The sequence below is a fragment of the Stenotrophomonas sp. B1-1 genome (genome assembly GCF_010894375.1).
In the GTDB taxonomy this organism is placed as follows: domain Bacteria; phylum Pseudomonadota; class Gammaproteobacteria; order Xanthomonadales; family Xanthomonadaceae; genus Stenotrophomonas.
In genome coordinates, this window is the sequence record NZ_JAAIUZ010000014.1 from 1 (window position 1) to 55,615 (window position 55,615).

Consider the following 55,615-nt stretch of genomic DNA (forward strand, 5'->3'; position numbering starts at 1 on the left):
GTGGTAGTGGCCAACCTTGGTTGGCCCGCGCCAGAGTGCCGACCAAGGTCGGCACCTACCAGAGCGGACGCGCGCGGAACCCGGCGGGGTTCAGGCGGTCACCGGCTGCGGGGCGCGCTGCTGCAGCGCCCAGATGATGACGCCGCCGAGCAGGGTCAACACGCCGGTGAACAGGCACACGCCCAGCCAATCCCACGCGGCGTAGGCCAGCCCGCCCACGGCGCCCAGCACGCTGCTGCCCAGGTAGTAGGCGAACAGGTACAGAGCCGAGGCTTCGGCACGCATCGAACCGGCGCGGCTGCCGACCCAGCTGCTGGCCACTGAATGCCCGCCGAAGAAACCGAAGGTGACCAGCGCGATGCCCACCGCCATGGTCGCCAGCCACGGCAGCATCAGCAGCACGATGCCGGCGCCGATCAGGCCGAAGGAAATGGTCAGGATGCGGCCCCGCCCATGCCGCATCGCCAGCTGGCCCATCCACGCCGAGCTGAAGGTCCCCACCAGGTAGACACTGAAGATCAGCCCGACCACGGTCTGGCTGAGGTGGTACGGCGGCGCCAGCAGGTGGTAGCCCAGGTAGTTGTAGAGGGTGACGAACACGCCCATCAGCACGAACGAGGTGGCGAACAGCCACGGCAGGCCTGGGTCGGCAAACAGGGTGCGCCAGCGCGACGGCAACTGGCGCAGGCCACCGCGACGGGCCTGGAAGTGCCGCGACGGCGGCAGCTGCAGCCACAGCAGCACGGTGCTGGCCACCGCAATGATCGACACCGCGCCGATGCCCCAGCGCCAGCCCCAATGATCGGCAATGATGCCGGCCAGCAGGCGCCCGCTCATGCCGCCAATGGCATTGCCGCCGATGTACAGGCCCATGGCCAGGCCCAGCGCGCGGCTGTCCATTTCCTCCACCAGGTAGGTCATGGCCACCGCCGGCACGCCGCTCAAGGCCAGGCCCAGCAGGGTGCGCAGCACCAGCATCGTGGTCCAGTCGTCCACCAGCGCGGTGCACAGCGACAGCAGCGCCGAGGCCATCAGGGCCGCGATCATCAACGGCCGTCGCCCCACCGCATCGGACAGCAGGCCGGCCAGCAGCATCGCCACCGCCAGCGTGCCGGTACTCAGCGACAGCGACATCGCGCTGCCGGCGGCCGACACGCCGAAGTGGCGGCTGAACTCGGGCAGCAGCGGCTGCACCGTGTACAGCAGGCCGAAGGTGGAAAAACCGGCCAGGAACAGCGCCACCGCGGTACGGCGGAACGCCGGGGTGCCCTGCTGGATGCGGGTGTCAGTGCCGGAATCGAGGGTACGGGGGCGGGCGCTGTCGGCCGCCGCGGTTTCGCCAGTCATGGAATCGGGTGGCCGTGGGGGCGGCCAAGATGGGGATCAGGCGGCCAGCGTAGGCCGCCTCATCCAGTCGATCCATAACCTGATAGGTCAGGATTGATATGTAGAACGTATCAATTCAGCTTACAGCCGCTGCCACTCGAAGCCGTCGCCGCGGCGGTAGTACACCGACACGGCGCGACCGTAGAGGGCATCGGCATCGACGAAACCGAAGAAGCGGCCGTCGAAGCTGTTGCCGCGGTGGTCGCCCAGCACCAGCACCTTGCCGGCCGGCACCTGCAGGTCGGCGATGTCAGGGCCACCGCCCATGTCCAGGTCCAGCTGCGCGTGGCGCGGGCCGAAGGCTTCGGTATCGGCCAGCCCGGCGATCTGCAGCGGCTGGCCGTTGATGATCAGGTGGCCGCCGTGCAGCTGCACGTGGTCACCGGCCACGGCCACCACGCGCTTGATCAATCGGGTGCCGTCGGCGGGCGAATCGAACACGGCTACTTCGCCGCGCTGCGGGGTGCCGGTGGCCAGCAGTTGCTGGTGGGTGAACGGCAGGCGCAGGCCATAGGCGCGCATGTCCACCACCACGCGGTCGCCGGGCTGCAGGGTGGGCTGCATCGAGCCGCTGGGCACCACGTAGTGGTTGGCCAGGGTGTCACGGGCGGCGGCCAGCAGGCCCAGCATCACCAGCAGCGGCAGGGCTTCTTTCTTCAGCCAGACCAGTGCGCGTTGGGAAAAGGGAGGGCGGGCGACAGCATCCATGACAGGCTCCGGGTGGGTGGTAGGTGGATCAGACCACACATCGGCGGGAGAGGTTCCCGGGTACGGCCAGTCGAGCTTGGCTCGACCCTACCAGTCGAGCATGGCTCGACTCTACATAATGAAAAACGGCGGGGTTGCCCCCGCCGTTTTCGCTCTCTTATTTCAGCCCGCGGAACTTCAGCAGCGGTTCCACCGACGGGTCCTTGCCGCGGAAATCGCGGTACAGGGTCGACAGTTCCACGCTGTTGCCGCGCGAGAGGATCTTGTCGCGGAACTCCTGGCCGTTGGCCGCGGTCAGGCCACCGTGTTCGGTGAACCACTGGAACGCGTCGTGGTCCAGCACTTCGGCCCAGAAGTAGGCGTAGTAGCCGGCCGAATAGCCGCCGCCCCAGATGTGGTCGAAGTAAGTGGTGCGGTAACGCGGCGGCACCTGCGGCAGGTCCACCTTGAACTTCTTCAGCGCGCTGGCTTCAAAGGCGCCCACATCCTGCAGCGGGGCATCGGCCTTCTGGGTGTGCCAGGCCAGGTCCAGCAGCGCCGCCGACAGGTATTCGGTGGTGGCGTAGCCCTGGTTGAAGCTGCGTGCCTTCAGGATCTTGTCCACCAGCTCCTGCGGCATCGGTTCGCCGGTCTTGTAGTTCTTGGCGTAGTTGGCGAACACCTTCGGGTCCAGCGCCCAGTGTTCGTTGAACTGCGAGGGGAACTCGACGAAGTCGCGCGAGGTGGCGGTGCCGGCGATCGACGGGTACTTCACGTTGGAGAACATGCCGTGCAGCGCGTGGCCGAACTCATGGAACAGCGTGGTGACGTCGTCGAAGCTGAGCAGCGCCGGCTGGCCTGCGGCCGGCTTGGTGAAGTTGCAGACGTTGTAGACCACCGGCTTGGCACCGGTCAGGCCGTCCTGTTCAACGAACACGTCCATCCAGGCGCCGCCGGACTTGGTGTCACGCTTGAAGTAGTCGGTGTAGAACAGGGCCAGCGAGGTGCCGTCCTTGTCGAACACTTCGTACACCTTCATGTCCGGGTTGTAGGTCGGAATGTCGGTGCGCGGCTTGAAGGTGATGCCGTACAGCTGGGTGGCGGCGTAGAAGACGCCGTTCTGCAGCACGTTGTCCAGTTCGAAGTACGGCTTGATCTGCGATTCGTCCAGATCGTACCTGGCCTTGCGCACCTGTTCGGCGTAGAAGTCCCAATCCGAAGCGGCCAGCTTGAAGCCGCCGTTCTGCGCGTCGATCACCTTCTGGATGTCGGCCGCTTCCTCGCGCGCCTTGGCGGTGGCCGCGGGCACGGTGTCGGTCAGCAGCTTCAGCGCCGCGGCCGGGGTCTTGGCCATCTGGTCGCCCAGGTTGTAATCGGCGTAGGTGTCAAAGCCCAGCAGCTTGGCCTTCTGCGCACGCAGCTGGGCCAGGCGCTGCACGGTCTGCCGGGTGTCGTTGGCATCGCCGCGCTCGGCGCGGGTTTCCGAAGCCTTCAGCACGGCGGCGCGCTGGTCGCGATCGCTCAGCGAACCCAGCACCGGCTGCTGCGTGGTGTTCTGCAGCGGCAGCAGGAACTTGCCGTCCAGCTTGCGGGCGCTGGCGTCGTTGGCCGCGGTGTTGATCGCGTTCTCGTCCAGACCGGCCAGCTTGGCCTTGTCATCCACCACAACAGCGGCGGCGGCGGTGGCCGCGACCAGGCGGGTGTGGAACTGGGTGGACAGCGTGGTCTCTTCCACGTTCAGCTTGCGCAGGCTGGCCTTGTCAGCGTCGGACAGCTGGGCGCCAGCGCGCACCAGACCGTCGTAGTAATGCTCGACCAGGCGCTTCTGCACCGGGTCCAGTTCCAGCGTGTCGCGCTGGTCGTACAGCGACTTCACGCGCGCGAACAGCTTCGGATCGAGGTTGATCTCGTCCTGGTGCGCGGCCAGCTTCGGTGCGATCTCTTCCTGGATCTTCTGGCGCGCTTCGGTGCCATCGGCCTGGACCAGGCCGAAGAAGATGCGCGACACGCGGGTGAGGGTTTCACCGCTGCGCTCCATCGCCACCAGGGTGTTGTCGAAGGTGGCCGGCTCGGGGTTGTCGGCGATCTTGCGCACGTCGGCCAGGTGCTGGCGCATGCCTTCTTCGAACGCCGGCAGGTAGTCGCTGTCCTTGATCTTGTCGAACTGCGGCGCCTGGAACGGCAGCGTGCTGGCGCTCAGCAGCGGGTTGGTGGAGGCATCGGCCGGCTGCTGGGCCGGGGTCTGCTGGGCTTCGGACACGGGGGTGGACTCCTTGCCGGAACAGGCCGCCAGCGCCAGGCTGATGGCGGCGGCCAGGACTACGGTACGCGACATGTAGAACGCTCCTTGGGCGGGCGGTAGGGAATGACAGCCCTCCACCCTACTCCTGTCGCGGCCGCCCGGCATGTGCCGGACGTGGCGTGTATGCGGCCGCTGCGGGGCGTTTCAGACCGTGCCGCGGGTCTTGCCCATCCACGGGCGGTAGAACTCACGGATGGCCGCCATGTCGGCCGCATCATCGCCGGTGGGGGTGAACAGCGGGCCGATGCCGATGGTCTTTTCCGGGTAATGGAAGTACGCCGCCAGGACCGGCACGTCGGCCATCCGCGCGATCTTCAGGAAACCGGCTTTCCAGTCCTTCACCGCCTTGCGGGTGCCTTCGGGGGTGATGGCGAACCACATTTTTTCGTTGTTGCGCAGCAGGTCCACGGCCTGGCCGACCGTGCCCTGCGGCGCACTGCGGTCCAGCGGGATCACCCCCAGCCGGTGCAGCAGCGGGCCCAGCGGCCACCAGAACAGCGAGGCCTTGCCCAGCACCTTCACCTTCATGCCCAGCGCGATCTTGGCCGCCATGCCCCACAGGCCGTCCCAGTTGGACGAATGCGGAGCGATGATGAAGACCAGGCGCGGAATGTCCGGCAGCGTGCCGGTCACCTTCCAGCCGCCCAGGCGCAGGGTGCAGCGCGCCAGCCAGCGCAGGAAGGCGTTGGGTTTGACCTGCGGCATGTTCGGCGGCACGGCCGGCAGCAACGGCGTCGGGTTGTTCAAGCAATCACTCCCAGTCACGTGATGAGCGCCCGCGCTTGATCTGCGCGCGCCCGCGTTTGGCGTCCAGACGACGCAGTTTCGAGCCCAGGGACGGTTTGGTGGCCTTGCGCGGCTTGGGCACGTTCAGCCCAGCCTGGATGAAGGCCGCCAGCCGCTCGCGCGCATCCTCGCGATTGCGATCCTGGGTGCGGAACCGTTGCGCATCGATGACAAGCACGCCTTCGCCGGTCATGCGCCGGTCGCGGCGCGCCAGCAGGCGCTCGCGCAGCGGCTCGGGCAACGAGGGCGAGCCGGCCACATCGAAACGCAGTTCCACCGCGGTGGACACCTTGTTGACGTTCTGCCCGCCGGCACCGCTGGCACGCACGAACCGCTCGACGATCTCGCCGTCGGGGATTTCAAGCTGCGCGCTGATGGTGACCGGTCCACTGCCCATGCGCGCATTGTAGCGGCACCGGCGCCGCCGTGGCCGCCATCGCGCGCCGTATGCCGCCGATCAGGCATCGAACACGCCGCCTTCGCCTGCGCTGCGGGTATGCTGGGCCTTCCATGTACCGCAGGAAGCTTCGCATGACCCGCCTTGTTCCCACCCTGCCCGCGCGCCTGCGCCGCGTTGCCCTGCTGCTGGCCCTGGCCGCGTGCAGCAGCCCGGTCTGGGCCGCGCCGCCGACCGACAGCGACATCAACCGCCTGCTGGCCGCCTCGCGCGCCCAGACCATGCTCGACGCGGCGCTGCCGCAGATCGAAGCGATGCAGCAGCAGCAGTTCCAGCAGGCCACCGCGCAGCGCCAACTGACCGCCCAGCAGCAGGAACAGCTGCAGCGCATCCAGGCGCGCACCAACCAGACCCTGCGCCAGGCGCTGTCGTGGCAGCAGCTGCGCCCGATGTATGTCGATCTCTACAAGAAGACCTTCAGCAAGGAAGACGTGCTGGCCATGGCCGAGTTCTACGAGAGCCCGGCCGGCCAGAGCCTGCTGGACAAGACCCCGGCGCTGATGCAGAACGTGATGGTGGCCATCCAGACCCGCATGCAGCCGTTGATCACCGATCTGCAGAAGGACCTGGAAGCGATCGTGAACGAGCCGGAAAAGAAATAACGCCATCGGGGTCGGATCCCTTTCCCAACGGGAAAGGGCTCTGACCCCGGGGTACCACGCCGGGCATGGCCCGGCGCTACCTTCAGTCCACCTGCCAGCCGAACAGGTCCAGCGCCTTCTGGAAACCGGCATCCACCGGTGCGCGCACATCCAGCATGCCGCCATCGGGGTGCGGGAAACGCAGGCGCTCGGCGTGCAGCAGCATGCGGTGCACGCCCTGCATGCGGAAATTGCGGTTGTGGCGGCCGTCACCGTGGCTGGTATCGCCAATCAGGTGGTGCGACAGGTGCTTCAGGTGCCGGCGGATCTGCCGGAAGCGACCGGTCAGCGGCTGGCAGCGCAGCAGCGCATAGCGCGAACTGGCGAATTCGCCCACCGGCACGCAGAGTTCGCCGGTGGCCAGGCGCTGGAAATCGGTCACCGCCGGCTTCTTCACCGGCTTGCCGGGCCCGCCGTCCAGATCGTGGTCCACCTGCCAGGCCTCCTCGGCCGGCCAGCCGCGGCAGATGGCCAGGTAATCCTTGCTCACCTCACCGCCCATCAGCGCCTTGCCCAGCGTGCTGGCGGTGTCGCGGTCGAAAGCCAGCAGCAGGCAGCCGCTGGTGGCGCGGTCCAGGCGATGCACCAGGAAGATCGGGCGGCCCAACTGCTCGCGCAGGCGGTCGGCCAGGAAATCATCTTCGCCGCGGGCCAGCTTGCTGTCATGGACCATCAGCCCGGCCGGCTTGTTGACCACGGCCAGCCGTTCATCCAGATGCAGCAGCTGCAGGGGGGCGGTTTCGGGGGCGGTTTCGGTATCGGTACTCACCGCCGGATTATACGGGGGCGCTCGCGTGGGGTCGGATCCCTTTTCCTGCGGAAAAGGGCTCTGACCCCGGGTGTGGGACACGCAGCGATCAGCCGTTGCGCACCGCCAGCAGTTCACCATTGCCCACCGGCACCAGGCTGGTACTGAAATCCGCATCCGCATCCAGCAACGCGCGCAGCGGCTGCATCTGTGCGGCGTGCGAGGTGGCGTTGTCCACCACCAGCAGGCCGCCGGGGCGCAGCACGCGGCGCAGCTGCGGCCACCAGCCGGCGTACTGTTCGCGGTCCGAATCAAGGAACAGCAGGTCCACGCTGGCGTCGTCCGCCGCGGCCAGCCAGACCCCGGCATCGCCCTGCACCAGGGTGATGCGCCCGCCCAGCCCGCTGCGAGCGAAGTTCGCGCGCGCCATCGCCACCTTGTCGGCAGCGTATTCCAGCGTGGTCACCTGACCATCGATCGCCGCTGCAGCCTCGGCCAGCCACAGCGTGGAATAGCCGTTGGAGGTGCCGATTTCCAGCACGCGCCGGGCCTGGCCGAAACGCACCAGCACCGACAGCAGTTCTCCGGTGTCGGCGGTGATGTTCAGCATGCGCCGGCCCCGTTCGCTTTCGCGCGCATCGTTGTGGGCGCCGTGGCGCGCCAGTTCGTCCTTCAGTGCCTGCAGTGCGGCGCTCATCGCCACCAGGCGCGGGCCAGCGCAACCGCGCCCAGCACCGCCGCACCCAGCCCCAGCATGGGCAGGTCGCCCCAGTACCAGCCCGGCGGCTGCAGCACGTACAGCAGCGCGGCAATGGCCAGCAGGCCCACGCCGGTAATCGCCCCGACCGCGCGCTTCTGCAGCTTCTGCAGGCTGGCGTCCAGCGCCACCAGATCGCGCGAACGCATGGCCAGTTCGTGGCGGCCTTCCACCTGCTGGCTCAGCCAGGCATGCACCAGGCGCGGCATGTCCGGCGCGTGGGTCATGATTTCCGGCACGCGCTTGCCGATCTCGCGCACCACCCGGCGCGGGCTGTAACGCTCGCGCAGGATCTTCGCCAGCACCGGCTTGGCCACGGCCCAGATGTCGATCTGCGGGTCCAGCTGGCGGCCCACGCCTTCGATGTTCAGCAGGGTCTTCTGCAGCAGGATCAACTGCGGCTGCAGGGTCAGCTGGTAACGCTGGGCCACCCGGAACAGCTTCAGCAGCACTTCGGCCAGCGAAATCTGCGACAACGGCCGGGTGAAGTACGGTTCGCACACCGAACGCACCGCCGCTTCCAGATCGTCGATGCGCACGTTGTCGGGCATCCAGCGCGCCTGCACGTGCAGCTCGGCAATGCGGCGGTAGTCGCGGTTGAAGATGGCCATGAAGTTCTCGGCCAGGTAGTACTGATCTTCCTGCGAGAGCTGGCCCATGATGCCGAAGTCCAGCGCGATGAAGCGCGGGTTGTCGCGGCGCGCCGGATCGGTGTCGACCCAGATGTTGCCGGCGTGCGCATCGGCGTGGAAGAAGTTGTCGCGGAACACCTGGGTGTAGAACACCCGCACGCCCTTGGCGGCCAGCGCCTTGCGGTCGATGCCGGCCTGGTCCAGGGCGACGATGTCGTCGGACGGAATGCCCCACACCCGTTCCAGGGTCAGCGCGCGTTCGGCGGTGTGGCTCCAGATCACTTCCGGCACGTACAGATCGTCGCTGTTTTCCCAGAAGCGGCGCAGCACGCTGGCATTGGCGCCTTCGCGCTGCAGGTCCAACTCGGCGGCCAGGGTGTTTTCCACCTCGGCCACCACTTCGCGCGGGCGGATCTTGTCGGCACGCGGGTGGGTGCGCTCGACCAGGCTGGCCAGCGAGTTCAACAGCGCGATGTCGGCATCGATCTGCTTCTCGATGCCCGGGCGCAGCACCTTCACCACCACCTGGCGGCCATCGGCCAGGGTGGCGGCGTGTACCTGCGCGATCGAGGCCGAGGCCAACGGTTCGGTATCGAAGCTGGCAAAGGCCTCGCTGACCGGCAGGCCCAGCGCTTCTTCCACGATGCGGCGCGCGGTATCGCCGTCAAACGGCTTGACCCGGTCCTGCAGCAGGGTCAGTTCATTGGCCACGTCCGGCGGCACCAGGTCGCGACGGGTCGACAGGATCTGGCCGAACTTGACGAAGATCGGGCCCAGGTCCTGCAGTGCCAGGCGCAGGCGTGCGCCACGCGACTGCGCGGCAATGGCGGCCGGTGCGCGCGGCACGAACGGCTTGGCCAGGCGCAGCCAACGCTCGGCCGCGGTGCCCTGCAGCAGGTCGTCCAGGCGGTAACGCAGAATGACCCGGCCGATGCGGTTGGCCCGCAGCAGGGCCTTCATGCGGCACCCCGCAGGCGCTGCACGCGCACCTGCAATCGTTCAACGTCGTCGCGCAGCACGTCCACGTCATCATGGAAGGCGTCCAGTTCGCCACGCGGCACCACGTCACGCGATTCTTCGGTGACGAATTCGGCGGCACTGTGGGCCAGGTCGATGGCGCCCTGGCGCGCGTGCTGCAAGGCGCTGCGCAGGGTGTTGGCCACCTGCACGCCCAGCACGTCGCCGAATACGCTCACGAACGGCTGCTGCCAGTCCGGATCGAAGCCCTTGGCCAGCTGCTGCAGGCGACGCGCCAGTTCGGCATCGCCGGCCACGCGTACGCGGCCCTTGCCGGCGTCGTCGCCGCGCCGCGCGTTGGCCAGCAGCGGCAACTGCGCCAGCACCCCGGCCAGGCTGCTGCGCACGGCCAGGTCGGCTTCCTGGGCGTCCACCGGGCCGACCCGCAGCTGGTCGCCGTCCACGCTGATACGCATGGCCAGCGCCGGCGCTTCCAGGGTCAGGTCGATATGCCGGCCGTGCAGGCTGGCCAGGGCGTGGCGGGTGTCCGGATCCAGCGCCAGCGCGCGGTTCAGGGCGATCTGCAGGGCGCGGCCAGCGACCGGCTTGAGGGACTTGAGCAGGGAAAGAGCCATCTGCGCATTCTACCTGCGTGGGTGGTGGGCGGATGCAGGCACGTTGCCGCGGTAGAGTCGACCGTTGGTCGACTGACCTTCCGCGTCCTGCCAGTCGACCAACGGTCGACTCTACCTTTCCCCGTGCCACCGGGCGGTTCATGCTGTGGGCCCTTGTTGCACAGGACATCGCATTGCCCATGGCACGTACCCGGGTTGGCATCATTTTCGGCGGCACGTCTTCCGAACACGAAGTTTCGCTGCAGTCGGCGAAGAACATCCTCGATGCGCTGGATCGCGAGCGCTACGAACCAGTGCTGGTCGGCATCGACAAGCAGGGCCAGTGGCATCTGCTGCAACCCGATGCGTTCCTGCTCAACGCCGATGATCCGGCGCGGATCGCGCTGCGCCCGTCCGGCGCCACGCTGGCGCTGCAGCCGGGTGCAGGGCAGGCGCAGCTGCAACCGGTGAACGCACCGGCGGCACTGGGGCCGATCGATGTGGTGCTGCCGATCGTGCACGGCCCGCTGGGTGAGGACGGTGCGCTGCAGGGCCTGCTGCGCATGGCCGGCCTGCCGTTCGTGGGCTCGTCGGTGCTGGGTTCGGCGGCGGCGATGGACAAGGACGTGGCCAAGCGACTGCTGCGCGATGCCGGCCTGCCGGTGGCGCCGTGGGTCTGCATCCGCCGCCACCAGGCGGCGCAGGTGGATGTGGCCGCGCTGATCGCACAGTTGGGCCTGCCCCTGTTCGTGAAGCCGGCCAACCAGGGTTCGTCGGTGGGCGTGAGCAAGGTGAAGGATGCGGCCGGCTTCGCGGCGGCGCTGGAACTGGCGCTGCGCCACGACCACAAGGTGCTGGTGGAATCGGCCGTGGCCGGTCGCGAGATCGAATGTGCGGTGCTGGGCAACGCACAGCCGCAGGCCAGTGTCTGTGGCGAGGTGGTGGTGCATGACGAGTTCTACGCCTATGACACCAAGTATCTGAACGCGGCGGGTGCCGATGTGGTGGTGCCGGCGGCGATCGATGCTGACAGCCAGGCGCGTATCCAGCAGATCGCGCTGCAGGCCTACCAGGCGCTGGAGTGCGCGGGCATGGCGCGGGTGGATGTGTTCCTGGGCGCGGATGGGAAGATCACCATCAACGAGATCAACACCCTGCCCGGCTTCACCCGCATCAGCATGTATCCCAAGCTGTGGGGCGCAAGTGGGCTGGGCTACACCGCGCTGATCACGCGGTTGATTGAACTGGCGCTGGAACGGCACGCGGCCGACAAGGCGCTGGTGTAGTGCGGGGGACCCCGCATCGCGTGCGACATGCGGGGCCCCGCTTCTGTAGAGTCGAGCTTGCTCGACTGCTGTTGGAACAGTCGAGCATGGCTCGACTCTACAAGGGCGGTCGAGCAAGCTCGACTCTACCCGCGCTTGCGGAACATCGAGATCACCGCAAGGATCAGGAACACGACGAACAGGATCCAGGCGATGTTGCTGGCGGCGCCGGCAATGCCGGAGAAGCCGAGCACGGCGGCGATGATGGCGATGACGAAGAAAATGACGGCGTAGTGCAGCATGGCGCTCCTCGCGATGGGTCGGGCCGTGGATGGCGTGGGTCCATCCTCCCGATCCGGCGGTGTGCAACCGGTGACGGCAACTTCTGCGCGCGATGAAGCCTTCAGCGCCGTGATGCCGCCGTCACGAGGCCGCGTGCAGGCGGCGCAGCCCTTCTTCGATGCTGACCTGCGGCACGTAACCGAAATCGCGGCGCGCCGGTTCCATGCTGTACCAGTGCGGCGTGCACAGCTGTTCGGCCAGGAACCGGGTCAACGGCGGTTCGCCGGGCAGGCGCAGCAGCGGCCACAGGCGCTCGCACACGGCGCCGATGCGGTAGGCGGTCTTGAAGCTGAGGGTTTTCTCCACGGCCGGGGCATTCACCGCCGCCAGCAGCTTGTTCAACAGCTCGCGCATCGGCAGCGGTTCGCCGTTGGAAATGAAGTACGCCTTGCCGGCACAGGCCGCACCCGGGGCCAGCGCGTCGAACGCCAGGAAGTGCGCCAATGCGGCGTTGTCGATGTAGGTGGTGTCGACCTTGTTGCTGCCGTCACCGACCAGGCGCAGGCGGCCCTGGCGGGCACGCTCGGCCAGCCGCGGTACCAGCTGCAGATCACCCGGGCCCCAGATCAAGCGCGGGCGCAGCGCCACCGTGGCCAGGCTGGCATCGTTGGCGGCCAGCACGCGCTGCTCGGCAATCGCCTTGGTTGCCGCGTACGGGGCCTGGAAATTCTCGCCGTACGGGACTTCGTCGGCGCCCAGCCCTTCCACCGGGTGGGTGGCGCGGTGGGTCACGCTGGGCGTGGAGGTGTAGACCAGGCGGCCGACGCCGTGCGCGCGGCAGGCGGCAATCACGTTGTCGGTGCCCACCACGTTGGCCTGGTGGTAGCTGTCATAGCTGCCCCAGGCACCGGCCTTGGCGCCGTTGTGGAACACCGCGTCCACCCCGGCCACCGCATGCTGCACAGCCTGCGGGTCGGCCAGGTCGCCGCGGATCTGGCCCACACCCATCGCCTGCAACGCCGGGTAGTGGCCACGGTTGAGCGCCAGCACCTGGTGGCCGCGCTCAAGCAGGCCGCGGCACAGGGCCTGTCCGAGGAAGCCACCACCACCGGTAACCAGGATCTTCATGCACGCTTCTCCAATGCAGCGCTGGCCCAGACGGCCAGCTTTTCGCGGCCGATCTTGGCGTTGTGTCGAATGTCCACCGGGAAGCCCGGGTGGACCAGGAAGTGCTGCACGCCGGCAGCGGGCAGGTGCGTGGCCGCATGGGCGCGCAGCGCCTCCTGCAGGGCCGCGCCATCGCGGCTGCCGCGCTGCAGCTCCACGCACAGCACCGGCACCTGTGCACCGGCCGCGCCCACGCCCACCAGTGCGGTGCGCGCCACGCCGGGCAGCGTGTTGAACACCGGCTCCACCTGTTCGGTGTACAGCGGCCCGCGCGCGGTTTCCACGCGGTGGGTCTTGCGCCCACAGAACCACAGGCGGCCCTGCGCATCGAAGTAGCCGACATCGCCCATGCGGTGCACGATGCGGGTGCTGCCGTCGGCCAGGGCTTCGGCAATCTTCGCCGCGGCGGTGGCCTGCGGGCGGTTGAAGTAGCTGTCGGTGGCGGTCGGTCCGGCCACGGTGATCTCGCCCACTTCGCCCACGCCCAGCACGCGCGCCTGCGACCAGTCGGGAAGCGGGGCGTCATCGATGGCGATGATGCGCACTTGGTTGGGGGCCACCACGCTGCCCACGCAGGTGCCGGCGCCGGCTTCGGTGGCGGCGCGCGTACGTTCCAGCTCGCGCCCTTCCACCACGGCCACCGGCAGGCATTCGGTAGCGCCATAGGGCGTCCAGAACTGCGCATCGTCCGGCAGCAGGCGGCGGATGGTGGCCACCACGTCCGGCGGCACCGGGGCGCCGGCGGAGGTGACCCGGGTGACCGAGGGAAGCGGCCGGCCATGGCGGGCCAGCACGCGCATCAATGCCGGCGAACCGAACAGCTGGGTGACGCCGAAACGCTGGATGGCATCGTGCAGCCGCGCCGGGTCGGCCTGCGCCGGCCGGGTCGGGTCCATGTCCGGAATGACCGAGGTCAGCCCCAGCGCCGGGTCGAACAGCGCGAACGGCGGGAAGGTCGGCAGGTCCACCCCGCCCGCTTCCATGCCGAAGGCGTTGCCCAGCAGTTCGATCTGGCCGACGAAATGGCGGTGGCGGTAGACCACGCCCTTGGGCACGCCGGTGGAGCCGCTGGTGAACAGGATCGCGGCCATGTCCTCGCCGTCGGTGGCGGCCAGCATCGGGCCGCTGGCGGCGCCGGCGCGCTCCAGCGCGGCCAGCGTGGTGCCGCCCCAGCCCAGGCGCTGGCCCACGGTCACCAGACGGGTGGCCGACGGTGCCCAGCGCAGCGCCAGACGGGCCACGTGGGCCAGTGGAATGCCGATGAAGGCCTCCGGCTGCGCTTCGTCCAGGCACTGCTTCAGCGCGCGCTTGTCGATGCCCGGATCGACCAGCACCGGCACCGCGCCCAGCTTGAACAGGGCGAACATCAGCAGGAAGAACTCCGGCGAAGGCCGCACCATCACCACCGTGCGCACGCCGCGGCCGATGCCGTAGCCAGCCAGGCCGGCGGCCATGGCATCGCTGCGGGCGTCCAGCTGGCGGTAGTCCAGGGTCACGTCATAGGCGGCCATGCCGTTGCCGGCGCCGCGGCGGCCGGGGCAGCGGATGGCGATCTGGTCGGGGCGTTCACGGGCCAGTTCCGGCAGGCGCGCGGCAATATTGCAGGGTCGGTTCATCCGTTCATTGTCGCCGCTTACGGAATTTCTTGCGCGGCGGCCGACTTCGTGGAAAATCCGCAGCCTCGTCACCCATTCCACTGCCGCCCGAGGCGGCTTGACCATGCAACATCCCTGCATGACCTGCGGCGCCTGCTGCACCCAGTACCGCGTGGCTTTTCACTGGATGGAATCGGACGAGGTCACCCCCGGCGGGGTACCGCACCAGCTGACCGAAACGCTGGACCCGCACCGCCTGTGCATGCGCGGCACCCATTCCAAGCCGGTGCGCTGCGTGGCCCTGGATGCGCAGATCGGCGTGTATTCACGCTGCACCATCCACCCCAACCGGCCCAGCGTGTGCCGCGAGGTCGATGCCTCGTGGGAATACGGCAAGGCCAGCCCGCAGTGCGACAGGGCGCGCATTGCCTATGGCCTGGACCCGCTGACCCCGGCGGACTGGGAAGGCAGCGACGGCAGCCCGATCGCGGCCTGAGGCCAGGGGTCGGATCCGTTTCGCAGAAAAGGCTCCGACCCCGCGCACCGATCAGATCGGGTTGGCATCCAGGAAGGCGCGGATCTTCGGCACCAGCACTTCGTGCTTGTCTTCCAGCACGTAGTGGTTGGCATCGTCGAACGCATGCACCTGGGCGGCCGGCAGCGCGGCCTGGAAGCCCTTCAGGAAGTGGTGGTCGAACACGATGTCGCGCAGGCCCCAGCCGATGAAGGCCGGGCGATCGGCGAAGGACGGCAGCGCCTGGCCGGCGCGCTCCAGCAGCGACCAGCCCTTGTCGGCCGGCGACAGCGGAATGTCCTGCATGAAACGGATCGTGCTGATGCGGTTGGCGTAGCTGTTGTACGGCGCCACGTAGGCGCGGCGCACATCGGCCGGCATCTTCCGCTCCACGCCCAGCCACGAGGCACCGGACGAGAACGCATTGAAGGTGCGGATGATCCACTCACCGACCTTCCAGTGCCGGCCCAGCGCAATCTGCCACGGCATCTTCTTCGCCGCCGGCAGCGGGAAGGCCGCGGTGTTGAGCACCACCAGGCGCTTCACCTGATCGTGGTGCGACAGCGCCCAGCCGAAGCCGATCATGCCGCCCCAGTCATGCACGGCCAAGGTGACCGGGCCGGTGATGCCCAGGTGCTTCAGCAGCGCATCCAGGTCGTCCACGCGCGACTGCAGCGTGTACTCGTAGCGGCTGTCATCGGGCTTGTCCGACAGGCCCATGCCGATATGGTCGGGCACGATGCAGCGGTACCTGTCCGACAGGCCGGCCACCAGCGTGCGCCAGTAATAGCTCCACGACGGGTTGCCGTGCACCATCACCACCACCTCGCCATCGCGCGGGCCCTCGTCGAGATAGTTCATCGACAGACCGGGGCGAACCTCGAAACGCTGCGGGTGGGCGGGGTAACCGGGAAGATCGCGCATGCGGAGCACCTAAGGAGAGTCGCGGCGCACTGTAGAGCCGAGCCATGCTCGGCTGCTTTCTCGTCCGCTGCTGAAGAGCCGCGCTGCGCGCGTGAGCCGAGCAGGGCTCGGCTCTACAGGAGATCGTGCAGCAGGCTGTTTACCAGACCACTTCGGCCATCGAGCAGTTCAGGCCCGAGCCGATGCCCAGAAGCGCGATGCGATCGCCCTTCTTCAGCTTGCCCAGCTGCTTGAGCTTGCTCAGCACGATCGGCACTGAGGCCGGGCCGATGTTGCCGTGCTCGCCGAAGATGGTCATCACCTTCTTCGGGTCGATGCCGAAGTTCTTGATGAACGCGGCGGTGTGCGGCTGGCTGACCTGGTGGATGACGAACTGGTCCAGTTCCTCCACGGCCCAGCCCAGGGCGATCTTGGCGGCGGCGAAGGTCTTCTGCGCCAGCTTGATGCCTTCGATCAGCAGCAGGCGGGTGTCGGTCACCATGCGGTCCAGGTTGCCCAGGCACAGCTGGTTCCACTCGGTGGCCGAGCGGGTTACGCCACCCTTGTAGCGCGGGGCGTCCGGAACCAGTTCCGAGCGCGCCATGACCATGGCCGCAGCACCCGATCCGGTGGTCAGGGCCGCCAGTTCGTTGCGGAAATCGTCGGCGGTGACGTCCGGGGCGGTCATGCGCTCCAGGGTCTTTTCGTAGACCAGGTTGGCGGTTTCGCCATCCACCACCAGCGCGTAGTCGATATCACCGCGCTCGAGCATGCGCGCGGCGATATCCATGCCGTTGATGAAGGCCAGACACGCATTGGCCACATCGAAGGTCATGCATTCGTCGCTGACGCCCAGGTTGCCCGACACGATGGAGGCCGTGGACGGCTCCAGGTAGTCGCGGCTGACCGAGGTGTTGACCAGCAGGCCGACCTGGCCGGCGGTGATGCCGGCATCTTCCAGCGCCTTGCGGCCGGCCATGGTGGCCGCGTCCGAGGCCAGCACGCCGGTGTCCCACAGGCGGCGGGCGTGGATGCCGGCGATATCGCCCAGCACGTCGGTGCGGATACCCAGGCGGTCCAGGGTCGGCTGCAGGCGGTCGTTGATTTCCTTGGTCGTCAACGTATGCGGCGCGTCGACGTGTGCGAGGCCGGCGATCGAGACATTCTTGAAGAGCATCGAGGTTAGCGCCAAGGCTCAGGCAAAAGGGGGCGCTATTCTATAACCCCCGCGCCTTCACCGCATCTTTACGAATTCAGCCTTCCCCGTATGGTGAAGGATTCAGCGTGGCGGGCACTGGAACGCGGCGAAGCGCTGGCTGCCATCGGCCGGGGCGGCGGCGGCCTGCACGGCGTTGGCGCCGGCACTGGGGGCCTCGTTGCGGGCCAGGGTTTCCAGCTCTTCCTGCACGCGCAGCGGGTTGCGGTTGTAGAAGCCGACCTTGCTCTTGACCGTTACCACCACCTCGCCCTTGGTGATGCAGCCGGCCGGAACCGGGCCTGCCGGCAGCACGCGGGTCGCCTTGCCGGCCGGTTCGATCGGCACCCAGGTGCAGGCGGTGACGGTGAGCAGCAGGGAAGAAAGCAGCAGAACGCGCATGGGCAGATCCTGGAAGGGTATGGGGCGATTCTGCCTGAACAGCCTGAATCGGGGGTAGCCGGTGATGGGGTCAGATCCCCCGGCAGGGGGCTCTGACCCCGGATGCACACTGGGGGTCGGAGCCCTCCTTGCAGGAGGGATCCGACCCCTGGCCGGGTCTTGCCTTATTTCTTCACCGGGTTGCCGTCGGCATCGATCACGGTCACCTCGCCCAGGTTCAGCGCGCGCACCGCTGCTTCGGTCTGCTTCAGGTCACCCACCACCACCCAGGTCAGCGCCTGCGGCTTGATCTCGGCCGCTGCCTGCTGCACCTGCGCCGGGGTCATCGCTTCGATCTCGGCCTTGCGGCGCAGCACGTAGTCGTCGGGGCGCTTGAACTGCACGATGTTGCCAATGGTCGAGGCCACGGCCGCGGCGGTTTCATACGCACCCGGCAGGCTCAGGGTCTGGATGTTGCGGATGCGGTTGACCTCTGCCTCGGTGGCCGGCTTGCTGCCATCGGCGAAGCCGGCGATCTCCTTGCGCATTTCCGCCAGCGCCGGGCCGGTCTTGTCGATCTGCACCGGCGCCATCGCCATCCACGGGCGCTGGCCCACGGTGTTGCTGGCCATGGTGCGGGCACCGTAGGACCAGTGCTTGTCCTCGCGCAGGTTCATGTTCAGGCGCGAGGTGAAGTCGCCACCGATCACGCCGTTGGCAATGTCGAAGCGGGTCGAACCGGCATCGCTGGACGGCGGAACCACCTGGCCGGCGAACAGGTTGGCCTGCACCGCACCCGGCTGGTCGATCAGGAACACGCGCGGTGCGCTGGGCACGGCAACGGCGGTGGTGGCCTTGACCGTGGGCGCATCGCCGCTGGCCTTCCAGTCGCCCAGCTGCTTGTCCAGCAGCGGCACGATCTCGGCCAGGGTAGTGTCGCCCACCACGATCAGGGTGCCGTCCTGCGGGCGCAGCCAGTCGCGGTGGAAATCGACCAGGTCCTCGCGGTCCAGGCTGGCGATGGCCGCTTCGTCACCGCTGCCGGTGAACGGAATCGCATACGGGTGGCCCTTGCCGTACAGCAGCGGCGGCAGCACGCGCATGGCCACCGCATTGGGGTTGACCTTTTCCTGCTGGATGCCGGCGATCCACGAGGCCTTTACGCGGTCGATCTCGCCCTGCTCGAAGCGCGGTTCGCGCAGCAGGCTGGCATACAGCGCCAGCGACGGCACCAGGTTTTCCTTCAGTGCCGACAGTTCAACATCCACCGAATCCAGCCCGGCCGAGGCATCCAGGCTGGCGCCCAGCGCATCGGCGGCATCGGCGAAGGCCAGCGAACCCAGCTTGCCGGCGCCTTCGGTCATCAGGCTCATGGTGAAGTTGGCCGTGCCCGGCTTGCGCCCCTGGTCGGCGGTGAAGCCACCCGGGAACTGGTAGCTGAACTGCACCACCGGAATCTCGTGGCGCTCGGCCAGCACCACCTGGGTGCCGTTCTTCAGGGTGGCGCGCTGCAGGGCCGGGAACTTCAACTGCGGGAATTCGCGGGTCTGCGGCACGCCGGCCTTGCGGTCGACCTGCTCGGGCAGGGTGCTGTACTTGCTGTCCACGGCCGGCACGTTGAACGGCTTGGGCGTGGCCGAGGCTTCTTCCTTCAGTGCCACGCGCTCGCCCGGTTCCACCACCAGGGTGTGGCTGCCCTTGTCCAGCCACTGTGCCCCCAAGCGCTTCAGATCGGCGGCGGTAGCCTTGTCGATGTTGGCCAGCGAGGTGCGGAAGCAGCCCGGGTCGCCGGTGTAGACCGCGCATTCGGCCAGCGCATCGGCCTTGCCGCCGAAGCCACCAATGCGCTCGATGCCGCGGATGAAGCCGGCGCGGAAGCCGGTCTTGGCGCGTGCCAGTTCATCGGCAGTCGGGCCGTCCTTCAGCAGGCGCTCGATTTCCTCGTCGATGATCTTCTCGATGCGGGCCGGGTCCTGGCCCTTCTTCACCGTCGCCATCACCATGAAGTTGGACCCCAGCTGCGAGGCGTAGGCGCCGGCGCTGATGTTGTCCACCAGCTTGTCCTGGTGCTGCAGGCGCTGGCTCAGGCGCGAGGACTTGGCACCGCCCAGCACTTCGGCCAGCAGCTGCAGCTGGTCGATGTCGGCCGTGCCGACCTGGGCCACGTTCCAGGCGCGGTAGATGCGCGCCTGCGGCACCTTGTCGGTCATCACTTCGCGGGTGTCGGCATCGCGCTTGGCCACGTCCACCTTCGGCTGCGCCATGGTCGGGCCGGCCGGGATGCTGCCGAAATAGCGCGCCACCTTTTCCTTGGCGGTGGCCAGGTCGATGTCACCGGCCAGCACCAGCACCGCGTTGTTCGGGCCGTACCAGGTCCGGAACCAGGTCTTCACGTCATCCAGCGACGCGGCGTTGAGGTCGTTCATCGACCCGATCACGCTGTGGTGGTACGGGTGGCCGGCCGGATACAGCGCGCGGTTCAGCTTTTCCCAGACCTGGCCATAGGGCTGGTTTTCGCCCTGGCGCTTCTCGTTCTGCACCACGCCACGCTGTTCGTCCAGCGCGGCCTGGTCGATCGCCCCCACCAGGTGGCCCATGCGGTCCGATTCCATCCACAGTGCCATGTCCAGCGCGGTGGTCGGCACGTTCTCAAAGTAGTTGGTGCGGTCGGTATTGGTGGTGCCGTTCTGGCCGGTGGCACCCACCTGCTTGAACGGTTCGAAGTATTCGCCGTCGTGGTTTTCGCTGCTCTGGAACATCAGGTGTTCGAACAGATGGGCGAAGCCGGTACGGCCGGCCGGCTCGTCCTTGCTGCCCACGTGGTACCAGACGTTCACCGCCACGATCGGCGCCTTGCGGTCGGTGTGCACGATCACGCGCAGGCCGTTGGGCAGGGTGAACTGCTCGAAGGGAATGTCCACCTTGGCCGGCGCGGCCGGCTTGGCCGCCAGGGCGGTGGTCGGCGCAAGCGTGCCGAGGGCGGTGCTGAGGGCAACGGCGAGCAGCGCGGTGCGCGGGCGCAGGGCGAAAGACATTTCCAGATCCTTGGTCACGTTGGTGAATGCCGATCCTAGCGTGTGTCCCGCCCGCCCGGTATCGGCCAGCAGTCACTGCCCTGGGGGCGCCGGACCGCCCCGCCGTAGCGGTCACGTAAGCCGCGCCAGCGCGTCCGGACAGTGTCCACGGCCTGCCGAACGGACAGGTGTCCGCCCCGCGGACACTCCGAAGACCGCAAAAAACCCTTTGAAATCAACGCTTGAAAGTTGGCACGGCGATTGCTGTGTAGTTCCTGCGCCAGGAAGGGCTTCAGATCGAAACTGACCGAACGCTGAACAAATAGAGAAAAGCGAAAATTTCTCTTGCATGCCCAGAATTGGTGTACTACCTTACTACCACACCACCGCTCAACAACACTAAACAGGCCCCGTCATGAACGCCAAGACCATTGCCATCGCCATCGCCCTGATCGCCGGCACCGCGGTTGTTTCGTCGGTGCAGGCCTCCGAATCCATCAAGACCCTGGACACCGTGCAGGTGCGCCCGGCCGCCGACCAGCTGGCCCAGCAGGCCTGGGAACAGGCCAGCGGCATCCCCACGCTGGCAGCAGTGCAGGTGCGCCCGAGTGCTGACCAGCTGGCCGAACGCAACGGCTACGTGGCTGCCCCGGTCGCCGCTGCAATGCCGATCACCACCCTGGCCGCCGTCGAAGTGCGCCCCAGCCTGGAACAGCGCGTCGCCCTGGCCGCCGAACAGGAAGCACAGCGCTACGCCGCCACCCTGGCTGCCGCTGCCACCTCGGTGGCCAACCAGGTGATCACCAACCTGCCGACCCTGCAGGTTCGCCCCAGCGCCGCCGATCTGCAGGCCCTGGCCAGCGAAACCGCCCAGGTGCTGCTGCGCCCGTAACCGGTGCCGCCCTGCCCCGCGCAGGGCGTGCGCCGTAAAGGCGGCAGTGGTGGCAGGTACACTGCACCGATGAATGCCGCGCCCCAGTTCCACGTGATCCTGTTCCAACCGGAAATCCCGCCCAACACGGGCAACGTGATCCGGCTCTGTGCCAACACCGGCGCGCAGCTGCACCTGGTCGAACCGCTCGGGTTCGCACTGGAAGACAAGCAGCTCAAGCGCGCCGGGCTGGACTACCACGAGTATTCGCGCCTGCAGGTGCACCCCGACCTGGACACCGCGCTGGCGCGCATCGCGCCGAAACGACTGTTCGCACTCAGTACCCGGGCCAGCGTGCGCTACGACAGCGTGGCGTTTGAAGACGGCGATGCATTCCTGTTCGGCCCCGAAAGCCGTGGCCTGCCGCAGGATGTGCTCGACGCCCTGCCCGACGGCCAGCGCCTGCGCCTGCCGATGCAGCCGGGCAACCGCAGCCTCAACCTGTCCAACACCGTGGCCGTACTGATGTACGAAGCCTGGCGCCAGCACGGGTTTGCCGGCGGCGCATGATGCGCCTTGGGTAGGTGCGGCCCCCCCTGGTGGGTGCGGACCTTGGTCCGCACCAATGCCTGGTCGCGCGCTGAAGGACTGTGCCGACCAAGGTCGGCACCTACCAATGCCGCTTCTGGTGGGTGCTGACCTTGGTCCGCACCAATGCCCGGTCGCGCGCGGAGGGTCTGTGCCAACCAAGGTTGGCACCTACCACCAAGGTCGGCACCTACCCGGTAGATCCACGCCATGCGTGGATGACGGTCAGAACGCGTTGATACCGGTCAGCTCGCGACCAATCACCAACTGGTGCACGGTCTCGGTGCCTTCATAGGTAATCACCGATTCCAGATTCAGCGCATGCCGGATCGCCACGTGCTCGGTGGTGATGCCGGCCCCGCCCAGCAGGTCGCGGCATTCGCGGGCGATATCAATCGCCATGCGGCAGTTGTTCCACTTGGCCAGGCTGACCTGCTGCGGCTGCAGCTGGCCGGCTTCCTTCAGGCGCCCCAGCTGCAGGGCCAGCAGCTGCGCGGTGGTGATGCGGCGGGCCATTTCGGCCAGCTTGATCTGCGCGCTCTGGGTGGCGGCCAACGGGCGGCCGAACAGCACCCGCTCCTTGGCATAGCCCAGCGCTTCGTCCAGGCAGGCAATGGCCGAACCGATCGGGCCCCAGCTGATGCCGAAGCGGGCCTGGGTCAGGCAGCCCAGCGGCCCCTTCAGGCCCTTCACGTTGGGCAGGCGGTGGCTGTCGGGCACGCGCACGTCGTCGAAGTACAGCGCACCGGTCAGCGAGGCGCGCAGGCTCATCTTGTGCTTGATCTCCTGGCTCGTGAAGCCGGCCATGCCCTTTTCCAGCACGAAGCCCTGGATGCCGTCTTCGGTCTGCGCCCAGACAATGGCAAGGTCGGCCACCGGGCCGCTGGTGATCCACATCTTGCTGCCGCTGATGCGCCAGTCGCTGCCGTCGCGTACCGCGCGGGTCTTCATCGCGGCCGGGTCCGAACCGCCATGCGCTTCGGTCAGGCCGAAGCAACCGATCAGCTCGCCACGGGCCATCGCCGGCAGCCACTGCCGCCGCTGTTCCTCGCTGCCGTAGGCGTAGATGGGGTACATGCACAGCGAGCTCTGCACGGAAACGAAACTGCGCAGGCCCGAATCGCCGCGTTCCAGCTCCTGGCAGATCAGGCCGTAGCTGACCGCGCCCAGGTCGCCGCCGCCATATTCAGACGGCAGGGTCGCGCCCAGCAGGCCCAGTGCGGCGATCTCCGGCACCAGTTCGTCGGGAAAACGCGCCTGGTCGAAGGCATCGCCGATGATGGGCAGCACCCGTTCGTTGGTGAAACGGGCCACGCTGTCCTGCACCGCGCGTTCTTCCTCGCTGAGCAGTGAACGGACATCGAACAGATCGTACGGATGCAAAGCCATGGCACTCACACGCAGTCAGGACCGGGCCATTGTCGGTCATCGGCAAGCATCGCGTCTGGTAGGTGTGGACCTTGGTCCACACGGAAGCGGGTCCGGGCGGTGAAACAATGTGCCAACTCAGGTTGGCACCTACCCGGCCACGAGCATTACGCTGCACTGCAGCAATCATGACGTGAACATCGGCGATCTAGCTCGATCACGCGCGGCCCGGTACCCTGACACATTCAAACAAGCGTTTCGCACGTGGCAGCACGCGCGATTCCCAGGCACCGCCGGTGGCCCCGATGCCGGCACTACCCACGAGTCATGCATTCGATGAGCGCTGAAGCCAACGCCCTGCCCCCGCGTGAAGTAATGGAATTCGACGTGGTGATCGTCGGCGCCGGTCCTGCCGGCCTGGCCACCGCCATCCGCCTGCGCCAGCGCGCGATCGAAGCCGGCCGTGAACTGTCGGTGTGCGTGCTGGAAAAGGGCTCCGAGCCCGGCGCGCATGTGCTGTCCGGTGCGGTGATGGACCCGCGGGCACTGACCGAACTGTTCCCGGACTGGGCCGAACGCGGCGCGCCGCTGAAGCAGAAGGTCACCCGCGATGAATTCCTGTTCCTCAGCGAGACCGGTTCGCGCAGCACGCCCAACGCGCTGCTGCCCGAATGCTTCCACAACGAAGGCAACTACATCATCAGCCTGGGCGAAGTGACCCGCTGGCTGGCACAGCAGGCCGAGGCGTTGGAAGTGGCGATCTTCCCCGGCTTCGCCGCCGCCGAGGTGCTGTACGGCGACAACGGTGAAGTGGTCGGCGTGGCTACCGGCGACATGGGCATCGAAAAGGACGGCAGCATTGGTCCGGCCTTCGAGCGCGGCATGGCCCTGCACGCCAAGTACACGATCTTCGGCGAAGGTGCGCGCGGCCACCTCGGCCGCCAGCTGATCGCCCGTTACAAGCTGGATGAAGGCAAGGACCCGCAGGCCTACGGCATCGGCATCAAGGAACTGTGGCAGATCGACCCGGCCAAGCATGAGCCGGGCCTGGTGGTGCACGCCGCCGGCTGGCCGCTGGACAACGACACCTATGGCGGCGCCTTCCTGTACCACGCCGACGGCGGCAAGGTGGCGGTGGGCTACGTGGTGGGCCTGGACTACAAGAACCCGTGGCTGAGCCCGTTCGAGGAATTCCAGCGCTTCAAGACCCACCCGCAGATCCGCAAGCACCTGGAAGGCGGCACCCGCATCGGCTACGGCGCACGTGCCATCACCGCCGGTGGCCTGATGTCACTGCCGAAGACGGTGTTCCCCGGCGGCGCGCTGGTCGGCTGCGAAGCCGGCTACCTCAACGTCAGCCGCATCAAGGGCAGCCACGCGGCCATCAAGACCGGCATGCTGTGCGCCGACGCCGCCTTCGATGCGCTGGTGGCCGACCGCCAGCACGATGAACTGAGCGCCTACCCGCAGGCGTTCGAAGCCAGCTGGCTGTTCACCGAACTGCAGCAGGCCAAGAACTTCAAGCAGTGGTTCAAGAAGGGCCAGACCGTGGCCACGCTGATGACTGGCGTGGAACAGTGGCTGCTGCCCAAGCTGGGCGTGCGCAACCCGCCGTGGACCCTGCGCCACAGCACCCCGGACCACGCCTGCCTGGAGCCGGCGTCCAAGCACACCCGCATTGCCTACCCCAAGCCCGATGGCGTGCTCACCTTCGACCGTCTCAGCTCGGTGTTCCTGAGCAGCACCAACCACGACGAAAACCAGCCCAGCCACCTGACCCTGAAGGACGCCAGCATTCCGGTGAAGGTGAACCTGGCCGAGTACGCCGGCCCGGAGGCGCGCTACTGCCCGGCCGGTGTGTACGAGTTCGTTGGCGAAGCCGACAACGCGCGGCTGCAGATCAACGCGCAGAACTGCGTGCACTGCAAGACCTGCGATATCAAGGACCCGACCCAGAACATCGTCTGGGTGACCCCGCAGGGCGGTGGCGGCCCCAACTACTCGGGCATGTAAGGCCCCGGGCTGCGACGGCGTGTCGCAGCCCGCGTCCACGCAGGGGCCGGTATGCTACCGGCCCATGCGCGCGATCGTTCTACCTGTTGCATTCGCCGTGGCCCTGGCGGCCACCGGCTGTCAGCGCCCACCCGCCGCACCGGCCAGCCCCGAACAGGCGCGCCAGCAGGCGATGCAGCGCGCGTTTGAACTGTGCGCCGGCTGCCACACGGTGAAGGCCGGCGGCATCCATCGCTTCGGTCCGAACCTGCATGGGGTACTCGGCCGGCGTGCCGGCAGCCTGCCCGACTACGGCTATTCCGACGCCATGCGCCGCGCCGATTTCGTGTGGAGCGCGCAGACCCTGGACACCTTCCTGCAGTCACCCAGCCACATGGTGCCCGGCACGCGCATGTACAACGCGTTCCCCAGCCCGGAACGGCGCGCCCTGGTGATCGCCTACCTGCAGGAGCATGCCCAGTAGGAGCACAGCGTTCACTGAGCCAGCCGCTGCAGCTGCTGTTGCAGCAGGGCCATGAACTCGCTCACCTGCTGCAGCAACGGCCCCATGGCCGCCTCGTCGCCCTGCTGCAGTTGCTCTTCCAGGGCGCCGGCGCGCGCGGCCAGGCCCTGCGCGCCCACCGCGCCCAGCGCACCGGTCATGCGGTGCAGGTGCTGCACCAGCTGGGCGCGGTCGCCGTCGCGCAGCGCCGCGTGCAGATCGGCCATGTCGCTGGTCGTGGCGGCCAGCAGGCTGTCGCGCAACTGGGTGGCCACCTGCAGCGAACCGAAGCGCTGCTGCAGCGCCGCCAGATCCGGCAGCGCCAGCGATGCATCCACCACCTCACCCGGCGCATGGGTGGCGGCGGCCAGCTCGGCCGCATCCAGCCCGGCCGCCTGTGGCAGCCAGCGCAGCAAGGCCTGGCGCAGCGTGGCCAGCGACAACGGCTTGGCCAGCACATCGTCCATGCCCGCCTCGCGGCAGCGCCGTGCGTCGTCGTCCAGCACGCTGGCGGTCAGCGCCAGCACCGGCAGCCGCGGCTGGCCGTTGCGGCTCTCACGCTCGCGCAGCAGGCGGGCGAAGGCGAAGCCATCCATCACCGGCATGCGGCAGTCGGTGATCACCAGATCGAACGGTTCCTTCGCCAGCCGATCCAGGGCCTGCCGCCCGTCATCGACCAGCACATGCGGCACGCCCAGCTGCTGCAGGCGCCAGGCCATCATCGCATGGTTGGTCGGGTGGTCTTCCACCACCAGCACGCGCGCCGCCCGCAACGCCGGCGGCAGCAGCGCGGTCTGTTCCTGCTCGGCCAGCAGCGCGGCCACGTCTTCGGCGCGCGCTTCCACCAGCGCCACCTCCACGTCCACCCGCGTGCCTTCGCCCAGCACACTGTGCAGGCTCAGCTCACCGCCCATCTTGTGCACCAGGCGCCGACAGATGCTCAACCCCAGCCCGGTGCCGCCATGCTCGCGCTGGATGTAGGCGCCGGCCTGGGTGAAGGGCGCGAACAGGTGCGGAATCTGGTCTTCGGCAATGCCGATGCCGGTATCGGACACGGTCAGTCGCAGCGGCTGGCTGCCATCCTCGGCGGTGGCACCCAGCACATCCACCTGCAGGCGCACATGGCCCTCGTTGGTGAACTTGATCGCGTTGCTGAGCAGGTTGAAGACGATCTGCCGCAGGCGCACGCCATCGACTTCGTGTGCCTGGGCCAGGCGCGGGTCGATGTCCACCTGCAGCTCCAGGCCCCGGGCCGTGGCCTGCGGCGAAAGCAACCGGCACACGCTGTCCAGCAGCGGGCGCAGCGGCATCGGCACCGGCGCCAGGCGCAGCGCGCCCGCTTCCATGCGCGAATAATCCAGGATGTCGTCCAGGATCTGGCGCAGCATCTGCGCCGAATCCTCGATCACGGTGATGATGCGCTGCTGTTCCTGGTCCAGCGGCGAATGGGACAGCACTTCCAGCATGCCCAGCACGCCGCTCATGGGCGTGCGGATCTCGTGGCTCATGGTGGCCAGGAAGCGCGACTTGGCGTCGGCCGCCTGCTCGGCTTCCACCTTGGCTGCGGCCAGCGCGTCGGCCTGCGCGCGCGCCTCGCTCACATCCACCCAGTAGCCGCTCCAGGTCACCGCACCGGCCTCGGCGGCGTACGGGTGGGCCTGGCTGCGTACCCAGCGCTGACTGTCATCGTCGGTCAGCACGCGGAATTCGAACGACAGTGCAGCGAAGTGACGCGCGGCCTGCGCGGTGGCCTGCAGGATCACGGCGCGATCATCCGGCGCGATACGGCCCAGCAACGCCCCGGTCTCCTCCATCGCCTGCTGCCGCGTAATGCCGAACAGCGCCTGCACATCGCCGGCAATGAACGGGAAGGTGAGCGTGCCGTCGGCCGCGCGGCGGGCCTGGTAGACGATCGCCGGCAGGTTGTCGGTCACCTCGGCCAGGCGCTGCTCCACGTGGCGGCGTCCGGCCACTTCACGGCGCAGGCGCCAGTGGCCCAGGCCATGCACGGTGGCCGCGGTCAGCAGCACCAGCAGCAGCGGAATGATCCAGCGTAGCAGCCCGCTCCAGTGCACGCCCTGGCGGTATTCCACAGCCAGCCAGTCGCCACGCAACGATTCGCGTTCGCGCGGGGTCATCTGCAGCAGCAGGCGGTCGAAGGTGGTGGCCAGGGCGGCATGGCGGTGGTTCACGGCCAGCGCCAACTGGTCGTTGAAACCTGCCGGTGCGGCAATCTGCAGGCGGCCGGGGAAGCGCTCGCGCAGCATGTGGTCGACCAGCGCCAGGTTGCCCACGTACGCATCGGCATCACCGTCCAGCAGCCGCTGCAGCGCCTGTTCGGCACTGCGCGCGGGAATGATGCGCGCCTGCGGCGCCTGCTGCAGCACATAGCCACGCACGCGTTCGGGGTCGGACAGCAGCACGCGCTTGCCCTGCAGGTCGGCCAGCCCCAGCAGCACCGGGCTGCCCTGCGCGGTCACGATCACATTGGGCACGCTGATGAAGGGCTGGCTGAACACCCAGTCGGGCCCCAGGTACTGCGAATCCAGCGGAATGCCCATCACTGCCTGCACATCGCCGCGCTTGGCCTTGGCCCGCACCTCGAACCAGTCGTGGCTGGGTTCGATCTGCAGGTTGGCGCCGGCCTTTACCAGCAGGCGCAGGTATTCGGCGGCCAGGCCCGTGGGCTGGCCGCCCGCGTCGGCGAAGGACAGCGGCGCCGCATTGGGCGGGAAGCCGATCTTCAGCGGCTCCTGCAGCACGCGCTTTTCGGCCTGGCTGAGGGCCAGCTGGGCCGATGCCGACCACTGCAGCGGCGGCAGCCAGCGCTGCACCAGCGCCTCCTGCTGCGAGGCGCTGCTGGCCGCCAGCGCCAGGTCCAGCGCTTCGGCCAGCGGCTGCTTGCCGTTGGGCACACCGAAATGCAGCCGCTCGGGCGGTAGATCGCTGGGCCGCAGCAGCACTACGCCCTGCAGTTTTTCCTGGGCGATCAGCTCGGTGGCGACATAGGCATTGCCGATGAACACGTCGGCTTTGTCGTCTCTGACCATTTCCAACGCGGCTTGCGTGTTGTTTGCGACAAGCTGTCGGGCACGCGGGAAGCGGGCACGCACCTGCGGCGCGGTCATGAAATCCTGCTCGATCACCACCCGCAGCCCGTCCAGATCCGGCGCCTCGGACGCGCGCAGGTCACCCGGTCGGCCCACCATCGCCAGCGGCGCTTCGGCGTAGGCGCGGGTGTAGACCATGCAACGGGTGCGCTCGGCGCTCAGGGCGATGTTCATCACCACATCGATCTCGCCACGGCACGCCGCGTCCAGCACCGCGTTCCAGTCCGGGTAGCGACGGAACTCCAGTTTGCTGCCCAGTTGACGGGTCAGAAGCGACAGGTAATCTGGCCCCAGCCCGGCCGGCCGGTCGTCCTGCAGGAACTCGTAGGGCGGCCAGCCGCTGTCATACTGGCCGACAACCACCACCGGATGCGCGGCCAGGAACTGGCGCTGCAACGGGGTGAGCGGCAAGGGTCCGGGCTCGGCCTGGGCCAGCAGCGACAGGCCCAGCAAGCCCAGTAACAGGACCCATCCACGAACAGCGCCGTTCCGCATCTGCGACGATCTCCCTTGAACCCGCCGGGTACCGCGCTGCTCGCGGCCGGCACTGCCCGAAGGCCATACTAGAGCATGACCTTGCGCATCATCATCGCAGACGATCACCCCGTGGTCCGCATCGGAACCCGCGCGGTCATCGAATCCAGCGGCGTGGGCCGGGTGGTTGGCGAAGCCGACAATGCCCAGGCCCTGATCGCACTGCTGGCCAGCCAGCCCTGCGACCTGCTGGTCACCGACTATTCCATGCCCGGCAGCGCCCAGGCCGACGGCTTCGCGATGATCGGCATGATCCGCCGCCGCTATCCCGATCTGCCGGTGCTGCTGCTCAGCGTGTCCAACAACCTGGCCATCCTGCGCATGGTGCTGGACAGCGGCGTGCTCGGCCTGGTGGACAAGAGCTCGTCCATGGAAGAACTGCCACAGGCGATCCAGGCGGTCTACCGCGGGCAGTCCTACATCAGCCGCAGCCTGCGCGAGCGCGTGGAAGAGGCCGGCAGCTGGCGCATGCGCGAAGGCGACGGCAAGCCGCTGTCGCCGCGCGAAGTGGAAGTGCTGCGCCTGCTCGGCACCGGCATGACCGTGAAGGAGATCTCGCTGCAACTGCACAAGAGCGTCAGCACCATCAGCCGGCAGAAAGGCGATGCCATGCTGAAGCTGGGGCTGAAGGGCGACGCCGAGCTGTTCGATTACCTGCGCGACGGCAAAATCTGAGAACTGCTTCACGATTTCACGGTGGCCGCCCGGTGCTGACACTGTGATCGACGCCACAGCTGTGCCATGATCCGCGCCGATGGGCTCTCCCATGCGAGGTCGAAGGAATCGACCGGCCCATCACCACGCTGCCCGACTGCGGGCGGCGCGCATTCTGCGTTGGCCATCCGGCCCGACGCCCGCACACCATGGAGAGGCGCATGACCCATTCCCCCCGTTACGTCCCGGCTGCCGCCCGCCCGCGATTGCGCATGGCGTTGGCTGGCCTGGCCGTTTCGCTGCTGGCCAGCGCCTGCACTCCCTCGACCTCGACCGCGTCACCCCAGGGCGCCGCCGCGCCACGACAGGAAGTTGCCCCCATGCAGAACTCCGCCACCGCCGCTGCGACCCCCGCCGCGGTTGCCACCCCGCCCGATGCCGGCAGCGTGCTGTATTTCATCTACCAGGTGGATGGCGACGGCGCCGTCTCCTACGAAGTGGCCAATGGCGCCGTGGCGACCTTCTGGTTCGGCCACAGCTACGAAGTGGCCGGCACCCGTTACTACACCGGCTTTGCCTGGAACACGCCGCAGAAGTTCGGCAAGCCCGGCGAAGACGACGTGGGCCCGGAAAGCCGTGTCACCCTGTCCGAAGCCACCTTCACCCTGAGCGGTGACAAGCCCGACCGCCCCTGGGTGTTGAAGGGCGTGGAGCCGTGGATCGGCGCGATCGGCGCCTATGGCACCGCCCCGGACGTGGACGGCAAGCGCAAGCCGGTCGAACACCGCACCGCCGCCGGCAAGCTGGTGCTGGCCGTGCCCACCCGCAGCTTCAGCAACGGCACCAGCGTGGAAGGCTACGAGATCCTGGTGTTCAACCCGGACTACGAGACGTCCGAAGATGGCCAGGTCTGGGCCAGTGCCGGCACGGTGAACACCGGCGAAGACAATTCGGCTGCCTGCGACGACGGTGCGGTGATGCCGTGCATCAGCAACCAGGGCACGCTCAGCTTCAGCGCCGTGCCGGGCAGGGACCTGCCGGCCATCACCGTGGTCGCCACCGGCACCACGATCGATGCACCGGGGCAGACCCGTGCACTGGGCGCCAGCGATGCACGCCGCTATTACTACGACGCCGCCCGCAAGGCCTACGTCGCGCAGTAACCCTTACACGCAGTACCTGTTGACCGACATGTTGATGACTCACGGATGAGTCCGGTTGGCGTAACGCGGCACAGGCCGCTCCATCAACCCCAGAGGAAAACGTCATGGCACAACGTGACTACAGCAGACAGGAAGTTCTCGACATCATCGAACAGGTGGCCCAGCGCAAGGGCATTCCCAGCGAAGACTTCCTGCGCTTTGCCCATATCGAGACCGGCGGCCAGTTCGACGAGCGCGCGCACAACAGCCGCACCGACGCCAAGGGGCTGTTCCAGTTCCTGCCGTCGTCGGCGCGCCAGTACGGCCTGAGCGGCCACGAGTACGACCCGACCCGCAACACCGAAGCGGCCGCGGACATGTTCCAGCGCAACCTGGCCGACATGGAAAAGCGCCACGCGCGCACCGGCCACCCGTACCTGTCCGGCGAAGCATCGCCCACCGGCCTGGACCTGTACCTGGCCCACCAGCAGGGTGCGGCCGGTTACGGCTCCATCCAGACCGCCATCGCCACCGGCACCTTCGGCGTGGTGCGTGATGGCCACGGCGAACCGATCAACATGCGCCCGCGCATCATGGGCCAGATCGGCAGCGACATCGAAGCGCTGACCGGCCACACCCGCGCGGAAATGCGCACGATGAACGACAAGGACCTGGCCAGCACCTTCGCCCAGTACTACGACCGCAAGTACGACGGCATCAGCATTCCGGAAAAGAACATCGCCGCCATCAGCGCCGATGCGCCGGCGCGCAGTGCACCGGTGCAGGCCGCCGCGGGCCCGACCCAGACCGTGCCGGCGCCCACCGCCGCCACCGTGTCGGCTGCAGCGGCGGCCAACCAGGACAAGCCGGGCATCGCCCTGACCGCCGCCTACGATGCCGGCGTGAAGTACGACGATGTGAAGTACGCAATCAACATCGCGTCCAGCCAGTACTACCGTGGCAACGGCATCACCGGCAAGAACGTGGACCAGGGCTACGTGGACTGCTCCGGCTGGGTCGGCACGATGCTGAACAAGACCCAGGACGAGATCAACCAGAAGGCCGGCCACGCCGTCTATGGCGATGCCGACAAGATCAAGCTGGGCTTCGCCGGTTCCGGCGGCATCGTGCAGCAGGCCTACAAGGATTCGGGCGTGCTGCTGCAGCGCGACGACATCCTGAAGCCGGGCGCGCTGCAGGAAGGCATGGTGATCGGCCTGGACACGGCCAAGACCAAGCACGAGCACTGGAACGGCATCGACCACATCGTGATGGTGGTGCGCGACCCCAACACCGACAAGCTGCTGATCAGCCAGTCCACCGGCAAGCTGGGCGTGCACACCATGCCGGTGGAGGACTACCTGAAGCAGGTGGAAAACCACCCGAACTGGAAGCTGTTCGCCTCCGACCCGCTGCACAAGGCGCGCGACCTGCTGGAAAACCGCAGCCAGACCCAACAGCACGAACAGGGCAAGGAAGCACCTGCGCAGGCCACCGCCAGCGCGCCGCGCAGCGAGATCCACCGCAATGGCGACCACAGCGAAGGCGTGCGCAAGGCGCAGGAACAGCTGGGCCACCTGGGCTACGTGGGTGCCGACGGCAAGCCGCTGTTCGAGGATGGCAAGTTCGGCCGCAACACCGAAGCGGCCGTGCGTGAGTTCCAGAAGGACAACGGCCTGGCCGTGGACGGCATCATCGGCCCGAAGACGCTCGATGCCATCAACGATGCGCGCGAACGTCCGCTGCTGAACGACGAACGCCACCCGCGCAACCCGATGTACAACCAGGCCGTGCACGGTCTGGAGCAGTTGCCGCCCGGTACGTTCAAGGACCGCCACGCGCTGGAAGCCACCGCCGCCACGCTCACCCGCGACGCCCATGCCGCCGGTCTGCAGCGCATCGATTCGGTGGTGCCCAGCATGAACGGTGAACGTCTGTTTGCCGTGCAGGGCGCGATGGGCGACCCGGCCGCCGTGCGTGCCTCGGTCGATGCCAAGGCCGCCAGCGAACAGAGCGTGGCCCTGAGCAGCGGTGCCGTGCAGGGCGCACCGAACGTGCTGCAGCAGCAGGACGATCAGCAGCAGGAACAGGTGCGCCAGAACCAGCGCGCGATGGGGCACTGAGGCCGGTGGTGCCGGCTTCGGGTCAGAGCCCTTTCCTGCGGAAGGGGATCTGACCCTGGGTTCGGATTCCGTCCGCAGGGCGGGCTCCGAACCTTCGGTTCAGCTTTCTCCTTTCAGGCGGGCTTCATGGCGCATGACGCTAGATGAATGCGCACGCCGACCGGGTGGCCCACGCAATGTTCCGGCAATGTCCGAAGCCCAGCGTGGTACCTGCGGCAGCCACGGCGCCCTGGCGCCTTCCCTGCCCCGCGTGGCATGCCCCCAACTGGAGACCCGAACATGCTCAATACGTCCTCACTCAGCTTCCGCAGCCTCGGCCTCGCCCTGGCGCTGCTGGCCGGCTTGGCCGTGGTCGGCGATGCCAGCGCCCTGTCACGCAAGGACAAGCGCACCGTGGTCGGTGCCGTGGTGGGCGGCGTGGCCGGTCACCTGATTTCCAACGGCGACCCGACCGCCACCGTGGGCGGTGCCGTGGCCGGTGGTGCCATCGGCAACCTGACCACCAAGGACCGTCACGACGATCGTCGCTACGACCGCCGTTATGACCGTCGCTACGGCCATGACCGCGGCCACGACCGCCGCTACTACCGCCACGACGATCGCCGCTACCGCCACGACCGCGGTCGCCACCGCGGCTGGTAAGTACACCTGGCAACACCCGGAACGCCGGCCGCAGTGACGGCCGGCGTTCTGCTGTTCAGCGCACGTGGTCCAGGAACTGCCGGTGGCGGGCGTACTGATCCAGCACATCGTGGATCAGCTGCACGCGGGTCCAGCCCATCACGTCATAGTCCTGCCCGCCCTCGCGCAGGTAGACCTCGGCGCGGAAGTAACGCCCGGCCTTGGCGGCACGGCGCGGGTCCTGCAGGGTGAAGCTGGGCGGCTCGTACGGCTGCGGCCGCACCGAGTAGAAGAAGTCCATTTCCTGGCCATGGCCGACCTGCAGCCAGGCGCGGCCATCCTCGCCCAGGGTCACCTCGACCTCCAGCTCCTGTCGCCGCAGTTCACCGGCCACGTCCTGCAGGGCCGGCATCACCTGCTGGTCGATGAAGCGCAGCACCTCGGCCTGCACCGGGTTGTGCGCCAGCAACCGCAGGCGCGCACGCCAGTCATCGCTGGTGCCGGGCAGGATGCGTGCGTCGCGGATGATCGAGCGCTTGGTGGCATCCAGGCGCATCGCTTTCAGCAGGCCCCAGCACATCAGGATCATCACCAGGGTGAAGGGGAACGCGCTGGCGATCGTGGCCGCCTGCAGTGATTCCAGGCCACCGGCAAACAACAGCGCCACCGCCAGCGCACCCACCAGCAACGCCCAGAAGATGCGCTGCCACAGCGGTGATTCCTCCTCACCCTTGGAGGTGAGCATGTCGATCACCAATGCTCCCGAATCGGCCGAGGTGACGAAGAACAACGCCACCAGCAGCACCGCCAGGCACGAGGTTGCCATCGTCCACGGCAGGTGGCGCAGGAATTCGAACAGCGCCATGGAGCTGTCGCTGGAAACGGTCTGCACCAGTTCCTGTACCCCTTCGGCGCGCACCATGAACAAAGCGGTGTTGCCGTAGATGGTCATCCACAGGAAGGTGAAGCCCAGCGGCACCAGCAGCACGCCCACCACGAATTCGCGCACGGTGCGGCCACGCGAGATACGCGCGATGAACATGCCCACGAACGGTGACCAGGCGATCCACCAGCCCCAATAGAACAGCGTCCAACCGCCCAGCCAGCCGGTGGGCTCGTAGGCGTACAGGTTGAAGGTCATCGAGAACAGCTGCGACACGTACATGCCGGTGTTCTGCACCAGCACCTGCAACAGGTGCACGGTGGGCCCGCAGACCAGCACGAAGGCCAGCAGTGCCGCCGCCAGGATCATGTTCAATTCCGACAACCTGCGCACGCCGCTGTCCAGGCCCGCCACTACCGAGCCGGTGGCCACCAGGGTGATGACGGCGATCAGCACCACCTGGACCAGCGTGCTCACTTCCAGCCCGAACAAGTAGTTCAGGCCCGAGTTGATCTGCATCACGCCCAGCCCCAGCGAGGTGGCCAGGCCGAAGATGGTGCCCAGCGCAGCGAAGGTATCCACGGTGTGGCCGATCGGCCCGTGGATGCGTTCACCGATGAGCGGGTACAGCGCCGAGCGCACGCGCAGCGGCAGGTTGTGGCGGAAGCCGAAGTACGCCAGCGCCAGCGCCACAACCGCGTAGATCGCCCAGGCATGCACGCCCCAGTGGAAGAAAGTGATGCGCATGGCCTGGCGCGCCGCCGCGGCCGATTCCGGCGTGCCGGTGGGCGGGGTGGCGTAGTGCATGATCGGTTCGGCCACGCCGAAGAACATCAGGCCGATGCCCATGCCGGCGGCAAACAGCATCGCGAACCACGAGGCATAGCTGTAGTCGGGGCGACTGTGGTCCGGGCCCAGCTTGATGCGGCCATAGCCGCTGACGGCCACGCCCACCACGAACACCAGGAAGCCGGCGACGGCCAGGATGGTGAACCAGCCGGCATCGTTGGCGGTCCAGGTCTTGGCGGCGGTGAACCAGCGCGTGGCCAGGTCCGGGGCGAACGCGGCCAGGGCGAGCAGGGCGATGACGATCGCCGCGGTGGGAATGAATACCTGCGGCAGGATGCGCTGCCTGACGGGGGTGGGGTGCGGAGCGGAGCTCGGCATGTCGTCCTCCGTGAACGGAAATGCGTGAAGGGAATACGCGGCGGACCGCGATGAAGGGCGTCCTAGAAGTAGAAACCGATATTGAGGTTCAGGCGTGAGTGCCAGCGTGAGGGCCCTTGCGGGTCCAGGCCGATGCCATCGCCGCCGGCGAACCACATGTTCTTGCCGGCGATCCAGTCGATGTAGGTCAGCATCATGCCCCTGCCCAGGCTGCAGCCGGTGACGTTCTGCCACGAGTCGCGCATGCCGGGCTGGCGTTGCAGCGGGCGGGTCATGCTCAGGTTGTTGTAGCAGGTGATGTCATCCAGCCAACGCTGTTCGCCAAACGAATAGGCCACGTTGACGCTGGGCACATCGGCCTTGCGCGCGATCTGGAACGGTGCCTGGAAAGCCGATAACGCGATCGTCGCGCCCGGCACAGCGTAGTGGTAGCGCGCCCATTGCAGCTGGGTGGTCCAGCCATCGCGCGCCCATTGCGCATGCACGGCCATGCCGTGGTGATCATGATGGCGGCGCGTTTCCACGTTCTGCACCGAACCGCTGAACGCCGACGCACCCAGCAGCAGCGTTCCACCGTGCCAGTCACGGTCATGCTCGTAGCGCAGGTTTACCCGGTCGCGCTCGCGGTAGGGCAGCTCCGGCGTGCGCGCCACATCGAACGAGTAGCGGTCGTAGCGCGCCGCGTCGCCGTACTCATCGCCGGCAAACCAGCCGACGTGCCACAGGTGGTGGCCACTGCGATGCTGCAGCACCAGGCCGGGATCGTAGTCATCCTCGATGCCCAGGTAGTAGCCAGAGCCGAACCAGAAACTCTGCGAAGCCGTGGGCAGCAGGCCGAACGGCACCTGCTGGATACCCGCACGCAGATCGGTGTCTTCGTTGAACTGCCAGCCTGCATAGGCGTGGTGGACCGCATCGAAGCCGTCATACCAGCGGTACTGCGCCGAGAAAAACAGCGGCCCGGCACCGGCATCGATGTCGGCACGCAGCAGTTCCAGCTGCAGTCCGCTGGTGGGGCCGTAATCCAGCCACCCATAGTTGAAGCGGACGGCGCCGCCTGCGTCGAACCACGGTTCCGCATTGGGATCGTGGGGCTGTGCCAGCGCCTGGCCGGCCGATGCGCACGCCAGTGCGCCAAGAAAAATAGAGAAAAAACATCGCACGATTGCGTCCCGGTGCCTCCCTGTTTCCAGAATGTAAGCCTGCCAGTGTAACCAGCACGGGTATGCGCCCTCTTCACCGGGCCAGCGCAGGAACGCGGCACGGGCGGTACCATGAGCGCGCTGTGCTGCTGCCCATCCGATCTGCGAACGCGCCACCATGACCGATACTTCCCACCGCGTGCAGGGCCTGAACAACGATGAGGTCGCGGCCGACTGGCCGGCGATTTCCGCGCAGGACCTGGCCTGGTTGGGGCAGCGCTATACGCAGCTCGGCCCTACTGCCACGCTGCAATGGCACAGCCCGCGCCCGCTCTCGGCCGCGGCGATCGCGCGCGGCGAACACGGCGCCGTTTTCATCAAGCGCCACCACCACAGCGTGCGCAGTGCCGCCGTGCTGCAGGAAGAACACCGTTTCGTTGCCCATCTGGCGGCGCGTGATGTACCGGTGGTGCAGGTGCTGGCTGCAGACAACGGGCAGACCGCGCTGGAGCAGGGCCCCTGGACTTACGAACTGCACGCGGTGGGCGCCGGCGTGGACCTTTATCGCGATGCACCTTCGTGGTCCCTGCTGACCGACATCGCACAGGCGCAGGAAGCAGGCCGCATGCTGGCCCGGCTGCACCGTGCCGCAGCCGATTACCAGGCGCCGCAGCGCGATACCCACATCCTGGTGGCACGCGACGATCTGATCCGCGCACACGATCCCATCGCGGCGCTGCAGGCCAGCCTGCCTGATCGCCCCGGCCTGGCCCGCTACCTGGCGCGCATTCCCTGGCAGGCGCAGCTGCGCGAGCACGTGCTGCCCTGGCATGCCGGCCTGGCCCAGCGGCTGCAGCACGAACCGCGGCTGTGGGCGCACAACGACTGGCACGTCTCCAACCTGCTGTGGGCCCGCGACGGGCAGATCGCCACCGTACTGGATTTCGGCCTGGCCTCGCCCACCAGCGCGCTGTTCGACCTGGCCACGGCCATCGAGCGCAATGCGGTGGCCTGGCTGGAGCTGCAGCGCGGCGCCGACGCGGTGCGCCCCGATATCGCCCTGGCCCTGCTGGCCGGCTACCGGCAGGTGCTGCCGCTGTCGGCCGAGCGCGTGCACCTGCTGGCCGACCTGCTGCCGATGGTGCATTTCGACTTCGCACTGTCCGAAGTGGAGTACTTCGAAGGCATCACCGGCTCCACCGCCAATGCCGACGTGGCCTGGCAGCCGTTCATGCTGGGCCACCCGGCCTGGTTCCATACCGAGGCCGGCCAGGGCCTGCTGCAGGCGCTGCGCGCTGCGGCATAGCGTCCTACAGGCCTGGGGGTCAGAGCCCTTTCCTGCGGAAAGGGATCTGACCCCCAGCCCCGGCCCCCCTGCCCCGTTCCCGGACTCGCAAATCCGTACGGTTTGTAGTGAAATGGTCACCTGAAGCGGGGGTGCCTGGATCTGCCAGGCTGAGAGAGTCCCTTGGAACCTGATCCGGTTTGCACCGGCGTAGGGAGCTTTGAGCAGCTGTCGCACCCCCGTTCCCTGGGCCCGTGCGTCCGTGCGCCGTCGCTTCGTCTCCCTTGCTGTCAGAAGACGAACCGAATGAACCGCTGCCTGCGCCCCACCCTGCTCGCCCTGGCCCTGTGTGCCGCCCTGCCGCTGCATGCCAGCGAGGCCGCCACCGATGCCGCCGACACCTCCGATCGTTCGCCCACCGATCTGGCCGCCGTGCGCGTGCAGGCCGGCAAGCCCGCCTCTGCCAGTTCGCGCGCCAATGCCTTCGGCGGTGGCAGCTGGAAAGACACCCCGGCATCGGTGAACGTGCTCGACCGCAGCTACCTGGAACAGCGCCAGGTGCGTTCGCTGTCCGAACTGGCCAGCAACGATGCCTCGCTGGGCGATGCCTATGCCCCGGTGGGCTACTACCAGAACGTGGCCATTCGCGGCTTCGCGCTGGACGCCGCCACCGGCTACCGCTTCAACGGCCTGTCGATGGCCGGCGAACAGCGGCTGGCGCTGGAGAACGTGGAATCGGTGGAAATCCTGAAGGGTGAAGCCGGCCTGGCTGCCGGGGTGATGGCCCCGGGCGGCATCATCAACTACGTGGGCAAGCGCCCGGCCGAAGTGCGCACGGTCACCCTGGGCACCGATTCGGAAGGCTCGCGCTACGCCGCCGTGGACGTGGGCCACTGGCTGACCCCGCGCTTCGGCGTGCGCTTCAACGCCGCCTGGGATGCCAGCGATTCGTATATCGAACACCTCGATGGCCGCCGCAATTTCTATTCGCTGGCCGCCGACTGGCTGATCGGCGAACGCGGCAAGCTGGAAATGGATGCCAACTACCAGACCAGTTCGCAGCGCTCGGCATCGGGCTACCAGCTGCTGGGTGCCAGCGAACTGCCGCGCGGCGTGGACCGTGACCACCTGCTGGGCTACCAGCCGTGGCAGATGCCGGTGGGCATCGCCAGCACCAACATCACCGTGCAGCACACCTACGATTTCAGCAGCAGCTGGCAGTCGCGCGTGGCGCTGGGCCACAGCCGCACGGTGATCGATGACAACGTAGCCTTCGCCTACGGCTGCTACTACGCCGCGCAGTGCGCCGACGGCAGCGTGCCGGGCAACTACTTCGCGCCCAATGGCGATTACGATGTCTACGATTACCGCAGCCCCGACGACACCCGCCGCAACCAGCAGGCACGCGCCGAGCTGCGCGGGCGCTTCACTACCGGCAGCGTGGGCCATGAGCTGACCCTGGGCGGCGAAACCTACCGCCGCACCGTGGACCGCCGCCCCAGCGTGAACGAGTACGTGGGCACCACCAACTACCACGACGGCCAGGTGCCGGTGTTCGATCCGTCGCCGCTGCAGCCGGGCCCGTCCGCGCGGCGCCTGGACAGCCGCCAGAACGCCTTCTTTGCGCTGGACCGGCTCAGCTTCGGTGACGACTGGCAGTGGCTGGCCGGTGGCCGCTACGTGCGCCTGGACGAGCGCGCCTACGACAAGCGCGGCAACCCGCAACGACACAGCCGCCTGTCGCGCTTCCTGCCGCAGACCGCCCTGGTGTGGAAGGCCACCGACCAGCTGAATGCCTACGCCAGCTACGTGCGTGGCATTTCGCTGGGGCAGGAAGCGCCGTTCTGGACCAGCACCGCCGACACCTTCCTGCCGGCGGTGGAATCGCGCCAGCTGGAAGCGGGCGTGAAGTACGCGCCGAACGAGGCACTGAGCGTGGGCGCGGCGGTGTTCCGCATCAGCCAGCCCTACCAGTACGCCAAGCCGGACGACAGCGATGTGGGCTTCACCTTCGTGCAGGAAGGCCAGCAGACCCACACCGGCCTGGAGCTGACCGCCAACGGCCAGCTGACCGATGCACTGCAGGTGGTGGCCAGCGCCAGCGTGCTGCGCGCACGCGCACGCGATGCCGGTACGCCGGCCTATGAAGGCCACCAGCTGGTGAACGTGCCGAAGGTGCGCGCCAGCGTGCACCTGGCCTACGCGCTGCCGTTCGTGCAGGGCCTGCAGGTGACCGGGGGCTGGCGCTACGCATCGGCCAACGTGGCGCGTGCCGATGGCGCGATGCGTGCGCCGGATTATTCGGTGTTCGATGCCGGCCTGCGCTTCCAGCACCGCCCGCACGAACGTGCGGTCACCTGGAACCTGTCGGTGGACAACGTGTTCAACCGCTTCTATTGGCGTGACACCGGCAGCAGTGCCGGTGACTACTACCTGTTCCCCGGTGCGCCGCGACAGGCGCGCCTGTCGGTGACGTTCGCGCTGTGAACGGGCCCCTGCTCGAGTGGACTGCCGCGCTGTGCAGCGTGCTGGGCGTCTGGCTGATGGCCCGGCGCCGGCTGTCGGCATGGCCGGTGGGGCTGCTGTCGGTAACGCTGTACGGGCTGGTGTTCGCCGAAGCCAAGCTGTATTCGGACACCCTGCTGCAGGTGATCTTCGGCGGTTTCCTGGTCTACGGCTGGTTGAACTGGCGCCAGCACGCCGCCGATGAAGGCAGCATCCGCATCGTGCCGTTGGCGCGGGGCAAGCTGCTGCGCGACCTGGCCATTGGCGTGTGCGGCGGCGTGGCACTGGGTGCGGTCATGCACAGCTTCACCGATGCCGCACTGCCGTGGCTGGATGCCCTGCTGACCGGACTCAGCCTGGTCGGCCAGTGGTGGCAGGCACGCCGGCATGCGGCGTGCTGGTGGGTGTGGATCGGCGTGGACGTGGTGTACGTGGGCACGTACCTGTTCAAGTCGCTGCACGTGACCGCGGCGCTGTACGTGTTCTTCCTGGGCCTGGCGGTATTCGGCCTGCGCGCGTGGCAGGCCGCCGCGCGCGCACCGCAGGTCGCCTCGGCCCCGTAGAGTCGAGCTTGCTCGACTGCCCAGGTACGCCGGGCTGCGGGGCTTCATCCACGCATGGCGTGGATCTGCTCGGTCCCGGAAGTAGAGCCACGCCATGCGTGGCTGGGTTGGGCCGCGCGGTTCATCCACGCATGGCGTGGATCTACTCGCCCAGGTCGGCCAACACCTTGCGCGAGGGTGCGAAGAAGGTGACGCCGGTGACCGCCGTGGAGAAATCCAGGATGCGGTCGTGCAGCGGCGCCGGATTGCCGATGAACATGCGCTCCAGCATCTGCTCGATCACCCACAGCCGACGCGTGTAGCCGATGAAGTAGGTGCCGTACTCGTTGTGGCCCGGGCGCGCGAACGGCATGTTGTCGCGCAGGATCTCGTGCTCCCCCTCGGCATCTTCGATGGTGCACAGCGTCTTGTGCGACTTCTGCGCATCGGCCGGTGCATCGTCCAGTTCCATGTTGTCGTGCTTGGTGCGGCCGATGATGGCTTCCTGCGCCTCGGTCTTCTGCGCGCGCCAGGCCTCCAGGTTGTGCAGGTACTTCTGCACCACTACGTAGCTGCCACCGGCATGGTCGGGGTCTTCGTCACCCACGATGGTGGCCTCTGGCAGCGACAGCCCTTCCGGGTTGGCGGTTCCATCAACGAAGTCGAGCAGGTCGCGGCCGTCGAAGTAACGGAAGCCGGCCACTTCATCCACCGTTTCCACCGCATCGCCGAAGGCCAGCAGCAGGTTGCGCTCGAAGGCCACGATCAGATCCTGGGTGCGCGCGCGGATGTGGTACAGCAGGTCGCCGGGGGTGGACACCGCCGTGTGGGTGGCGCCCTGGATCTGGCGGAACGGCTTCAGCTCGCGCGGCGGCGTGCTGCCCACCAGCGGTTCCCACACGCGATGGCCGATGGCCACGTTGCAGGTGAATGTGCGCTCGATCTCGCGGATGGCGGTGTTCTTGATCAGATCATCGGTACTGCCCAGCACCTGCCGCACCGTGGCGATGGAATCGGCATCGTCCTTCACCTTCAGCACCAGGAAGGCCGCGCAATGGGTCAACGGCGCGGTGATCTGCTGCGGCTCGTTGTCCAGCGTGTGGTTCAGGGCGGTGATCGGGGCGGGCTGGGAATTCATGGAACATCCTGCTGGCTTGAGGCGGCGATGATAGCCGAACCACCCCGAACACGGCTGCAGTAGAGCCACGCCATGCGTGGCTGAGGAGAGCATCCACGCATGGCGTGGATCTACCGTTGGGCGACGCGGCGATTCCAGGCAAAAAAGAAGCCCGGCACAAGGCCGGGCTTCGGATGGCATGCGGGAGAGAGAGAGAGTCACATGCCACTTACACGCACTAACGACAGAGCGATGTCTTACCAGCTGAAGCGCGGACCCACGAACCACTCGCGATCGCCGGCCTTGGCCAGCTTCACTTCGCCGCTCAGGCCCCAGTTCTGGTTGAACTTGGCGGTGGCGCCGACGCGGCCGTAGAACTCGCCTTCCGGATTGATGCCGTGCTTCTTGCTGTAATCCTCGTAACCGGCCAGCGCATAGCCTTCCAGGTACGGGTTGAACGCGGTACGCAGACCCACTTCGGTGGAGTAGCCGTTGAAGTCCAGGCCGTGCTTCAGGTCGAACTTCTGGTACGCAACACGAGCCACCAGGTCGGTGTTCGGTGCGATGCCATAGTTGTAGCCGGCACCGATGCGCCACTGGGCGACATCGTTCTTGAAGGTGTCGGTTTCCTGCTTGCTGTAGTCACCGAAGACCGAGAAGTTCGGGTGCACTGCAACCGAGCCCTTCACGCCCCAGCCATCGGCGTCGCCGCCCTTGGCATCGGTGTTCACGTAACCGCCTTCAACGTAGTTGTACGACAGGCCATCGGCAGCCGATGCAGCGAACGGCAGGGCAGCCAGCAGACCCAGGGCAAGCAGCGAATTCTTGATCATCGGGACACACCTTTAATTATTTTTGGTTTCGTCGGCCGCCTCCCGGGAGAGGGAGAGAGGAGGCGGTCGACAGGTGTGAATTATCCGTTTGCTGGTGAAATCGACCCTGAATATTGTACTGACCAGTACATGAATGAAGTTCCCGTTCAGGGAACTTGTAGTGGTTTGGCCCGATGGATGGGAAGTTCGTAGAATCCCTCACAACGTGACGATTCCCCGCGATGCGGGGCGATTTAACGTAAGTCCTCGCCAGGGCGAGGGTTCAGTACCGCAGCCAAGGCTTGGGATCGGGTGAGCGAGAACTTTCTGAGCAGGGTCGAGGGCGGTGGCCCCACCGTGCAGCGGGGTAAGCAGGCAAGACCTGCCTTCAAACCTCCAGCGACGAGGTGATGCACGCGATGTCTCGTGCTGGCGGTCGACCTGCTTGCCCGGCTGAACCACACGGCTGATCCCCCACGCGCGTACAAGGACGACCCATGCATCCCCTGTTGCAGTTCCTGCTGAGCGCACTGGCCGGGGTGGTGTTACTTCACTACATGGTGGCGCGGGACTACTGGCGTGGCTTTGGCTGGCTGATCGGCCGCTGGGATCCCAACCTGGGCCACGCCAGCGAAGATGCACTGATCACCTCGGCCCACCGCATGATGGCGCTGATGGCGGCATTGCTGCTGGGCTGGGCCATCGCCGGCCCTTCCCCGTACCGTGACAACTGGGAAATGGAAGTCATGGGCCTGGCTGCCGGCATGCTGGTCACCTATGTGGTGATCATTGCCAGGGCGTCGGTGCGCGCGGCGGGTTCACCGCGCTAGGCCGCGTGAGCTTCAACCCCCGCCTTCCAGCCGCTTCAGATAGCGGTCGGTCCATGCCACAGGTCATGCAGGTTAGGCTTGTCGTCCACGCAGACGGAATGGCACATCATGCAGATCAAACCCCTACGCGGCCCCATGGACGTCGTGCGCGACTGGGCAGAGGAACTGTCGATAAAACGCGGGCGTTCAGCGCAGGAGCTGCGCGAAAGAGGTCTGGGCGCGCGCGATTTCAGCCATGCACGCCGTGTGGAACTGCGAAGCCGCAGCGGCTTCTTCGTGGCCGTGCCGCTGTCCTTCTGCGTGATCGATGCAACGAAGGGCGTGGCCGTCTTCAGCGAACACGACGGGTATCTCGAGTTCCGCCTGGACGAGGATGACGAGGTGACCGAGATTGTCGAGGACCGCTACGTGCACGCAGGCTGAGTGCGGCCCTGCCGTTCGAACCGCGCTGCTTACAGCCGACCCAGCGCGCGGTAGCGGGCTGTTCCCTGCGTGACCAGCTGTGCCAGTTCGTCCATCAGCACCGGATCCCATGTGTCGAAGTTGAAGCAGGACTTGCCCTGCATGCGCTTCTTCAACGCCGGGCTGATACCGGCCAGCAGCTCGGGGAATTCATAGGCCGGCATGAAGTGGAAGGCGTGCTTGCGCCCGGACACTTTCACCGCGCCGAAGAACTGCGGCTTGCCCTTGGCATCGGGGTGCGGGCCGTTGGCGTAGAAGTGTTCGGGGCTGTCGTGCACCACCTGCAGTGAACCGGCGGCGTCGCGCAGCAGGCCGCGCAGTGCGGCGAACAGGTCGACAGGCGTTGTGGCATCCATCATGGCTCGGGCCCTTATCGGAACAACGTGGAGGAACGGTGCGACGGTTTGGGCGCAGCGTAGCACTGCAGCGCTGTCGCAACTGGCACTGGATGGTGCGCAGCAAAGGGGCGCGATGAAGACCGTTGTCGCATATCGGCACTGGGCGGCGTTCGCCTGCGTCACACCTTGCCGCAGGGGTTTGGGCAGCATGGAAGACTACGCCGGCGCGTCGCACCGTGGTGCGTTTGCAACTTGTCTGATGGGCGCAGCGCGGCTGCACGGGTAGACAGGGTGGGCCACCAGCGCACCGGTGGCCGGGCCTCGAAAACCCGTGCTTCTGCTTGATTACGCTTGCCCGCCGGCGTCACCTCACGTGGCGCCGGCTGGCAATCCGTCTGCCGGCCATGGCGGGCGGAGCGTGGAGGCCTTGTGCCTGCCGGAATAGCAGAAGCCCCGGTTTTCGAGCCACGTCTCCGCCCGCCACCTTTGTGTGGCGGCCACCGTTCGTCCCGCACGGAGCCCCAGCCATGACCACCCCGGAATTCCCCCGCCTGCACCCGCACCGCGCTGCCCCCAGCGCCGATCAACCGGCCACGGCCGACACCGCTGAACTGCCCAGCGCCTTCGTTGCCGCGCTGCGCCGCATCGGCCAGGGCGCGGCCGCCGATGGCCAGCCCTGGCCCGAACGCCAGTTGATGCCCGGCCGGCAGCAGGCACTGGCCGACGCCGAATGCGCGTTGTCCGGCCTGCGTGTGGGCCTGGAAATGCTGCTGGCCGCCGAGCGTATCCGCCAGAACGGCCCGCCCAGCGATCACCCCGGCGACCGCGTGGTGGAAGGGCTGATGATGGCCTGCCTGGCGATGACCGCGCAGATCAGCACGCGCCTGCGCCCGGACGCATAGCCCAGGCCACCCGCTTACCGGCAGTCCTCGTCCTCGCCGGCCAGGGTTGCCGGGTCCAGCGGCCGCAGGTGGGCGATGCGCTGGCGCTGTTCGTCGTTGGGCCCGCCCAGCCAGCGCACCTTGCAGCGCGCGGCCAGCCGGCCCACCATGCGCCCCTGCTCGGGCGAGTACAGCACCGCCAGCGCGGTGTTGGGGCACTGGTGGGCCTGGCAGGCGGTGTAGAACCACCAGGCGCCGTCCTGCAGCTGCACCGGCTGGCCCGGTGCGCTGGGCCCACTGAGCAGCCGTTCGCGCAGCGGCGCGATGCCCGGCTCGCTGGATTCGGCATCGGCGGTCTCCTGCATCAGCGCGTCGAACGCAGCCAGCAGCCGGGCGTCCTTGCGCCCGCAGTCGTCCACCGTATTGCCGCCCACCAGAGTGAAGAAGTAGGTGGCCAGCGGATTGTCATGGCAGCTCAGTTCGCCGCTGGGGGTTTCGCCTTCGGGCTCGCCCTCGTTGTCCCACACCGACGGGTCCACGCCGTCTTCAATGGACGGTGCGGGTGCGGGTGTGATCGGCGTGGGTGCAGGCGCAGCCTCTGCCTGCGGTGCCGGTGCCTGCGAACACGCAGCCAACAGCGCGATGAGCCATGAGATGGCGAGATTCCTGGACTTCATTCCCTGTCCGTGTCGTGATGTAAAGCCGCGATTGTAGATCCACGCCACGCGTGGATGGGCCGCGCGCGGTGATGCACTGTGCCAAGCAAGCTTGGCACCTACCAGGAGCGGGTTCCCGCAGGTTGTAGATCCACGCCATGCGTGGATGGCCGCGCGCGGTGATGCACTGTGCCAAGCAAGCTTGGCACCTACCAGGAGCGGGTTCCCGCACGTTGTAGATCCACGCCACGCGTGGATGGGCCGCGTGCGCTGATGCGCTGTGCCAAGCAAGCTTGGCACCTACCAAAAGCGGGTTCCCGCACGTTGTAGATCCACGCCACGCGTGGATGGGCCGCGCGCGTTGATGCACTGTGCCAAGCAAGCTTGGCACCTATCAGGAGCGGGTTCCCGCACGTTGTAGATCCACGCCATGCGTGGATGGGCCGCGCGCGGTGATGCACTGTGCCAAGCAAGCTTGGCACCTACCAAGAGCGGGTTCCCGCAGGTTGTAGATCCACGCCATGCGTGGATGGCCGCGCGCGCGACCCAAAAAAAACCCCGGCGTTGGGCCGGGGTTCTTCAGATCACTTGAACAGGGTATCCGGGTATTCCGGTTTCTGTTCCCGCGCCAGCAACGCGCGCAGGCCTTCTTCAGGCGTCTGCTCGCCGTGCAGCACGGCACGCACGCGGTCGGAAATGGGCAGGTCGATGCCATGACGGCGCGCCTGTCGCATCACTTCGTCGGCGGTCTGCACCGATTCAACCACCTGGCCGATTTCGCGCACGGCATCCTGCAGCGTCTGCCCACGGCCCAGGGCCAGGCCCAGGCGGCGGTTGCGCGACAGATCGCCGGTGCAGGTCAGCACCAGATCGCCCAGCCCGGCCAGACCCATCAGGGTTTCCGGCTTGGCACCGATGGCCGCGGCCAGCCGCAGCATTTCGTTCAGGCCACGGGTGATCAGGCCGGCACGGGCATTCAGGCCCAGCTGCATGCCATCGGCCACGCCGGTGGCCACGGCCAGCACGTTCTTCATGGCGCCACCCAGTTCGGCACCCACCATGTCATCGCCGGTATAGGCACGGAACGCCGGGCCATGCATGGCTTCGGCCACCGTCTGCGCGAACTCGGGCACGTCGCCGTGCACGGTGATCGCCGTCGGCAGGCCCTGGGTCACTTCCTTGGCGAACGACGGCCCGGTGACCACGGCCAGCGGCACGTCGTCTCCCAGGATTTCGCGCGCTACTTCGTGCAGGAAGCGGCCCGAACCCGGTTCGAAGCCCTTGGTGGCCCAAGCCACGCCGGCACCGGCCGGTCGCAGCGGCGCCAGCGCGCGCACGGTTTCATTGAACGCGTGCGACGGGGTCACCACCAGGATCCAGGCGGCATCCTGCAGGGCGGCCGCCATGTCGGTGGTCGCGCGCAGGCTGTCCGGCAGCGGGATGCCCGGCAGGTAGCGGGGGTTTTCATGGCGCTGGTCGATGGCCTCGACCACGGCGGCATCGCGCCCCCACAGCACGGTCGGGTGACCGTGCCGGGCGAGCAGCGTGGCCAGCGCGGTTCCCCAGGAACCGGCGCCAAGCACGGCGACTTTGTCAGCGGTATCGCTCATCCGTGACGTCGTAGCCAAGCTCAGGCGTTGCCGGCCGGCTCGGAATCAGCCAGCGACGGCGCGTCGCCCTGTTCCTGGCGCTGGCGCAGGGTTTCGGCGTACAGGCCTTCGAAGTTGATCGGCTGCAGGAAGAACGGCGGGAAGCCGCCGGCCTGGATCAGGTCGCTGACCAGCTGGCGCACGTACGGGAACAGGATGTTCGGGCACTGGGTGCCCAGCAGCACGTCGATCGACTGCGGGTCCAGGCCGACCAGACCGAACACGCCGGCCTGCTTCACTTCGGCCACGTAGGCGGTGCGCTCACCGGCCTGGCAGGTCAGGGTCACGGCCAGCACGACTTCGAAGGCGTTTTCGCCCAGGCGCTGCACCTGCTGGTTCAGGTTCAGCTGCAGCTCCGGCTGCACCTGGTCATTGAAGATGGTCGGCGCGTTCGGCGACTCGAAGGAAACGTCCTTGACGTAGATCTTCTCGACGGTGAAAGCGGGGCCGGTAGCGGCATCGACCGGCGCAGCGGCGCCGTTGGTGATCTCTTCGGACATTTCCTGTAACTCCAGATGAATGCAATGAAAACGTAGGTCGAACTACAGCGATGGGGGCGGCAGGCGGCCCACACAAGGCCAATGCCGCCACCGCGTTCGATCAGTTGCGACCCTTGACCAGCGGCAGTTCGGCCTGCTGCCAGGCGGGAATGCCGCCGTCGAGCACGAACACTTTTTCGAAACCGGCCTTCTTCAGCGCCTTGGCGGCGGTTTCCGAGGCGTTGCCGCTGCGGCACACCAGCACCACCGGGCTCTGCTTGGCGTTGGCCACCAGCTTGTGCTCCGGACCGAACGCGCTGGCCTGCGCCTGGCGGCTGCCGGCAATGTGGCCCTTCTCGAAGTCGCCACTGGCCGACAGGTCGACCACCACGGCGCCGCCGGCATTCATCAGCTGGGTCAGTTCAGCCGGCTTGATGCCCTTGAAGCCCCGGAACAGGCGGCGGACCTCGGTGACGATGATCGCCACGGTCAGGCCCACCAGGGCTGCGGACAGCATCGGGTTTCGGCCGGCAAAGGCCAGCAGCTCTTCGTAATTCACTCAGATCACGGGTCTATAAGCGGGGGCCGATTGTCGCACAAGCCGCAGGCGGGCCGTCACTGCCCCTGCCAGAGGTCCGGCAGGCCGGCCGCCTGCCACCAGCGCTTGGCTTCCGGGTCCCAGCGCCAGCGCTCGGTCACCACCACGGTGCGCTCGGCCTGGGTGTTCTGGTTGATCACCCCGATTTCCACCCGGCGCTCGACCTGGCCGCCGTCCAGCGAAGCCGAGCTGCGCTCGCGGTAGGACGACACCCGCAGCTGGGCGTAGCGGTTCAGCTCGAACTGGGTGGGCGGCTTGTCCTTGCGCAGCTGCGGGTCCAGGTAAGCGATGGCGTCGTCCATCGTGCCCCAGCGGATGGTGGCCCCGTAGGCGATCTGGGTTTCTTCCAGCAGCTTGCGCTGCTTGCGGGTCAGATCGTCGGCGGCCGCGCCGGCAACGGCGCTGACCAGCAGCAACGAACACAACAGGATCTGGATCAAGCGGCGCATCGGTGGGTTCCCCAAGGACGTCAGCCTGACATCCTACCCTTTGGCGAAGGCAACGAAGCGACCACTGAATTCAGCCGCCGGCCGGCCATCGGCGCCGGGCTGGGTGGCGACGATGCTGATGCGTGCCTTGCCGCGCTGGCGGAAGGTGGACAGGAAGGTGTCCCAGGCGCTGCTTTCGGCGGCGGCCGCATGGGCGTGCAGGTCCTCGTAGACCGGCGCCAGGTAGCGCAGGTTGCTGTCGGCCACGTAGACCTCGGCGTCGTGCCCGGCCAGGCGCAGGCGCAGGCTGACCAGGGCCCAGCCGGACAGGGTGAGCACCGAGGCCAGGCTGCCGCCGAAGGCATTGCCCTTGTCGTTGACGTTGGCGGCCAGCGGCGCGGTGATGCGCAGCACGCCGTCGGCGTAGCCATCCAGACGGATCTGCATGGCGCGCACGGCCGGCATGCAGTCGAGCACGTCCTGCAGGGAGGCCAGCGAGGAAGTCAGGGCATCAACGGACATCGAGCAGCAACCACGACAACGAAGGGCCCGCATAATGACGTCAATGCCCAACCATACGATACCCACTGGCTGGACCCTGATATCGCTGCGCCCGCAGGGGCAGCATGCCGGGCTGCGCCGCGCCGCAGCCCGCTACGGCGGGACCACGCTGGCGTTTTCGCCGTGGCGGCTGCGGCGCTTGCAGGGCGCGGCGGTGGAACAGCGGCTGAACCAGGCGCTGGCCTGCCCGCGGGTGGTCTTCACCAGCCCGGCGGCGGTGGCGGCTGCAGCGGCGTGGGTGGACCTGCCCGCCGCGCAGCGCGGCCCGTGGCTGACCGTGGGCGAAGGCACCGCACGCGCACTGCAGGCGCTGGGCGTGGCCGACGTGCAGGCGCCGCAGCGGATGGACAGCGAAGGGCTGCTGGGCCTGCCCGCCCTGGATAACGTGCAGGGGCTGCAGATTGGCCTGGTAACCGCCCCCGGCGGCCGCGGCCTGATTGCCGCCCAGTTGCAGCGGGCCGGCGCGCAGATCCTGCGTTCGGACGTCTACGAACGCGTGCCGCTGCGCCTTCCGCGCCGTACCTTGTCGCGCCTGGCCCAATCGGCGACACCCTGGCTGCTGGCCGTCAGCAGTGGCGAGGCGTTGCAGCGGTTCTGGCAGCAGTTGTCACCGGCCTGGCAGCAGCGCCTGCGCCAGCAGGCCACCGTGCTGGCCGCCAGCGAACGACTGGCCGCGCAGGCGCAGGCGCTGAGCCTGCAGCGCGTGGTGCGCAGCGAAGGCCCCACTGTCGCGCAGATGACCGCGGCCGCACACGCCGCACTCACCGCCCCGGCAGCGAACTGAACAGGCGCTGGGCACACGCTTGCTGCGCTGATCGCCAACGGTGATGCTGTGTGCAACGCCGCCGGCCGGGCCCACCCGGGCGCGCCGCCGACAAGGAAGCCTGATGAACGACACTACGCCCCCTGCCGCCCCCCGTTCCCCTGCCCGCTGGCTGCTGGCCAGCGCCGTGGTGGTGGGCCTGGCGGCCGCCGGCTACGGCGCCTGGTACTTCTGGCAGCACCAGCAGCGCGAACAGCAGGCACAGGCGCAGACCGCCGCCGTGCAGCTGCGGGGCCTGGAAGCAGCGGTGGACGCCCTGCGCCGCGACCAGCGCGCCAGCAGCCAGCGCCTGCAGGATGCGGCGGCCACCAACCGCGTGCTGCGCGACGAGATGCTGGGCCTGTCCCAGCGCAGCGCGCTGCTGGAAGAAAACCTGGCCAAGCTGACCGAGAGCGCCAACCTGGGCCGCCAGGCGGTGCAGCGCGACGAGGCCGAGCTGCTGCTGACCCAGGCCGCCCAGCGCCTGGCCTTCGCCGACGATGTGGATGGCGCGCGCCGCCTGTACGGCCTGGCCGCCACCGCGCTGGCCGAACTGCCCGACAGCGATGGCCTGAACCTGCGCCAGGCGCTGGTGCAGGAACGCGAAGCGCTGGATGCACTGGGCAATGGCCCGCGCGTGCTGGCCCTGCAGCGCTTGGATGCGGTCTCGCAGGCGTTGCAGCGCCTGCCTTCGCAGGTGCAGCCCACAGCGCCCGTGGCGCCGGTCGCGCGGCCCTGGTGGCAGGCGGCCATCGCAGCCTTCGTCGATATCACCCCCAGCCGCCTGCAGGGGCCACTGACCGCCGGCGAACGTGCCAGCGCCGAACAGGCACTGGAACTGGAACTGACCCTGGCCCGTGCCGCCATTGAACGCGGTGATGGCCGCGGCCGCGATGCCGCGCTGGCCCGTGTGGACCAGTGGGCCCAGCGCCGCTGGCCGGATTCACCAGCCCTGCGCGCGCAACGTGCTGAACTGCAGGCCCTGCGCCAACTGCCGCTACAGGCCGATGGCAACGTACTTGGCAGCACGCTGCGGCAGCTGCGCACCCAGACCGACCGGAGGTAAGACCGTATGAAGCCCGTGCAATCCCTGGTCGTGCTGTTGCTGGCCGTGGCCATCGGCATCGTTGCCGCGCAATGGCTGGGCGCCGAAGACCTGAACCGCTATGGCGAGGTGATCCTGCGCCACGGTGGCTACGACTACCACAGCAACCTGCCCAAGGTGGCGCTGCTGGCGGTGATCGCCGTGCTGGTGCTGTGGCTGCTGTGGAGCCTGATTGCCGCACCGTTCCGTGCCTGGGGCCGCTACCGCCGCAAGCAGGGCCGGGTGCGCCTGATCGATGGCCTGCAGGCCTATGAACACGGCCAGTGGCAGCGCGCGGAGAAGCTCCTGGACGGTGCCGCGCAGGATTCGGAAGTGACGGCGATCGCGCTGGCCAACGCGGTGCGCAGCGCGCAGGCGCGGGCCGACGGCGCCGGCGGTGAAGCGCTGCTGCAGCGGCTGGGCGAGCGCGATGCCACGCTGCATGCGTTGCTGCGCGCCGAACAGCTGCTGGCCCGCGATCTGCCGGTGGATGCGATCAATGCGCTGGACGTGGCGGCGATCCAGCCGCTGCCGCCGCGTGGCCTGTGGCTGCGCACCGAAGCGCTGGCCCGCGCTGGCCGCGCCCACGAGGCTTACGGCCAGCTGGGCGCGCTGCGCCAGAGCAAGGTGCTGCCCAGCGAGGCCGCCAGCGAACTGGAAGCCCGGCTTGCCGCGCAGGCGCTGCTGGAAGCGGCCGATGTGAACGCGCTGGCCGCGCAGTGGGAAACCACGCCCAAGGCGCTGCGGCCGACGCCCGATGTGGTGGGTGCCTATGCCACCCGCGCGGTGGCGTTGGAATGGGACGAACCCGCCCTGCTGGCGCTGGAACAGGCACTGGACCAGCGCTGGGACGACGAACTGGTGGCGCTGTACGGCCGCCTGCCGGTAGACCGACTGGCCACCCGCCAGGCCAACCTGCAGCGCTGGCGCAACGTGCATGCGGATTCGGCGGCGTTGCGCCTGGCCCAGGGCCGGGTGGCGCTGGCGCAGCAGGATTGGGCGGCGGCGGAAACCTTCCTGCACGAGGCCGTTGCCGCCGGTGCCGGGGCGCCGGCGTGGGAAGCACTGGGTGAAGCCTTCGCCCAGCGTGGCGAACCTGCACTGGCCGCGCAGTGCCTGGGCAACGCCCTGCGCCTGCAGCGCGGCGAGGACAGCGTGGCGCTGGCGCGTGACGGCACCGCCGAGGCACCGCTGCGGGCCACGGTGGAAGAGCAGCCTACGGCGGTGCAGCCGCCGGTGTATGACGCGAACGAAGAACGCGACGCGTTCGGCAACCCGCGATTGCCGTGACCATCGACGCATCGCGCAACGAAAACGCCGCCCGATGGGCGGCGTTTTCAATTCCAACGTTTGATGCGCTCAGCGTTCGACGATCGCCACCACGCCCATGCCGCCGGCGGTGCAGATCGACACCAGGGCACGGCCGCCGCCACGTTCGGCCAGCTGCTTGGCGGCGGTGGCGATCACGCGGGCGCCGGTTGCGGCGAACGGGTGGCCGGTGGCCAGCGACGAACCCAGCAGGTTGATCTTGTCCGGGTCGATGCGGCCCATCGGTGCATCCAGGCCCAGGCGGTTGCGGCAGTAATCCTCGCTCTCCCACGCGCGCAGGGTGCACAGCACCTGGGCGGCGAAGGCTTCATGGATTTCGTAGATGTCGAAATCCTGCAGGGTCAGGCCATTGCGCTTCAGCATTTCCGGCACGGCCACGGTCGGCGCCATCAGCAGGCCTTCGCCGTGCACGAAATCCACCGCCGACACGTGCGCATCACGCAGGTAGGCCTGCGGCTCGTGGCCGTGCGCGCGGGCCCATTCTTCGCTGGCCAGCAGCACGGCCGCGGCGCCGTCGGTGAGCGGGGTGGAATTGGCCGCGGTGAGCGTGCCACGGCCGGAGACCTTGTCGAACGCGGGCTTCAAGGTCGCCAGCTTTTCAAGCGAGGTATCGGCGCGCAGGATGTTGTCGCGCTCCACGCCGCGGAACGGTGCGATCAGGTCATTGAAGAAGCCGCGCTCATAGGCAGCGGCCAGCTTCTTGTGCGACGAGACAGCCCACTCGTCCTGCGAATCGCGCGAGATGTTCCATTCCTTGGCCATGTCCTCGCAGTGGTCGCCCATGCTCTTGCCGGTGCGCGGCTCGGCCACGCCGGGGAACTCGGGCTTCAGTTCAGAGAACTTGAACCCCGAGGTGAGGGCACGGATCTTGTCGCCGGTGGTCTTGGCCCGGTTGGCGGCCAGCAGGCGCGCGCGCAGCTTCTTGCCGTAGACGATCGGCACGTCGGAGGTGGTATCGGAACCGCCACCGATGCCCGATTCGATCTGCCCCAGGGCGATCTTGTTGGCCACGGTGATGATGCTGTCCAGCGAGGTGCCGCAGGCGCGCTGCAGGGTGATGCCCGGGGTCAAAGGCGACAGGCCCGAGGACAGGGTGGCCTCGCGGCCCAGGTTCCAGTCGCTGGAATGCTTGATGACCGCACCCATGGCCACTTCGCCCAGTTGCTGGCCATGCAGGCCGAACCGTTCGACCAGCGCGCCCAGCGTACGTACCGACATGCCAAGGTTGCCGACATCCGAATACGCGGTGTTCTGGCGGCAGAACGGAATGCGGACGCCACCGAGGATGGCGACGGGACGAGCGTTGGGCATGGAGATACCTGGCATGGATGAGGGTGTCTGCAACATGGCCTGCACGACAGAGCAGGCATAATGGGGCCAAGTGTAGCTGCCGCCCTGTGATGGGCCAACCGTGGAACCATGAGCAAACCCGACCCCGCGATGAACGCCCTTGGCGTGCTGGCCCTGGAACTGGCCGGCGGAGAAATTCCTGGCCAGGCGGTCCTCAGCGCCGAACAGGCCGGCGAACTGGCCGAACGTGTCGGCCGCGATCTTTCCAAGCTGGTGCCGCAGGTGGCCGAGCTGGACCTGGTCTTCGCCGCCGCCCATTTCGACCCGGCCGAAGTACTGCGCCCGGGCTGGCCGATCCACCGCCGCCTGGAAGAACTGCAGATGCGCGCGCCCGGCAGCAACCAGGGCCCGCGTCTGCTGGCCTTCGGTGCCGATGCGCAGGGCGACGTGCCGCTGCCGTTCCAGGCCGATACCACCCTGGTGGGCGGTGGCCTGCGCGTGGTGCCGTTCCTGCTGACCGGCACCGATGCGGCCACCATTGCCGCGGTGGCCGATGCGCTGGAAGAAACGCTGCTGGCCAACGGCATGGCCCATGCCGATACCGCGCTGATGGCGCAGAAGGGCTTCGGCGCCCGGGTCGAGCACGCGCGCTATTTCACGGTGAATGACCTGGCCGCGATGATGTCGATGCAGTACGACAACCAGGGCCTGGCCGCGCTGTGGCCGCTGATCGAGACGGCGATCCTGGCCCCGGCCGAGGAAGAGTGGCTGGACGCGGCGCCGGAACCGCTGCTGCGCTATGTGCAGGGCGAGGCGCGCATGGCGCTGTTCGACCCGGCCGGCTGGTGCGCCTACTACAACCATGGCAAGGGCGATTGTGATCGCCTGCAGGGCATCTACGAACAGTTCCTGATGCGCCAGCGGCAGATGGCCGCGGTGCTGGAGGCACACGGCGTGCCGGTGCTGTTCGTGCACTGCGAAGCCGGC

Annotated in this window: 51 protein-coding genes and 1 riboswitch (1 of these 52 cut by a window edge); of the genes, 21 read left to right on the forward strand and 30 right to left on the reverse strand. The window is 67.8% G+C overall.

Annotated features, from left to right (window positions below):
- Positions 1–90: 90 nt before the first annotated feature.
- The 5 genes from G4G00_RS12835 to arfB form a co-directional block, all read right to left on the reverse strand.
- Entirely contained in the window at positions 91–1,347 is a 1,257-nt protein-coding gene (locus G4G00_RS12835) for an MFS transporter (protein WP_164274160.1), read from the reverse strand.
- Positions 1,348–1,467: 120 nt separating this feature from the next.
- Positions 1,468–2,094, reverse strand: a complete 627-nt coding sequence (lepB, locus tag G4G00_RS12840; protein WP_164274163.1) for a signal peptidase I — start codon at positions 2,092–2,094, stop codon at positions 1,468–1,470.
- 157 nt (positions 2,095–2,251) lie between these two features.
- Positions 2,252–4,408, reverse strand: coding sequence for a peptidyl-dipeptidase Dcp (gene dcp, locus G4G00_RS12845; protein ID WP_164274166.1), 2,157 nt, complete (start codon positions 4,406–4,408; stop codon positions 2,252–2,254).
- 111 nt (positions 4,409–4,519) lie between these two features.
- Entirely contained in the window at positions 4,520–5,080 is a 561-nt protein-coding gene (locus G4G00_RS12850) for a lysophospholipid acyltransferase family protein (protein WP_233614934.1), read from the reverse strand.
- A 46-nt stretch (positions 5,081–5,126) separates the two neighbouring features.
- Positions 5,127–5,558, reverse strand: a complete 432-nt coding sequence (arfB, locus tag G4G00_RS12855) for an alternative ribosome rescue aminoacyl-tRNA hydrolase ArfB (protein ID WP_108748096.1) — start codon at positions 5,556–5,558, stop codon at positions 5,127–5,129.
- A 134-nt stretch (positions 5,559–5,692) separates the two neighbouring features.
- Between arfB and G4G00_RS12860 the strand changes: the two genes are divergently transcribed.
- Positions 5,693–6,220 (forward strand): DUF2059 domain-containing protein, encoded by a 528-nt coding sequence (locus G4G00_RS12860; protein WP_108751821.1) that lies wholly within the window; start codon positions 5,693–5,695, stop codon positions 6,218–6,220.
- 82 nt (positions 6,221–6,302) lie between these two features.
- Here G4G00_RS12860 and G4G00_RS12865 read toward each other — a convergent pair whose 3' ends face one another.
- The 4 genes from G4G00_RS12865 to G4G00_RS12880 all read right to left on the reverse strand — a co-directional run bounded on the left by G4G00_RS12865 (position 6,303) and on the right by G4G00_RS12880 (position 9,988).
- A complete protein-coding gene (locus tag G4G00_RS12865) occupies positions 6,303–7,028 on the reverse strand; it encodes a pseudouridine synthase (RefSeq protein ID WP_164274169.1) in 726 nt (241 codons plus the stop codon).
- Positions 7,029–7,116: 88 nt separating this feature from the next.
- Positions 7,117–7,704 (reverse strand): O-methyltransferase, encoded by a 588-nt coding sequence (locus G4G00_RS12870; protein ID WP_164274172.1) that lies wholly within the window; start codon positions 7,702–7,704, stop codon positions 7,117–7,119.
- A complete protein-coding gene (gene ubiB / locus G4G00_RS12875) occupies positions 7,701–9,356 on the reverse strand; it encodes a ubiquinone biosynthesis regulatory protein kinase UbiB (protein ID WP_164274175.1) in 1,656 nt (551 codons plus the stop codon). Before ubiB ends, G4G00_RS12870 begins: the two co-directional genes overlap by 4 nt.
- A complete protein-coding gene (locus tag G4G00_RS12880) occupies positions 9,353–9,988 on the reverse strand; it encodes an SCP2 sterol-binding domain-containing protein (protein WP_108751817.1) in 636 nt (211 codons plus the stop codon). Before G4G00_RS12880 ends, ubiB begins: the two co-directional genes overlap by 4 nt.
- A 179-nt stretch (positions 9,989–10,167) precedes the next feature.
- Between G4G00_RS12880 and ddlA the strand changes: the two genes are divergently transcribed.
- Positions 10,168–11,253 carry a D-alanine--D-alanine ligase gene (gene ddlA, locus G4G00_RS12885; protein ID WP_108751816.1) on the forward strand — a complete coding sequence of 362 codons (1,086 nt, stop codon included), beginning with the start codon at positions 10,168–10,170 and terminating at the stop codon, positions 11,251–11,253.
- 125 nt (positions 11,254–11,378) lie between these two features.
- On the opposite strand, the gene G4G00_RS12890 is transcribed toward ddlA, so the two are convergent.
- The 3 genes from G4G00_RS12890 to oleC form a co-directional block, all read right to left on the reverse strand.
- Complete coding sequence (locus G4G00_RS12890) at positions 11,379–11,534, reverse strand: DUF1328 domain-containing protein (RefSeq protein WP_107231440.1); 156 nt, start codon at positions 11,532–11,534, stop codon at positions 11,379–11,381.
- Positions 11,535–11,655: 121 nt separating this feature from the next.
- Entirely contained in the window at positions 11,656–12,642 is a 987-nt protein-coding gene (gene oleD / locus G4G00_RS12895) for a 2-alkyl-3-oxoalkanoate reductase (RefSeq protein WP_108751815.1), read from the reverse strand.
- Complete coding sequence (gene oleC / locus G4G00_RS12900) at positions 12,639–14,297, reverse strand: olefin beta-lactone synthetase (RefSeq protein WP_164274178.1); 1,659 nt, start codon at positions 14,295–14,297, stop codon at positions 12,639–12,641. Before oleC ends, oleD begins: the two co-directional genes overlap by 4 nt.
- Positions 14,298–14,400: 103 nt before the next feature.
- Here oleC and G4G00_RS12905 point away from each other — a divergent pair, with 103 nt between their 5' ends.
- Positions 14,401–14,772, forward strand: coding sequence for a YkgJ family cysteine cluster protein (locus G4G00_RS12905; RefSeq protein ID WP_164274181.1), 372 nt, complete (start codon positions 14,401–14,403; stop codon positions 14,770–14,772).
- 51 nt (positions 14,773–14,823) lie between these two features.
- Here the strand turns inward: G4G00_RS12905 and G4G00_RS12910 are convergent, their stop codons facing one another.
- The 4 genes from G4G00_RS12910 to G4G00_RS12925 form a co-directional block, all read right to left on the reverse strand.
- Positions 14,824–15,714, reverse strand: a complete 891-nt coding sequence (locus G4G00_RS12910) for an alpha/beta fold hydrolase (protein WP_164274184.1) — start codon at positions 15,712–15,714, stop codon at positions 14,824–14,826.
- A 139-nt stretch (positions 15,715–15,853) separates the two neighbouring features.
- Complete coding sequence (locus G4G00_RS12915; protein ID WP_108748081.1) at positions 15,854–16,870, reverse strand: 3-oxoacyl-ACP synthase III; 1,017 nt, start codon at positions 16,868–16,870, stop codon at positions 15,854–15,856.
- A 102-nt stretch (positions 16,871–16,972) separates the two neighbouring features.
- Positions 16,973–17,290, reverse strand: a complete 318-nt coding sequence (locus G4G00_RS12920) for a DUF4156 domain-containing protein (protein WP_087921159.1) — start codon at positions 17,288–17,290, stop codon at positions 16,973–16,975.
- Positions 17,291–17,454: 164 nt separating this feature from the next.
- Positions 17,455–20,304 (reverse strand): pitrilysin family protein, encoded by a 2,850-nt coding sequence (locus tag G4G00_RS12925; protein WP_108763307.1) that lies wholly within the window; start codon positions 20,302–20,304, stop codon positions 17,455–17,457.
- 394 nt (positions 20,305–20,698) lie between these two features.
- Between G4G00_RS12925 and G4G00_RS12930 the strand changes: the two genes are divergently transcribed.
- Together G4G00_RS12930 and G4G00_RS12935 are read left to right on the forward strand one after the other, a co-directional pair.
- A complete protein-coding gene (locus tag G4G00_RS12930) occupies positions 20,699–21,175 on the forward strand; it encodes a hypothetical protein (RefSeq protein ID WP_108751812.1) in 477 nt (158 codons plus the stop codon).
- Positions 21,176–21,244: 69 nt separating this feature from the next.
- Positions 21,245–21,724: a tRNA (cytidine(34)-2'-O)-methyltransferase gene (locus G4G00_RS12935; RefSeq protein ID WP_108751811.1), complete on the forward strand. Its 480-nt coding sequence runs from the start codon at positions 21,245–21,247 to the stop codon at positions 21,722–21,724.
- Positions 21,725–21,967: 243 nt separating this feature from the next.
- Here the strand turns inward: G4G00_RS12935 and G4G00_RS12940 are convergent, their stop codons facing one another.
- The gene (locus G4G00_RS12940) at positions 21,968–23,131 is read right to left on the reverse strand and encodes an acyl-CoA dehydrogenase family protein (RefSeq protein WP_108751810.1); all 1,164 of its coding nucleotides are present in this window, start codon (positions 23,129–23,131) and stop codon (positions 21,968–21,970) included.
- A gap of 315 nt (positions 23,132–23,446) precedes the next feature.
- On the opposite strand from G4G00_RS12940, the gene G4G00_RS12945 reads away from it, so the two are divergent.
- Positions 23,447–25,123, forward strand: a complete 1,677-nt coding sequence (locus G4G00_RS12945) for an electron transfer flavoprotein-ubiquinone oxidoreductase (RefSeq protein ID WP_108770882.1) — start codon at positions 23,447–23,449, stop codon at positions 25,121–25,123.
- 64 nt (positions 25,124–25,187) lie between these two features.
- A complete protein-coding gene (locus G4G00_RS12950; protein ID WP_108751808.1) occupies positions 25,188–25,586 on the forward strand; it encodes a c-type cytochrome in 399 nt (132 codons plus the stop codon).
- A gap of 11 nt (positions 25,587–25,597) precedes the next feature.
- Here the strand turns inward: G4G00_RS12950 and G4G00_RS12955 are convergent, their stop codons facing one another.
- A complete protein-coding gene (locus tag G4G00_RS12955; protein WP_164274187.1) occupies positions 25,598–29,209 on the reverse strand; it encodes a transporter substrate-binding domain-containing protein in 3,612 nt (1,203 codons plus the stop codon).
- Positions 29,210–29,284: 75 nt separating this feature from the next.
- Here G4G00_RS12955 and G4G00_RS12960 point away from each other — a divergent pair, with 75 nt between their 5' ends.
- The 4 genes from G4G00_RS12960 (at position 29,285) to G4G00_RS12975 (ending at position 33,809) form a co-directional block, all read left to right on the forward strand.
- Positions 29,285–29,923: a response regulator transcription factor gene (locus G4G00_RS12960; RefSeq protein ID WP_108748073.1), complete on the forward strand. Its 639-nt coding sequence runs from the start codon at positions 29,285–29,287 to the stop codon at positions 29,921–29,923.
- A 200-nt stretch (positions 29,924–30,123) separates the two neighbouring features.
- Entirely contained in the window at positions 30,124–31,065 is a 942-nt protein-coding gene (locus G4G00_RS12965) for a hypothetical protein (protein ID WP_240336158.1), read from the forward strand.
- A 104-nt stretch (positions 31,066–31,169) separates the two neighbouring features.
- Positions 31,170–33,167: an XVIPCD domain-containing protein gene (locus tag G4G00_RS12970; RefSeq protein WP_108751805.1), complete on the forward strand. Its 1,998-nt coding sequence runs from the start codon at positions 31,170–31,172 to the stop codon at positions 33,165–33,167.
- Between the two features lie 279 nt (positions 33,168–33,446).
- A complete protein-coding gene (locus G4G00_RS12975; protein ID WP_108751804.1) occupies positions 33,447–33,809 on the forward strand; it encodes a glycine zipper 2TM domain-containing protein in 363 nt (120 codons plus the stop codon).
- A 55-nt stretch (positions 33,810–33,864) separates the two neighbouring features.
- Here the strand turns inward: G4G00_RS12975 and betT are convergent, their stop codons facing one another.
- Together betT and G4G00_RS12985 are read right to left on the reverse strand one after the other, a co-directional pair.
- Positions 33,865–35,838 (reverse strand): choline BCCT transporter BetT, encoded by a 1,974-nt coding sequence (gene betT, locus G4G00_RS12980; RefSeq protein ID WP_164274190.1) that lies wholly within the window; start codon positions 35,836–35,838, stop codon positions 33,865–33,867.
- Between the two features lie 62 nt (positions 35,839–35,900).
- On the reverse strand, positions 35,901–37,001 hold the full coding sequence (locus G4G00_RS12985) for a hypothetical protein (protein WP_240336159.1): 1,101 nt from the start codon (positions 36,999–37,001) through the stop codon (positions 35,901–35,903).
- Positions 37,002–37,158: 157 nt separating this feature from the next.
- Between G4G00_RS12985 and G4G00_RS12990 the strand changes: the two genes are divergently transcribed.
- From G4G00_RS12990 to pnuC, 3 genes are all read left to right on the forward strand, one after another.
- Complete coding sequence (locus G4G00_RS12990; RefSeq protein WP_164274193.1) at positions 37,159–38,286, forward strand: phosphotransferase; 1,128 nt, start codon at positions 37,159–37,161, stop codon at positions 38,284–38,286.
- A gap of 117 nt (positions 38,287–38,403) precedes the next feature.
- Positions 38,404–38,499: riboswitch (TPP riboswitch) on the forward strand.
- A 72-nt stretch (positions 38,500–38,571) separates the two neighbouring features.
- Positions 38,572–40,752, forward strand: a complete 2,181-nt coding sequence (locus G4G00_RS12995) for a TonB-dependent siderophore receptor (protein ID WP_164274196.1) — start codon at positions 38,572–38,574, stop codon at positions 40,750–40,752.
- A gap of 8 nt (positions 40,753–40,760) precedes the next feature.
- Complete coding sequence (pnuC, locus tag G4G00_RS13000; RefSeq protein WP_108754686.1) at positions 40,761–41,333, forward strand: nicotinamide riboside transporter PnuC; 573 nt, start codon at positions 40,761–40,763, stop codon at positions 41,331–41,333.
- Between the two features lie 142 nt (positions 41,334–41,475).
- On the opposite strand, the gene G4G00_RS13005 is transcribed toward pnuC, so the two are convergent.
- Both G4G00_RS13005 and G4G00_RS13010 read right to left on the reverse strand, forming a co-directional pair.
- Complete coding sequence (locus tag G4G00_RS13005; protein ID WP_164274199.1) at positions 41,476–42,450, reverse strand: Dyp-type peroxidase; 975 nt, start codon at positions 42,448–42,450, stop codon at positions 41,476–41,478.
- 236 nt (positions 42,451–42,686) lie between these two features.
- Positions 42,687–43,259, reverse strand: coding sequence for an Ax21 family protein (locus tag G4G00_RS13010; protein ID WP_199911434.1), 573 nt, complete (start codon positions 43,257–43,259; stop codon positions 42,687–42,689).
- Positions 43,260–43,738: 479 nt separating this feature from the next.
- Between G4G00_RS13010 and G4G00_RS13015 the strand changes: the two genes are divergently transcribed.
- Positions 43,739–44,071, forward strand: coding sequence for a hypothetical protein (locus G4G00_RS13015; protein ID WP_164274202.1), 333 nt, complete (start codon positions 43,739–43,741; stop codon positions 44,069–44,071).
- A 108-nt stretch (positions 44,072–44,179) separates the two neighbouring features.
- A complete protein-coding gene (locus G4G00_RS13020) occupies positions 44,180–44,494 on the forward strand; it encodes a hypothetical protein (RefSeq protein WP_164274206.1) in 315 nt (104 codons plus the stop codon).
- 29 nt (positions 44,495–44,523) lie between these two features.
- Here the strand turns inward: G4G00_RS13020 and G4G00_RS13025 are convergent, their stop codons facing one another.
- Entirely contained in the window at positions 44,524–44,892 is a 369-nt protein-coding gene (locus G4G00_RS13025; RefSeq protein WP_164274208.1) for a hypothetical protein, read from the reverse strand.
- A 506-nt stretch (positions 44,893–45,398) separates the two neighbouring features.
- On the opposite strand from G4G00_RS13025, the gene G4G00_RS13030 reads away from it, so the two are divergent.
- Complete coding sequence (locus G4G00_RS13030; protein WP_108748053.1) at positions 45,399–45,773, forward strand: hypothetical protein; 375 nt, start codon at positions 45,399–45,401, stop codon at positions 45,771–45,773.
- A 14-nt stretch (positions 45,774–45,787) separates the two neighbouring features.
- Here G4G00_RS13030 and G4G00_RS13035 read toward each other — a convergent pair whose 3' ends face one another.
- From G4G00_RS13035 to G4G00_RS13060, 6 genes are all read right to left on the reverse strand, one after another.
- The gene (locus G4G00_RS13035; RefSeq protein WP_164274211.1) at positions 45,788–46,429 is read right to left on the reverse strand and encodes an Ivy family c-type lysozyme inhibitor; all 642 of its coding nucleotides are present in this window, start codon (positions 46,427–46,429) and stop codon (positions 45,788–45,790) included.
- Between the two features lie 563 nt (positions 46,430–46,992).
- The gene (locus G4G00_RS13040; protein ID WP_108748051.1) at positions 46,993–48,018 is read right to left on the reverse strand and encodes an NAD(P)H-dependent glycerol-3-phosphate dehydrogenase; all 1,026 of its coding nucleotides are present in this window, start codon (positions 48,016–48,018) and stop codon (positions 46,993–46,995) included.
- 20 nt (positions 48,019–48,038) lie between these two features.
- Positions 48,039–48,557 (reverse strand): protein-export chaperone SecB, encoded by a 519-nt coding sequence (secB, locus tag G4G00_RS13045; protein ID WP_004153553.1) that lies wholly within the window; start codon positions 48,555–48,557, stop codon positions 48,039–48,041.
- A gap of 100 nt (positions 48,558–48,657) precedes the next feature.
- On the reverse strand, positions 48,658–49,095 hold the full coding sequence (locus tag G4G00_RS13050) for a rhodanese-like domain-containing protein (RefSeq protein WP_108748050.1): 438 nt from the start codon (positions 49,093–49,095) through the stop codon (positions 48,658–48,660).
- A gap of 56 nt (positions 49,096–49,151) precedes the next feature.
- On the reverse strand, positions 49,152–49,583 hold the full coding sequence (locus G4G00_RS13055) for a hypothetical protein (protein WP_108751794.1): 432 nt from the start codon (positions 49,581–49,583) through the stop codon (positions 49,152–49,154).
- A 33-nt stretch (positions 49,584–49,616) separates the two neighbouring features.
- A complete protein-coding gene (locus G4G00_RS13060; RefSeq protein ID WP_108748048.1) occupies positions 49,617–50,084 on the reverse strand; it encodes a YiiD C-terminal domain-containing protein in 468 nt (155 codons plus the stop codon).
- Positions 50,085–50,118: 34 nt separating this feature from the next.
- Here G4G00_RS13060 and G4G00_RS13065 point away from each other — a divergent pair, with 34 nt between their 5' ends.
- The 3 genes from G4G00_RS13065 to G4G00_RS13075 all read left to right on the forward strand — a co-directional run bounded on the left by G4G00_RS13065 (position 50,119) and on the right by G4G00_RS13075 (position 53,299).
- Positions 50,119–50,907, forward strand: coding sequence for a uroporphyrinogen-III synthase (locus G4G00_RS13065; RefSeq protein WP_164274213.1), 789 nt, complete (start codon positions 50,119–50,121; stop codon positions 50,905–50,907).
- A 103-nt stretch (positions 50,908–51,010) separates the two neighbouring features.
- A complete protein-coding gene (locus G4G00_RS13070; protein WP_108751792.1) occupies positions 51,011–51,991 on the forward strand; it encodes a uroporphyrinogen-III C-methyltransferase in 981 nt (326 codons plus the stop codon).
- Positions 51,992–51,997: 6 nt separating this feature from the next.
- Complete coding sequence (locus G4G00_RS13075; RefSeq protein WP_108751791.1) at positions 51,998–53,299, forward strand: heme biosynthesis HemY N-terminal domain-containing protein; 1,302 nt, start codon at positions 51,998–52,000, stop codon at positions 53,297–53,299.
- A gap of 69 nt (positions 53,300–53,368) precedes the next feature.
- Here G4G00_RS13075 and G4G00_RS13080 read toward each other — a convergent pair whose 3' ends face one another.
- Positions 53,369–54,664, reverse strand: coding sequence for an acetyl-CoA C-acetyltransferase (locus tag G4G00_RS13080; RefSeq protein WP_108748044.1), 1,296 nt, complete (start codon positions 54,662–54,664; stop codon positions 53,369–53,371).
- A gap of 93 nt (positions 54,665–54,757) precedes the next feature.
- Here G4G00_RS13080 and G4G00_RS13085 point away from each other — a divergent pair, with 93 nt between their 5' ends.
- A protein-coding gene (locus G4G00_RS13085; RefSeq protein ID WP_108751790.1) for a hypothetical protein crosses the window boundary here: on the forward strand, positions 54,758–55,615 show its 5' portion. It continues 30 nt past the right edge of the window; 858 of the gene's 888 nt are visible here — the first part of the coding sequence; the start codon lies at positions 54,758–54,760; the stop codon falls past the right edge of the window.

What these genes read in the sequence shown, in the direction of transcription:
- G4G00_RS12835 (WP_164274160.1), bottom strand. Translation starts at nt 1,347, where the DNA reads ATGACTGGCGAAACCGCGGCGGCCGACAGCGCCCGCCCCCGTACCCTC.
- lepB (WP_164274163.1), bottom strand. Translation starts at nt 2,094, where the DNA reads ATGGATGCTGTCGCCCGCCCTCCCTTTTCCCAACGCGCACTGGTCTGG.
- dcp (WP_164274166.1), bottom strand. Translation starts at nt 4,408, where the DNA reads ATGTCGCGTACCGTAGTCCTGGCCGCCGCCATCAGCCTGGCGCTGGCG.
- G4G00_RS12850 (WP_233614934.1), bottom strand. Translation starts at nt 5,080, where the DNA reads ATGCCGCAGGTCAAACCCAACGCCTTCCTGCGCTGGCTGGCGCGCTGC.
- arfB (WP_108748096.1), bottom strand. Translation starts at nt 5,558, where the DNA reads ATGGGCAGTGGACCGGTCACCATCAGCGCGCAGCTTGAAATCCCCGAC.
- G4G00_RS12860 (WP_108751821.1), top strand. Translation starts at nt 5,693, where the DNA reads ATGACCCGCCTTGTTCCCACCCTGCCCGCGCGCCTGCGCCGCGTTGCC.
- G4G00_RS12870 (WP_164274172.1), bottom strand. Translation starts at nt 7,704, where the DNA reads ATGAGCGCCGCACTGCAGGCACTGAAGGACGAACTGGCGCGCCACGGC.
- ubiB (WP_164274175.1), bottom strand. Translation starts at nt 9,356, where the DNA reads ATGAAGGCCCTGCTGCGGGCCAACCGCATCGGCCGGGTCATTCTGCGT.
- G4G00_RS12880 (WP_108751817.1), bottom strand. Translation starts at nt 9,988, where the DNA reads ATGGCTCTTTCCCTGCTCAAGTCCCTCAAGCCGGTCGCTGGCCGCGCC.
- ddlA (WP_108751816.1), top strand. Translation starts at nt 10,168, where the DNA reads ATGGCACGTACCCGGGTTGGCATCATTTTCGGCGGCACGTCTTCCGAA.
- G4G00_RS12890 (WP_107231440.1), bottom strand. Translation starts at nt 11,534, where the DNA reads ATGCTGCACTACGCCGTCATTTTCTTCGTCATCGCCATCATCGCCGCC.
- oleD (WP_108751815.1), bottom strand. Translation starts at nt 12,642, where the DNA reads ATGAAGATCCTGGTTACCGGTGGTGGTGGCTTCCTCGGACAGGCCCTG.
- oleC (WP_164274178.1), bottom strand. Translation starts at nt 14,297, where the DNA reads ATGAACCGACCCTGCAATATTGCCGCGCGCCTGCCGGAACTGGCCCGT.
- G4G00_RS12905 (WP_164274181.1), top strand. Translation starts at nt 14,401, where the DNA reads ATGCAACATCCCTGCATGACCTGCGGCGCCTGCTGCACCCAGTACCGC.
- G4G00_RS12910 (WP_164274184.1), bottom strand. Translation starts at nt 15,714, where the DNA reads ATGCGCGATCTTCCCGGTTACCCCGCCCACCCGCAGCGTTTCGAGGTT.
- G4G00_RS12915 (WP_108748081.1), bottom strand. Translation starts at nt 16,870, where the DNA reads ATGCTCTTCAAGAATGTCTCGATCGCCGGCCTCGCACACGTCGACGCG.
- G4G00_RS12920 (WP_087921159.1), bottom strand. Translation starts at nt 17,290, where the DNA reads ATGCGCGTTCTGCTGCTTTCTTCCCTGCTGCTCACCGTCACCGCCTGC.
- G4G00_RS12925 (WP_108763307.1), bottom strand. Translation starts at nt 20,304, where the DNA reads ATGTCTTTCGCCCTGCGCCCGCGCACCGCGCTGCTCGCCGTTGCCCTC.
- G4G00_RS12930 (WP_108751812.1), top strand. Translation starts at nt 20,699, where the DNA reads ATGAACGCCAAGACCATTGCCATCGCCATCGCCCTGATCGCCGGCACC.
- G4G00_RS12935 (WP_108751811.1), top strand. Translation starts at nt 21,245, where the DNA reads ATGAATGCCGCGCCCCAGTTCCACGTGATCCTGTTCCAACCGGAAATC.
- G4G00_RS12940 (WP_108751810.1), bottom strand. Translation starts at nt 23,131, where the DNA reads ATGGCTTTGCATCCGTACGATCTGTTCGATGTCCGTTCACTGCTCAGC.
- G4G00_RS12945 (WP_108770882.1), top strand. Translation starts at nt 23,447, where the DNA reads ATGAGCGCTGAAGCCAACGCCCTGCCCCCGCGTGAAGTAATGGAATTC.
- G4G00_RS12950 (WP_108751808.1), top strand. Translation starts at nt 25,188, where the DNA reads ATGCGCGCGATCGTTCTACCTGTTGCATTCGCCGTGGCCCTGGCGGCC.
- G4G00_RS12955 (WP_164274187.1), bottom strand. Translation starts at nt 29,209, where the DNA reads ATGCGGAACGGCGCTGTTCGTGGATGGGTCCTGTTACTGGGCTTGCTG.
- G4G00_RS12960 (WP_108748073.1), top strand. Translation starts at nt 29,285, where the DNA reads ATGACCTTGCGCATCATCATCGCAGACGATCACCCCGTGGTCCGCATC.
- G4G00_RS12965 (WP_240336158.1), top strand. Translation starts at nt 30,124, where the DNA reads ATGACCCATTCCCCCCGTTACGTCCCGGCTGCCGCCCGCCCGCGATTG.
- G4G00_RS12970 (WP_108751805.1), top strand. Translation starts at nt 31,170, where the DNA reads ATGGCACAACGTGACTACAGCAGACAGGAAGTTCTCGACATCATCGAA.
- G4G00_RS12975 (WP_108751804.1), top strand. Translation starts at nt 33,447, where the DNA reads ATGCTCAATACGTCCTCACTCAGCTTCCGCAGCCTCGGCCTCGCCCTG.
- betT (WP_164274190.1), bottom strand. Translation starts at nt 35,838, where the DNA reads ATGCCGAGCTCCGCTCCGCACCCCACCCCCGTCAGGCAGCGCATCCTG.
- G4G00_RS12990 (WP_164274193.1), top strand. Translation starts at nt 37,159, where the DNA reads ATGACCGATACTTCCCACCGCGTGCAGGGCCTGAACAACGATGAGGTC.
- G4G00_RS12995 (WP_164274196.1), top strand. Translation starts at nt 38,572, where the DNA reads ATGAACCGCTGCCTGCGCCCCACCCTGCTCGCCCTGGCCCTGTGTGCC.
- G4G00_RS13005 (WP_164274199.1), bottom strand. Translation starts at nt 42,450, where the DNA reads ATGAATTCCCAGCCCGCCCCGATCACCGCCCTGAACCACACGCTGGAC.
- G4G00_RS13015 (WP_164274202.1), top strand. Translation starts at nt 43,739, where the DNA reads ATGCATCCCCTGTTGCAGTTCCTGCTGAGCGCACTGGCCGGGGTGGTG.
- G4G00_RS13020 (WP_164274206.1), top strand. Translation starts at nt 44,180, where the DNA reads ATGCAGATCAAACCCCTACGCGGCCCCATGGACGTCGTGCGCGACTGG.
- G4G00_RS13025 (WP_164274208.1), bottom strand. Translation starts at nt 44,892, where the DNA reads ATGATGGATGCCACAACGCCTGTCGACCTGTTCGCCGCACTGCGCGGC.
- G4G00_RS13030 (WP_108748053.1), top strand. Translation starts at nt 45,399, where the DNA reads ATGACCACCCCGGAATTCCCCCGCCTGCACCCGCACCGCGCTGCCCCC.
- G4G00_RS13035 (WP_164274211.1), bottom strand. Translation starts at nt 46,429, where the DNA reads ATGAAGTCCAGGAATCTCGCCATCTCATGGCTCATCGCGCTGTTGGCT.
- G4G00_RS13040 (WP_108748051.1), bottom strand. Translation starts at nt 48,018, where the DNA reads ATGAGCGATACCGCTGACAAAGTCGCCGTGCTTGGCGCCGGTTCCTGG.
- secB (WP_004153553.1), bottom strand. Translation starts at nt 48,557, where the DNA reads ATGTCCGAAGAGATCACCAACGGCGCCGCTGCGCCGGTCGATGCCGCT.
- G4G00_RS13055 (WP_108751794.1), bottom strand. Translation starts at nt 49,583, where the DNA reads ATGCGCCGCTTGATCCAGATCCTGTTGTGTTCGTTGCTGCTGGTCAGC.
- G4G00_RS13060 (WP_108748048.1), bottom strand. Translation starts at nt 50,084, where the DNA reads ATGTCCGTTGATGCCCTGACTTCCTCGCTGGCCTCCCTGCAGGACGTG.
- G4G00_RS13065 (WP_164274213.1), top strand. Translation starts at nt 50,119, where the DNA reads ATGACGTCAATGCCCAACCATACGATACCCACTGGCTGGACCCTGATA.
- G4G00_RS13070 (WP_108751792.1), top strand. Translation starts at nt 51,011, where the DNA reads ATGAACGACACTACGCCCCCTGCCGCCCCCCGTTCCCCTGCCCGCTGG.
- G4G00_RS13075 (WP_108751791.1), top strand. Translation starts at nt 51,998, where the DNA reads ATGAAGCCCGTGCAATCCCTGGTCGTGCTGTTGCTGGCCGTGGCCATC.
- G4G00_RS13080 (WP_108748044.1), bottom strand. Translation starts at nt 54,664, where the DNA reads ATGCCAGGTATCTCCATGCCCAACGCTCGTCCCGTCGCCATCCTCGGT.